The organism is Acetobacter orientalis, from assembly GCF_000963965.1.
GTDB classification, from domain to species: Bacteria; Pseudomonadota; Alphaproteobacteria; order Acetobacterales; family Acetobacteraceae; genus Acetobacter; species Acetobacter orientalis.
This window is the reverse complement of the sequence record NZ_BAMX01000039.1, coordinates 1-57,010: the sequence shown is the minus strand read 5'-3', so window position 1 is coordinate 57,010 and position 57,010 is coordinate 1. Positions and strand designations below refer to the sequence as shown.

Annotated in this window: 52 protein-coding genes and 1 tRNA gene; 22 read left to right on the top strand and 31 right to left on the bottom strand. The window is 52.1% G+C overall.

The genetic code is table 11. From position 1 onward, the window contains the following. Positions 1–89: 89 nt before the first annotated feature. The gene (gene clpA, locus Abor_RS12370) at positions 90–2,444 is read left to right on the top strand and encodes an ATP-dependent Clp protease ATP-binding subunit ClpA (RefSeq protein ID WP_048842205.1); all 2,355 of its coding nucleotides are present in this window, start codon (positions 90–92) and stop codon (positions 2,442–2,444) included. A 117-nt stretch (positions 2,445–2,561) separates the two neighbouring features. Here clpA and Abor_RS12365 read toward each other — a convergent pair whose 3' ends face one another. Continuing rightward, entirely contained in the window at positions 2,562–3,047 is a 486-nt protein-coding gene (locus tag Abor_RS12365; protein WP_048842204.1) for a DUF3465 domain-containing protein, read from the bottom strand. A gap of 11 nt (positions 3,048–3,058) precedes the next feature. Beyond that, positions 3,059–3,955, bottom strand: a complete 897-nt coding sequence (locus tag Abor_RS12360) for a polyphosphate kinase 2 family protein (protein ID WP_048842203.1) — start codon at positions 3,953–3,955, stop codon at positions 3,059–3,061. Positions 3,956–4,111: 156 nt separating this feature from the next. On the opposite strand from Abor_RS12360, the gene Abor_RS12355 reads away from it, so the two are divergent. Further along, the gene (locus Abor_RS12355) at positions 4,112–4,729 is read left to right on the top strand and encodes a YqgE/AlgH family protein (RefSeq protein WP_048842202.1); all 618 of its coding nucleotides are present in this window, start codon (positions 4,112–4,114) and stop codon (positions 4,727–4,729) included. 4 nt (positions 4,730–4,733) lie between these two features. Here the strand turns inward: Abor_RS12355 and Abor_RS12350 are convergent, their stop codons facing one another. Next, complete coding sequence (locus Abor_RS12350) at positions 4,734–6,452, bottom strand: alginate export family protein (protein WP_232015185.1); 1,719 nt, start codon at positions 6,450–6,452, stop codon at positions 4,734–4,736. Between the two features lie 348 nt (positions 6,453–6,800). On the opposite strand from Abor_RS12350, the gene Abor_RS12345 reads away from it, so the two are divergent. After that, positions 6,801–7,829, top strand: a complete 1,029-nt coding sequence (locus Abor_RS12345; protein ID WP_048842200.1) for a sulfate ABC transporter substrate-binding protein — start codon at positions 6,801–6,803, stop codon at positions 7,827–7,829. A 148-nt stretch (positions 7,830–7,977) separates the two neighbouring features. On the opposite strand, the gene Abor_RS12340 is transcribed toward Abor_RS12345, so the two are convergent. Then, positions 7,978–9,246 carry a mechanosensitive ion channel family protein gene (locus Abor_RS12340; protein WP_084594526.1) on the bottom strand — a complete coding sequence of 423 codons (1,269 nt, stop codon included), beginning with the start codon at positions 9,244–9,246 and terminating at the stop codon, positions 7,978–7,980. 202 nt (positions 9,247–9,448) lie between these two features. Next, positions 9,449–10,417, bottom strand: coding sequence for an RNase adapter RapZ (gene rapZ, locus Abor_RS12335; RefSeq protein WP_048842199.1), 969 nt, complete (start codon positions 10,415–10,417; stop codon positions 9,449–9,451). 245 nt (positions 10,418–10,662) lie between these two features. Between rapZ and Abor_RS12330 the strand changes: the two genes are divergently transcribed. After that, the gene (locus tag Abor_RS12330; protein WP_048842198.1) at positions 10,663–11,040 is read left to right on the top strand and encodes a Rid family hydrolase; all 378 of its coding nucleotides are present in this window, start codon (positions 10,663–10,665) and stop codon (positions 11,038–11,040) included. Between the two features lie 25 nt (positions 11,041–11,065). On the opposite strand, the gene Abor_RS12325 is transcribed toward Abor_RS12330, so the two are convergent. Then, positions 11,066–12,832, bottom strand: a complete 1,767-nt coding sequence (locus tag Abor_RS12325; protein WP_232015184.1) for an ATP-binding protein — start codon at positions 12,830–12,832, stop codon at positions 11,066–11,068. Between the two features lie 8 nt (positions 12,833–12,840). After that, positions 12,841–13,554 carry a response regulator transcription factor gene (locus Abor_RS12320; RefSeq protein WP_048842197.1) on the bottom strand — a complete coding sequence of 238 codons (714 nt, stop codon included), beginning with the start codon at positions 13,552–13,554 and terminating at the stop codon, positions 12,841–12,843. 190 nt (positions 13,555–13,744) lie between these two features. Here Abor_RS12320 and Abor_RS12315 point away from each other — a divergent pair, with 190 nt between their 5' ends. The 10 genes from Abor_RS12315 (at position 13,745) to Abor_RS12270 (ending at position 24,478) form a co-directional block, all read left to right on the top strand. Continuing rightward, entirely contained in the window at positions 13,745–14,347 is a 603-nt protein-coding gene (locus Abor_RS12315; protein ID WP_048842196.1) for a nucleotide exchange factor GrpE, read from the top strand. A gap of 196 nt (positions 14,348–14,543) precedes the next feature. Further along, on the top strand, positions 14,544–16,448 hold the full coding sequence (gene dnaK / locus Abor_RS12310; RefSeq protein WP_048842195.1) for a molecular chaperone DnaK: 1,905 nt from the start codon (positions 14,544–14,546) through the stop codon (positions 16,446–16,448). A gap of 153 nt (positions 16,449–16,601) precedes the next feature. Then, entirely contained in the window at positions 16,602–17,762 is a 1,161-nt protein-coding gene (dnaJ, locus tag Abor_RS12305) for a molecular chaperone DnaJ (RefSeq protein ID WP_048842194.1), read from the top strand. A 39-nt stretch (positions 17,763–17,801) separates the two neighbouring features. After that, positions 17,802–18,596 carry a 4-hydroxy-tetrahydrodipicolinate reductase gene (gene dapB / locus Abor_RS12300; RefSeq protein WP_048842193.1) on the top strand — a complete coding sequence of 265 codons (795 nt, stop codon included), beginning with the start codon at positions 17,802–17,804 and terminating at the stop codon, positions 18,594–18,596. Between the two features lie 273 nt (positions 18,597–18,869). Then, positions 18,870–20,057: a methionine adenosyltransferase gene (gene metK / locus Abor_RS12295; RefSeq protein ID WP_048842192.1), complete on the top strand. Its 1,188-nt coding sequence runs from the start codon at positions 18,870–18,872 to the stop codon at positions 20,055–20,057. A gap of 21 nt (positions 20,058–20,078) precedes the next feature. Next, positions 20,079–20,792, top strand: a complete 714-nt coding sequence (trmB, locus tag Abor_RS12290) for a tRNA (guanine(46)-N(7))-methyltransferase TrmB (RefSeq protein ID WP_048842191.1) — start codon at positions 20,079–20,081, stop codon at positions 20,790–20,792. 93 nt (positions 20,793–20,885) lie between these two features. Further along, a complete protein-coding gene (gene purH / locus Abor_RS12285; protein ID WP_048842190.1) occupies positions 20,886–22,463 on the top strand; it encodes a bifunctional phosphoribosylaminoimidazolecarboxamide formyltransferase/IMP cyclohydrolase in 1,578 nt (525 codons plus the stop codon). 117 nt (positions 22,464–22,580) lie between these two features. Then, positions 22,581–23,330, top strand: coding sequence for a phosphoheptose isomerase family protein (locus Abor_RS12280; RefSeq protein WP_048842189.1), 750 nt, complete (start codon positions 22,581–22,583; stop codon positions 23,328–23,330). A 138-nt stretch (positions 23,331–23,468) separates the two neighbouring features. Continuing rightward, a complete protein-coding gene (locus Abor_RS12275) occupies positions 23,469–23,633 on the top strand; it encodes a DUF1328 family protein (RefSeq protein WP_048842188.1) in 165 nt (54 codons plus the stop codon). 161 nt (positions 23,634–23,794) lie between these two features. After that, positions 23,795–24,478 (top strand): Fe2+-dependent dioxygenase, encoded by a 684-nt coding sequence (locus Abor_RS12270; protein ID WP_048842187.1) that lies wholly within the window; start codon positions 23,795–23,797, stop codon positions 24,476–24,478. Between the two features lie 31 nt (positions 24,479–24,509). On the opposite strand, the gene Abor_RS12265 is transcribed toward Abor_RS12270, so the two are convergent. Together Abor_RS12265 and Abor_RS12260 are read right to left on the bottom strand one after the other, a co-directional pair. After that, positions 24,510–26,072 (bottom strand): adenosine deaminase family protein, encoded by a 1,563-nt coding sequence (locus Abor_RS12265; RefSeq protein ID WP_084594525.1) that lies wholly within the window; start codon positions 26,070–26,072, stop codon positions 24,510–24,512. An 86-nt stretch (positions 26,073–26,158) separates the two neighbouring features. After that, positions 26,159–26,527, bottom strand: a complete 369-nt coding sequence (locus Abor_RS12260; RefSeq protein WP_048842186.1) for a DUF6525 family protein — start codon at positions 26,525–26,527, stop codon at positions 26,159–26,161. Between the two features lie 256 nt (positions 26,528–26,783). On the opposite strand from Abor_RS12260, the gene panS reads away from it, so the two are divergent. Continuing rightward, positions 26,784–27,701, top strand: coding sequence for a ketopantoate/pantoate/pantothenate transporter PanS (gene panS, locus Abor_RS12255; RefSeq protein ID WP_048842185.1), 918 nt, complete (start codon positions 26,784–26,786; stop codon positions 27,699–27,701). Between the two features lie 63 nt (positions 27,702–27,764). Here panS and Abor_RS12250 read toward each other — a convergent pair whose 3' ends face one another. From Abor_RS12250 to Abor_RS12225, 6 genes are all read right to left on the bottom strand, one after another. Beyond that, entirely contained in the window at positions 27,765–29,213 is a 1,449-nt protein-coding gene (locus tag Abor_RS12250; RefSeq protein WP_048842184.1) for a c-type cytochrome, read from the bottom strand. Further along, a complete protein-coding gene (locus tag Abor_RS12245) occupies positions 29,206–30,843 on the bottom strand; it encodes a GMC family oxidoreductase (protein ID WP_048842183.1) in 1,638 nt (545 codons plus the stop codon). The genes Abor_RS12250 and Abor_RS12245 overlap by 8 nt, the downstream gene beginning before the upstream one ends. Positions 30,844–30,866: 23 nt before the next feature. Further along, positions 30,867–31,487, bottom strand: coding sequence for a sorbitol dehydrogenase family protein (locus Abor_RS12240; RefSeq protein ID WP_048842182.1), 621 nt, complete (start codon positions 31,485–31,487; stop codon positions 30,867–30,869). A gap of 214 nt (positions 31,488–31,701) precedes the next feature. Next, positions 31,702–32,148, bottom strand: a complete 447-nt coding sequence (locus tag Abor_RS12235; protein WP_048842181.1) for an Ivy family c-type lysozyme inhibitor — start codon at positions 32,146–32,148, stop codon at positions 31,702–31,704. Between the two features lie 131 nt (positions 32,149–32,279). Next, positions 32,280–32,356 (bottom strand) — tRNA-Arg (locus tag Abor_RS12230). 73 nt (positions 32,357–32,429) lie between these two features. Then, positions 32,430–32,873, bottom strand: a complete 444-nt coding sequence (locus tag Abor_RS12225) for a hypothetical protein (RefSeq protein WP_232015183.1) — start codon at positions 32,871–32,873, stop codon at positions 32,430–32,432. A 228-nt stretch (positions 32,874–33,101) separates the two neighbouring features. Between Abor_RS12225 and guaA the strand changes: the two genes are divergently transcribed. Both guaA and Abor_RS12215 read left to right on the top strand, forming a co-directional pair. Next, the gene (gene guaA, locus Abor_RS12220) at positions 33,102–34,706 is read left to right on the top strand and encodes a glutamine-hydrolyzing GMP synthase (RefSeq protein WP_048842180.1); all 1,605 of its coding nucleotides are present in this window, start codon (positions 33,102–33,104) and stop codon (positions 34,704–34,706) included. Between the two features lie 191 nt (positions 34,707–34,897). Then, a complete protein-coding gene (locus Abor_RS12215; protein ID WP_048842179.1) occupies positions 34,898–35,911 on the top strand; it encodes a glycosyltransferase family 2 protein in 1,014 nt (337 codons plus the stop codon). Between the two features lie 81 nt (positions 35,912–35,992). Here the strand turns inward: Abor_RS12215 and rfbA are convergent, their stop codons facing one another. The 6 genes from rfbA to mtnA all read right to left on the bottom strand — a co-directional run bounded on the left by rfbA (position 35,993) and on the right by mtnA (position 42,270). Further along, entirely contained in the window at positions 35,993–36,895 is a 903-nt protein-coding gene (gene rfbA / locus Abor_RS12210) for a glucose-1-phosphate thymidylyltransferase RfbA (protein WP_048842178.1), read from the bottom strand. Further along, a complete protein-coding gene (rfbB, locus tag Abor_RS12205) occupies positions 36,892–37,950 on the bottom strand; it encodes a dTDP-glucose 4,6-dehydratase (RefSeq protein WP_048842177.1) in 1,059 nt (352 codons plus the stop codon). The genes rfbA and rfbB overlap by 4 nt, the downstream gene beginning before the upstream one ends. A gap of 298 nt (positions 37,951–38,248) precedes the next feature. Further along, positions 38,249–39,289 (bottom strand): cysteine synthase A, encoded by a 1,041-nt coding sequence (locus tag Abor_RS12200; RefSeq protein WP_048842176.1) that lies wholly within the window; start codon positions 39,287–39,289, stop codon positions 38,249–38,251. Positions 39,290–39,402: 113 nt separating this feature from the next. After that, positions 39,403–40,290, bottom strand: coding sequence for a DUF2272 domain-containing protein (locus Abor_RS12195; RefSeq protein ID WP_048842175.1), 888 nt, complete (start codon positions 40,288–40,290; stop codon positions 39,403–39,405). A 166-nt stretch (positions 40,291–40,456) separates the two neighbouring features. Continuing rightward, positions 40,457–40,951, bottom strand: coding sequence for a Cys-tRNA(Pro) deacylase (gene ybaK, locus Abor_RS12190; RefSeq protein WP_126621180.1), 495 nt, complete (start codon positions 40,949–40,951; stop codon positions 40,457–40,459). Positions 40,952–41,175: 224 nt separating this feature from the next. Beyond that, positions 41,176–42,270, bottom strand: a complete 1,095-nt coding sequence (mtnA, locus tag Abor_RS12185) for an S-methyl-5-thioribose-1-phosphate isomerase (RefSeq protein WP_048842174.1) — start codon at positions 42,268–42,270, stop codon at positions 41,176–41,178. Between the two features lie 311 nt (positions 42,271–42,581). Here mtnA and Abor_RS12180 point away from each other — a divergent pair, with 311 nt between their 5' ends. Further along, entirely contained in the window at positions 42,582–43,247 is a 666-nt protein-coding gene (locus tag Abor_RS12180) for a hypothetical protein (protein WP_048842173.1), read from the top strand. Positions 43,248–43,495: 248 nt separating this feature from the next. Here the strand turns inward: Abor_RS12180 and Abor_RS12175 are convergent, their stop codons facing one another. Both Abor_RS12175 and Abor_RS12170 read right to left on the bottom strand, forming a co-directional pair. Further along, the gene (locus tag Abor_RS12175; RefSeq protein ID WP_126621179.1) at positions 43,496–44,068 is read right to left on the bottom strand and encodes a hypothetical protein; all 573 of its coding nucleotides are present in this window, start codon (positions 44,066–44,068) and stop codon (positions 43,496–43,498) included. Between the two features lie 80 nt (positions 44,069–44,148). Further along, positions 44,149–44,703: a transcriptional repressor gene (locus Abor_RS12170; protein WP_084594524.1), complete on the bottom strand. Its 555-nt coding sequence runs from the start codon at positions 44,701–44,703 to the stop codon at positions 44,149–44,151. Positions 44,704–44,863: 160 nt separating this feature from the next. Here Abor_RS12170 and Abor_RS12165 point away from each other — a divergent pair, with 160 nt between their 5' ends. The 3 genes from Abor_RS12165 to Abor_RS12155 are packed head-to-tail and all read left to right on the top strand — an operon-like array spanning position 44,864 to position 47,335. Beyond that, positions 44,864–45,739, top strand: coding sequence for a metal ABC transporter solute-binding protein, Zn/Mn family (locus Abor_RS12165; RefSeq protein ID WP_048842171.1), 876 nt, complete (start codon positions 44,864–44,866; stop codon positions 45,737–45,739). After that, entirely contained in the window at positions 45,736–46,548 is an 813-nt protein-coding gene (locus Abor_RS12160) for a metal ABC transporter ATP-binding protein (protein WP_048842170.1), read from the top strand. Before Abor_RS12165 ends, Abor_RS12160 begins: the two co-directional genes overlap by 4 nt. Continuing rightward, positions 46,541–47,335 (top strand): metal ABC transporter permease, encoded by a 795-nt coding sequence (locus tag Abor_RS12155; RefSeq protein WP_048842210.1) that lies wholly within the window; start codon positions 46,541–46,543, stop codon positions 47,333–47,335. The genes Abor_RS12160 and Abor_RS12155 overlap by 8 nt, the downstream gene beginning before the upstream one ends. 17 nt (positions 47,336–47,352) lie before the next feature. Here the strand turns inward: Abor_RS12155 and Abor_RS13265 are convergent, their stop codons facing one another. Both Abor_RS13265 and Abor_RS12150 read right to left on the bottom strand, forming a co-directional pair. Then, positions 47,353–47,487: a hypothetical protein gene (locus Abor_RS13265; protein ID WP_261767206.1), complete on the bottom strand. Its 135-nt coding sequence runs from the start codon at positions 47,485–47,487 to the stop codon at positions 47,353–47,355. Between the two features lie 31 nt (positions 47,488–47,518). Continuing rightward, on the bottom strand, positions 47,519–48,013 hold the full coding sequence (locus Abor_RS12150) for a flavin reductase (RefSeq protein ID WP_048842169.1): 495 nt from the start codon (positions 48,011–48,013) through the stop codon (positions 47,519–47,521). A 62-nt stretch (positions 48,014–48,075) separates the two neighbouring features. On the opposite strand from Abor_RS12150, the gene Abor_RS12145 reads away from it, so the two are divergent. Continuing rightward, positions 48,076–49,101, top strand: a complete 1,026-nt coding sequence (locus tag Abor_RS12145; RefSeq protein ID WP_048842168.1) for an enoyl-CoA hydratase/isomerase family protein — start codon at positions 48,076–48,078, stop codon at positions 49,099–49,101. Positions 49,102–49,208: 107 nt separating this feature from the next. On the opposite strand, the gene Abor_RS12140 is transcribed toward Abor_RS12145, so the two are convergent. From Abor_RS12140 to Abor_RS12115, 6 genes are all read right to left on the bottom strand, one after another. Then, entirely contained in the window at positions 49,209–50,828 is a 1,620-nt protein-coding gene (locus tag Abor_RS12140) for a PepSY-associated TM helix domain-containing protein (protein WP_048842167.1), read from the bottom strand. Then, on the bottom strand, positions 50,825–51,127 hold the full coding sequence (locus Abor_RS12135) for a hypothetical protein (protein WP_048842166.1): 303 nt from the start codon (positions 51,125–51,127) through the stop codon (positions 50,825–50,827). Before Abor_RS12135 ends, Abor_RS12140 begins: the two co-directional genes overlap by 4 nt. Before the next feature lie 4 nt (positions 51,128–51,131). Next, positions 51,132–51,392 carry a hypothetical protein gene (locus tag Abor_RS12130; RefSeq protein ID WP_146855132.1) on the bottom strand — a complete coding sequence of 87 codons (261 nt, stop codon included), beginning with the start codon at positions 51,390–51,392 and terminating at the stop codon, positions 51,132–51,134. A 5-nt stretch (positions 51,393–51,397) separates the two neighbouring features. Next, the gene (locus Abor_RS12125) at positions 51,398–53,680 is read right to left on the bottom strand and encodes a TonB-dependent siderophore receptor (RefSeq protein ID WP_048842164.1); all 2,283 of its coding nucleotides are present in this window, start codon (positions 53,678–53,680) and stop codon (positions 51,398–51,400) included. 351 nt (positions 53,681–54,031) lie between these two features. Continuing rightward, entirely contained in the window at positions 54,032–56,260 is a 2,229-nt protein-coding gene (locus Abor_RS12120) for an FUSC family protein (protein WP_048842162.1), read from the bottom strand. A 24-nt stretch (positions 56,261–56,284) separates the two neighbouring features. Next, positions 56,285–56,752 (bottom strand): MarR family winged helix-turn-helix transcriptional regulator, encoded by a 468-nt coding sequence (locus Abor_RS12115; protein ID WP_048842161.1) that lies wholly within the window; start codon positions 56,750–56,752, stop codon positions 56,285–56,287. Positions 56,753–57,010: the final 258 nt, after the last annotated feature.

The following is a 57,010-nucleotide window of genomic DNA, read 5'->3' as shown; positions in this document are numbered from 1 at the left end:
AGCAGCCAAATATAAAACCGAAGGGTACCAGAGCAACACAGCACTCTTGTTGTTAAGCTCTGACCGAACGGGGAAAGGAGCGTCTCGTCATGTTGTCACGCAATCTGGAGCAGACGCTACATCAGGCACTTATTTTGGCCGGTGAGCGGCACCATGAGTATGCAACGCTAGAACACCTGCTGCTGGCGTTGGCTGATGATGCGGATGCCGTAACCGTGTTTCGGGCCTGTGGTGTTGATCTGGAACGCCTGCGGGCCGATCTGACCAATTTTCTTGATAAAGACCTAGCGGGCCTTGCGTCCGACCGGCCAACTGAACCTAAACCGACGGCAGCTTTCCAGCGCGTTATCCAGCGTGCGGCCATTCATGTGCAATCTACCGGCCGAGATGAAGTAACCGGGGCTAACGTACTGGTAGCCCTGTTTGCCGAGCGCGAAAGCCACGCGGTCTACTTCCTGCAATTGCAGGACATGACCCGGCTTGATGCGGTTAATTTTCTCTCTCACGGTATTGCCAAAGCGCCAGACCGGGCTACCCGGCGGCCTGTTGCGGGTACGGGTAAAGATGCAGGTTCTGGCTCCGAAAAAGGGGAAGAACCCGAGCGTGGCGAATCGCGCGGGCAGAAAAACCAAGAAGCCCTGTCTACTTACTGCGTAAACCTGAATGCTAAAGCACTGGCGGGTAAAGTAGACCCCTTGATTGGGCGTGACACGGAAGTAGAGCGCACGATCCAGATTTTGTGCCGCCGCACCAAAAACAACCCGCTCTATGTGGGTGACCCCGGTGTGGGTAAAACTGCGATTGCAGAAGGGCTGGCCCGGCGCATTGTTGAAGGTAATGTGCCAGAGGTACTGCTGAAAGCCACCATCTATTCGCTAGATATGGGGGCGTTGCTGGCTGGTACCCGCTACCGTGGTGACTTTGAAGAACGCTTAAAAGCGGTTGTGACCGAACTCGACCAAGACCCGAACGGCATTTTGTTTATTGACGAAATTCATACGGTTATTGGTGCAGGCTCGACCTCTGGCGGCGCAATGGATGCCTCTAACCTGCTTAAGCCTGCTTTGGCTGCGGGCACGCTGCGGTGCATTGGCTCAACCACGTATAAAGAATTCCGCCAGCATTTTGAAAAAGACCGTGCGCTTGTGCGCCGGTTCCAGAAAATTGATGTGCCGGAACCTACGGTTGATGACGCTGTAAAAATTCTGCGTGGCTTAAAAGGCAGTTACGAAAAGCACCACAAAGTGCGCTACACGGAAGAGGCTATTCGGGCGGCGGTAGAGCTATCTGCCAAATATATTCATGACCGCAAGCTGCCTGATAAAGCGATTGATGTGATAGACGAGGTTGGGGCGTCTCGTATGCTGCTGCCAGAAGGAAAACGGCGTAAAACCGTGAACCTGAAAGACGTTGAAGACATTATTGCCCGTATTGCGCGCATTCCGCCCAAAAGCATTTCTGCTGATGATAAAGAGGTGCTGCGTGCGCTCGACCGTGACCTGAAAGGCATGGTGTTTGGGCAGGATAAAGCGATCGAAACCCTGTCTGATGCCATCAAGCTGTCTCGGGCTGGGTTGCGTGACCCTGAAAAACCAATTGGCAACTATCTGTTTTCTGGCCCCACCGGGGTTGGTAAAACAGAGGTGGCCCGCCAGCTTGCCTCTACTTTGGGTATAGAACTGATCCGGTTTGATATGTCGGAGTATATGGAGCGCCACTCCATTTCCCGCTTGTTGGGTGCGCCGCCCGGTTATGTCGGTTTTGACCAAGGCGGCCTGCTAACCGATGCCATTGACCAGCACCCGCATGCGGTTTTGCTGCTTGATGAAATTGAGAAAGCACATCCAGACCTGTACAACGTGCTGTTGCAGGTTATGGATCACGGGCGTTTGACAGATCATAACGGTAAGGTGGTTGATTTCAGAAACGTTATTCTGATTATGACCACCAACGCTGGTGCGGCAGACCTCAGTAAAGAAGCCATTGGCTTTGGGCGCGAGGCCCGCGTGGGTGAAGATGAAGAAGCAATTAAACGCTTGTTCACACCTGAGTTCCGTAACCGTCTGGATGCCATTATTCCATTTGCTAACCTGACCCCAGAAACGGTTGGGCGTGTGGTTGAAAAATTTGTGCTGCAACTTGAGGCACAACTGGCAGACCGTAACGTAACGCTCGAACTGTCTTCTGCTGCTAAAGAATGGTTGGCAGAGCGTGGGTACGACAGGCTGTATGGCGCACGCCCCTTGGGCCGCGTTATTCAGGAAGAACTCAAGAAGCCACTGGCGGAAGAACTACTGTTTGGTAAATTGACCAAAGGTGGTGCTGTTAAAATTGGTCTGAAAAACGGCGCGCTAACGTTCGATATTATTGAAAGCGCAGCCTCTGGTGCCGCTCAGCCTGAAAAAGAAGCTGATGACACCCACGAGGAGGAAGCCGCAGACTAACGCGGTAGCATCCGTATAAAAAAGAAAGGCCAGTCAGATTTTTCTGACTGGCCTTTTTTGTAATAGGTTTGTGCCCATAATGGGTTTTGGTAAGCAAACAGCCCGATTTATGCCGGGTTAGTCATATTTTGTGCCATTTACAATAACATAGCCGGGTATGGGCCAAGAGCGCCCCGTGCCCCGGTGTGTCCAGTCAATGCCTTGGCGGCGGTACGAGTCAAAATAGTAGCGGCCAACCACTTCAACTTGGTCGCCTTTGCTCACCCACGGCCATGCTGGGGCGTGCATTTCATCTAGGCCAGACACAATACGAATAGAAATATTAGGGGCAACGGCTACATAAAAATAGCCATGCCAGCCGCTGCGGGTGCGTTTTGCTTTGGGGCTTAGGGCAATAACCCTGCCGCAAATATGTACAGGCACATCGGTTTTGGGTTGGCCGTTTTCAAAGGCTTGCTGCTTGGCCATAAAGTCATGGTTGTCGCAGTGTGGGGGCAGGCTGGCAGCTTCTTGCGCGTAGGCCGCAGGAGCTATGCTAGGGGCTACGGCGTACAGTAGGCCTGTAGCCGCTACGCCGCGCAGAAAAGAGGGAAAAGGGAGCATAAGGCGTGGTCTCAGCTTTTTTCGTTAAGAAGGTGCGTGCGGTAATCGTCCAGACATTTTTCAACATCGGGTGCGGGCTGGGGTGGTTTTTGCTGGAGGTTACGGAGCGCACGAATAATGGTGCCAATAACCACAAGGCGGGCATACCATTTATGGTTGGCGGGCACGATAACCCATGGTGCGTAAGGCCTGGCGGTTGCTGCAATAGCGTCTTGGTAGGCGGTTTGGTATTGGTCCCAATATTCGCGCTCACGCAGGTCTGACGACGAAAATTTCCAGCGCTTTTCTGGTACTTCTAAACGGGAAAGTAGGCGCTCTCTTTGTTCTTTGCGTGAAATATTCAGGAAGAATTTAAGAACAACCGTGCCTTGGCGGGCCAGATAATGCTCTAAATGCCGGATATCTTTATACCGGCCTTCCCAAAATTCTGGGGTATTAACGGGGCCGGTCAGGTGCTCATTTTCTAAGAGTTCTGGGTGTACGCGGGTTACCAGCACATCTTCATACTGGCTGCGGTTAAAAATAACGATACGCCCAACCTGCGGGGCGGCGGCATGTATGCGCCATAAAAAGCCATGTTGCAGCTCGGTTGGGCCGGGTTGTTTGAAAGAGGCTACAGTAACGCCTTGCGGGTTTACGCCAGACATAACGTGTTTAATGGTACCGTCTTTCCCGGCGGCGTCCATACCCTGTAAAATAATAAGTACGGAGCGTGTCTGGTTGGCATAAAGCAGTTCCTGCAAGTCTTGCAGTTGCTCTTTTACCTCTCTGAGCAGGTGTGCCCCGTCTTCTTTGCTTAGGCCCAAACTGCCATCATCATCGGGGTTATGCTGCGCGAGGGTGAATTTCTCGCCATCTGTAATGTGGTAGCTCTCAAGAGCGCGCAAAAATTTGGCGAGTTTATTCATGGCATCCTCTTAGGGTCTGTTTGGGGCATGCTATGCCTGAAAGCACGTTTTGTAAAAATGGTTAAAATTATGTGCAGGCTTGTGGCTGCTATGCTGTGCAGGGGGGGAGCGGGGTAAAGGTTGCCAAATGCCAAGAGCCGCCTCATATTTTGGCTTATGGTATTTCTGCATGACTCCCTTCTTGCACAGCAGCAACAGGCTTCAGACACACAGAACTCACCGCTTGTTGGGCAGGTGTTGGTGGCGTCTCCGGCGCTGGCGCAAACGCCTTTTGCCTGCACGGTTATTTATATGTGTGCCCATACCGCACAGGGTGGTGCAATGGGGCTGGTGGTTAACCGCCGCCTACCTAAACCCAGTTTTGAGGAATTGCTGGCGCAACTCGATATTACCCCAAGCCCCCCTTTACGGCGTATTGGGGTAAGTGCGGGCGGCCCGTTAGATGTAACGCGGGGTTTTGTTTTACATTCTTCCGACTGGAAAGGCACAGACGGGCTTGCTGTAACGCCAGATATTACCTTGAGTGCCAGCCCTCTTGTTTTACAAAAACTGGCAGAAGGAGAAGGCCCGCACGATGCTATTTTGGCAATGGGCCATGCCAGTTGGGGTGCAGGCCAATTAGAAGAAGAAATTTTGCAGCAAGATGCTTGGCTGGTAGCCCCTGCCTTGCCAGAAATAGTTTTTGGGCAAGACTTTAGCAGTAAATGGCGACAGGCATTGGCCGCCATCAACCTAGACCCCCTGCAACTTACCGGGCAGGCGGGCCATGCGTAAAAAATTAGAACCTGAACACAAAGTTTGACTGGTAATAAGTGGCACTAGACCCACCAGCCCGGTTAAGCGCGTTGGAGGTCATGAAGCGTGAGACATACTGGGTCCAAGAGACATGAGCATTGATCTGCCATGCCAAAGAGGCTTGTGGTGCCATACCAATAAATTTGCCGTCAAAATTGTGGGCAAATTTATAAAACCCAGATGAACGGTAAATGGGGTCTTGGGTGCTGTAGCGCCAGTAAAGAGGGTATTTAACCTGCAAGCTGACAGATTTAAAGAAAGTGGCCCGTACCAGTGGCGCAAAACTAATAAGGTTTGAACCCGTCATATACGTTGTGGTGTCGAGATAGTTTGTTTGTGGGTTAAAGGGCGAAATATAAGTGCCAATGGTGCCGTTGGTTTTGTTTTTATTACCACCAGAATACACATCTGTTTGTAGCCCAAAGAAGGTATGGAACCGGTCTTTGGGAATACGATACCCTACCAACGTATTAATAGCATAACCGCTTACAGAGCGTGCGCGGTCTGTTTTGGCGTAGCGGAATGTGCCGCCTTGCCAAATGCCCCCAACAGAAAATTCAAAAGGCCCAGCGAGCCCATGCCAGCGCACACCAAAGTTGTTGCGCGTGTTTGAGCCATTGTTGCTGCTTGTACCCGGCCCGGCAATAGCGCCACTAGAGCCTGAAAGTTTATAGCCAACATAGAAAGTATCTAAAAATGAGTAGCTTCTGTCGCCCATAAAGTGCCCATCAGGCGGGGCCCATGACATATTAAAACCATACAGGCGGGTATTATAATTTTCAGTATCATGAAATAGTCTTGTTTCAGCATCATTTGTCTGCACAAAATCCCAACCATCTATGCGTAGGCGTGGCCAGACCATGTAGCCTCTAAACCCATTCCATGAGAGGGGAACGTTTGGGGTTTCTCGGTTGTACAGCATGTAAGACGGGGCATCGAGAAATTGCTGGCGGCCAAAAATAAAGCCGCTTTTAGCGCCCAGCATGTTCCAACGTGTTTCTATAAAAGCCTGTTGGGCATCTAGGCGTTTTCTGTAGGTAGAGCCATAGCCGTAATAGTTCCAGCCGCCTGCATCGGCATTAATAAGCTGGCCAAACAGCCGCACGTGTGAGCCAAGGTGCAGGTCTGCGCCGTAGAGGTTGCGCACACCAAAACGGCCAGAATCGTTATTTTTCTGGGTGCCTAAGTTGGGGCGGCTTTCAAACCAGTTACGCAGCCGTGTTTCACCAGAAAAGCTCAACCAGATAGAGCCACTTTCGTTTAAGGCTATGTATTTCAGTACATCAAAGGGGTCTGTGCGTTTGCTTTTGTCTCTCAAACGGCTCCAGTCTTCTGCCCAAGGCGCCACACCATACTGGCCGACTGGGCCAAAGCCTGCGGCTTCACCGTTGCCACGGTTAAAAACGCCCCAGTCGTATTGGCGGCCAGAGGTACGGCCCTGTGCCCCGGTTGTACGCACGGGCTGGCCAGTGGGTGTTGCGTGCGGGTACAGCACAATGGACGGAAGTGGTGGGGCATGCACAGTTATGTTCTCGTGCGTTGTGGGCACTTTGGAGGCAGACACTGTGGCGGGTGTTACCGCTGGCGTAGTGTGGTGTAAGGCAGGGCTTTGGGCGTGTGCCAGCGGCACCATGCAAACTGTGGCAACAGAAGACGCAAGAAGCAAAAACCTTGAAAAGCCTGATGTCTGAAAGCCACGCATGGAGCAACCTTGAGGGAAAACGTTAATTAACTATAATTTATAGTGTTTAATAATAAAAATACAAAAATTACGATTTCACAATGGTAAAAATAACACCAATATAAAACGTATTAAATTTGTGTGCTGTTTTTGCATCAGGTTTGGTGTGCACGCTATCTGCACATAACGCATAGCTATATCAACACAATATGCGCCAAAAAGGTATGATGGTGCATGGGTTAAATAACACGTTTCTTTTTGGTTTATATTGACTGCAAATAATCTCATGCTATCGTGAAATGTAATGAGGTACGATGCTTTTCACCCTATGCAGCGGGAAGAGCCTGAAAGATGAAGGAGAAATAGGGCGTGTCTGGTTTTCTTTCGCGGCGTAAATTTTTGGCAGCAACGCTGCTGGTAGGTGGGGCTGCTTCTGGCCTTGTGTTGCACCCCCAAGCACAGGCTGATTCGTACCGTCTTTTAAATGTCTCATACGACCCAACGCGGGAGTTGTATGCAGATATTAACAAGGCCTTTGCCGCTCGCTATGCGCAAAGCCAGCCCGGTAATACGGTATTTGTGCGTACCTCTAATGGTGGGTCTGGGGCGCAGGCACGCTCTGTGCTGGAGGGCTCTCCGGCTGATGTTGTAACGCTAGGTTTGGCTTACGATATTGATGTGTTGGCCCAGCATGGCTTGCTTGCCCAAGACTGGCAAAAGCGCCTGCCGCATAATTCTACCCCCTATACCAGCACCATTGTGTTTCTGGTGCGCAAGGGTAACCCCAAACATATTCAGGATTGGTCAGACCTGATCCGTGATGATGTGCAGGTGGTAACGCCCAACCCCAAAACATCTGGCGGCGCGCGTTGGAACTATTTGGCGGCATGGGGCTGGGCCTTGCACCAACCCGGTGGCACAGAAGAAAGCGCTAAGGCATACCTTAAGCAACTCTTTAAGCATGTGCCCGTGCTTGATACAGGGGCCAGAGGCGCAACCAATAGCTTTGTGCAGCGTGGTTTAGGGGATGTGCTGCTGGCATGGGAAGATGAAGCCCTGCTTGCAGCCAAAGATATTGGCCCTGATAAGTTTGATATTGTGGTGCCTAAGCTCACTATTTTGGCAGAGCCACCTGTTGCCGTAGTTGATAAAAACGTGGCGCAACATGGCACGCAGGCTGTGGCTAAAGCGTATGTTGACTTCCTGTTCTCGCCCGAGGGGCAGCGCTTGGGGGCAAAGCATTATTTTAGGCCTGTTGACCCTGCCATTGCTGCTGAAAATGCCAGTCGTTTCCCTAAAGTGGAAACATTTGATGTGGCAAGCCTAGGCGGGTGGGCTGTCGTACAGAAAAAGCATTTTGCCGACCAAGGTATTTTTGACCAGATTATGGGCCGATAACAAATTTCAAATTATGTTTGTAAAAATGGCAGCCTCCTTAATTTGGGGGCTACCATTTTTTATAGGTTGGGAGCATTTTGTAAAAACTGCTTCTTTTACAAGCAAAATACCCGACCAGTTTATTGGTTTGGGTTTGTAAAACCACCTTTTAAAAAGGGCGAAAATTGCTTGGTTGGAAAGGTGGCCCGCTACTATAAAGCGGGGTCGGGGCATCTATAGGCCCCATTGTAGGCCGGCCCGGTGGTATGGGGGCTGTAAGGGGTGGCTGCATAGCGCTTTGGTCTGCCGGGGTCATGGCAAAGCGGTTGCGGGGTAGAGCTTGTGGGCATTCTTCACACATCCAGCGAATAATTTTTTCGCGTATTTCGCAGCGTAAATCCCAACTGCGTATGGCGGTGCGTGCACTTGCTGTTACGCGTATGGTCATGGTTTGGGCGGTGCAGTCAGAGACCTGTGCGCTAAAGTCTTTGCCTGTCCATTGGGGGCAGGCGCGTACAATTTCCTCAAGCTTGCTGCGTATTTTCTCTACGGGGGCGCGGTAGTCTACAAAGAGGTACACAGCGCCTATGAGTTCTGCTGAATTATACGTCCAGTTTTCAAAAGGCGTGTCGAGAAAATAGGCAATGGGCACAATACGCCGCCGCCAGTCCCACGAGCGGAGTACTACATAGGTTGAGGTAATTTCTTCAACCCATGTCCAGTCTCCTTGAAAGGCAATAAGGTCTCCCATGCGTATGGGTTGGGTCATGGCTATTTGCACGCCTGCAAACAGGTTGGCCAAGATAGGCCGTGCCGCCAGACCAGCAATGAGAGAGGCCGCACCGGCAGAGGCAAACAAACTTAACCCGTATTCTCGCACGGGTTCAAAGGTCATAAGTTCTGCCCCAATGGTGAGAATACCAATAAGAATTTCTGCAACACGGCGCAGTAGGCGTACTTGTGTGGCGTGTTTACGGGCCAGAATGTCATCGTCTTGGTCTGTTTGGGCAAAACGGGTGAGGTACGCATCTGAAATAACCCTTATGGTTGCCAGTATACCGTACCCCATAACTGCGACAAAGCTGATGAGGAGTAAGTGTGCAACGCTCTCTTGCAAATTACCGTGCAACCCACTGGCGGGGAGTGCAACGCTTACGGCCAAAATTACTACGGTAAGACGTACTGGCCTCCGTAATGCTTTGGTAAAAGAGCGCACAAGCGCCCCCCGTTTGGCACCGGGCACACGCATAAGAATACGGTCTGTTATAAACCTGCTAAGCAGGGCGGCTACAAGCCCTATAAGGCTGAGTACCAGCAAAGACACAACAGGCGCAGGCAACCAACTTAACCAACCACGTAAAGAGGTAACGTATGGTGTCATCTCTTTTTGCAAAGAGGCAGCCATCGGGTCTTTGGTTAGCGGTGCGGTAATACTCATAAGAAAAAAACAAGAACCTCATCTTACAGGCAAAAAAGGGCATCTCCCCACAATCATGGGGCGTGGGCACGCTGCGTGATGTGGCGCGCGTGTATAAAAGACGTGCGGGCGCGCACATGGTTCTGCTCTGGGGGGCAGAATCAGTCTTTTGTTGGGAAAAAGCGCAACAGGTAGGGGGCCTGTATACCGTACAGGGCGCGCTTTATAAACCGTCGGGCTGTGGGGTTTCGGCTGGTTTGCGGGCCCAACGCCACGCGCTCAGCCCTTGGCGGGCTAATTCACGGTGCATAATCATGATAGGCCATTGGCCAGAGCCTTGGTAACGGCCCATGCCATCTGGGGCAGAAAGTTTTTTGGCCAGTGCCTCAACTAACGTAACCGAGCGGTGGCGGCCCCCTGTGCAGCCTATGGCAATAGTTGCGTATTTTTTGCCTTCTTGCACAAAGCGTGGCAGCACAAGCTGCAACATGCTGTGTATTTGGTGCAGGAAGGGCTTGTAGTCTGCATCGTGTGCCACATAGGCCGCTACGTCTGCATCTAGCCCGGTTTTGGGGGCTAGCTGGGGGTCGTAATGGGGGTTACGCAAAAAGCGGGCGTCAAAAACAATATCAGCCTCACGCGGTAAACCTGCCGGAAAAGCAAAAGACATAAGCGCCACTGTAAGCCCTTGCCCAGAGCTGTCTTGCCACGGGCTAAAACGGCTTTCTACAAACTGGCGTAGCTCAGGTGGTGGCATGTCTGAGGTGTCAATGACCAGATCTGCCGCAGCACGGAGCGGTGCGGTCAGGAGTATTTCTTCCTCTATGCCTTCTTTAATACTGCCATGCAGGGCTAGTGGGTGCCTACGCCGGGTGGCTGTGTAGCGGCTGAGCAGCACGTTTTCTTCGGCAGTGGCATAGATAAGCTCAACGCGTAGGTTGGGGTTTACACGCAAGCGTGCCAAGGCTTCGAGCACGGCAGAGGCATCAAACCCCCTTGTGCGCGAATCAACCCCAATAGCGACAGGGCGCTCGGCTCTGGCAACAATATCGTCCAACATGCCTAAGGGGGGGTTATCAATGACCTCGTGGTCGAGGTCTTCCAGAATACGCAAAATGGAAGATTTGCCAGCCCCAGAAAGGCCAGACACAAGCAAAATACGGCGCGGTACAGGTGTTTCATCTGCACACATTGGCGTATTTCCTTATGGGGGCGGGTTGCGGGCAGAGTGGCATGGCATGCACCTGAACTGAAACTTTGTCTGCTGGGGTAGCCTATTATGCTAGGCTCACCCTATGTTGCGCAATATGTCAGTAGCGATCTGGTGGGGCAGGGCGTGATTGCGTGTTGTGCATGACAAAAAACGCATAGGCCTTGCGCTTTGTTGCGTAAGAGAAATTTGTTATTTTTTTGAACTGGCATTAAAGTGTTTTTGATATGATTAATCAAACACAGTCTCGTCATGCATCGAATGCTCAAGGCATAGGCCGTATAGAGCGTTTGCCGGTTGGGCTTAAAATTGCAGGCTTGCGTGCCCCCCACCCTGAGGGGCAAAGTATGGCGGAGCAGTGCCAAGCTGCGTTGGACGAGGGGCTGAAAGCGTTACAAGCCAGTGGTTATAGCCTGTCTGATGTAACCCGTGTGGTGTACCTCATCGCCGACGCCGCATCTTTCCCGACCTGTGCCCCCATTTTGCGGCATGTATTTGCAGAGAGTGAACCCTCTGTAACGCTTATGTGGGTGAAAAAATTGGCCGTACCTGCGGCTAAAATAGAATTTGAATTTTGCGTAAGTGAAGAGAGCAACGCTGCCTGAAGCGGCCCCTAGAAAGCCGCAAATCTTAGGCGCGTGGCAGTGTTACAATAAAGCGTGCCCCGGTAATATTACCCTTGGCATCGTGCCGGTTTTCAACGGCTATTGTTCCGTTTAACGCCTCTACAATTTGGCGGCTAATAGAGAGGCCCAGCCCTGAATGCTGGCCAAAATTCTCATTTTTAGGGCGTTCTGAATAGAACCGGTCAAAAATAGAATCGAGCTTGGCTTGGGGTATGCCCGGCCCTTCATCGCTCACGGCAAGTTCTACCATGCTGCCAAGAGGGGTGGCCTCTAAAACAATACGCCCATTAGGCGGCGAGAACGAAACCGCATTACCAATAAGGTTGCGCAGCACCTGCACCAGCCGGTCTTCTACGGCCAGCACGCGTAAGGGGTGCTCTGTTGTGTCTCCACTAATCTGGGTTGTTATAATTGGTTGGCCATCTGTGCGGGTGGCTTGGTGAATTTCTGCCAGCACAGACAGCAGCGGGCTTATGGCCATAGGCTCGGCTTGTGCGCGCGACATTTCGGCATCTAGGCGGCTAGCGTCTGAAATATCGGTAATCAGCCGGTCGAGTCGTCTTACATCTTGGTTAATAATGGTCAGCAAGCGGCGTTGCTGGTTTAGGTCTTCTATACGCAGCAGTGTTTCAATGGCTGAACGAATGGACGAGAGCGGGTTTTTGATCTCGTGGCTTACATCGGCTGCAAAACGCTCAATGGCGTCCATGCGTTTCCAAAGCGCTTGTGCGCTGGCCTGTAGAGCGCGCGCTACATCTCCAATTTCGTCTTGCCGGGCTAAAAGGCGGGCGGGCACGGTGCCTGTGCGGCCTGATGTCTCGCGCATAACCTGTGCAGCAGAGGCTAGGCGCAGCAAGGGGCGCGCAATGGTAAGCGAGAGATACCATGACAGCAGCACGGTAATAATAAGTACCATTAAAAACAGCGAGAGAATGGAAGAGCGAATAGCAAACACAGACCGGTCAACCTGTGCTGCGGCCCGTGTCAACTGGATAATGCCTACGGTGTGCCCATCACGAATGACGGGTTCGGCGACCGTAATAATAAGCCGCCCATTAGCCGTGCGCCGTATATAGGGGGGTGCTTCAGGTGGTGGGGGAAAGTTTGCATCTCTCAAGTCTTGCGGGCGGGCAGGGTCAGCGGGCAGGTCTGCCTCGTTTGTGTCTAAGGTAACAATGTCTGCGCCGTGGCTGTTCCATGCCCATGTGAGCAACCGTTCAAAAAAACCCGGCTCTCCCATAAAAGGTGGGGGCAGGCGGCGGTCTTGGCGGGAAGGTGAGAAGCGGTGTGGTGTAGGGTGGCCGGGTAGGTCGGCCAGATTATCGGCAATTAATTGCCCATCTGGGCCAAACAGGCGTGCATGAGCATTGGGGCTTGGTTCTGTCAGGCGTAAAAGCAGGCGGCTGGCGTGTGCGGCTTCTAGAACATACTCACCATCTGGGGTGAGTGTGTGGCTGCGCCCGCTACGGACAGCACTTTCACCTAATGCCCCGGCATAAATGCGGGCTTGCTCGCGCAACGCTGTAACCTCGGTTGCCAGCAAACTGTTCCGAAACTGGTTGAGGAACAGCATTGTTACGGCCAGCAAAGCCAAAGGCAGCACATTGACCAGCATAATGCGCCGCATAAGAGGCGAGACCCGCCGCCTGCGGGGGGCATCTTGCGTGGGCGGAGTGTCTTGCTCTGGCCCTTTCTCTCCCAAACCGGGCAGGCGTAGCCCCCGTAGGCGCGAGAGAGAGGAAGAAACAAGCATGCGGGTGCGGCTGGTCATGGCCGTGTTCAGTCTTCGCGGTAGCGGTAACCAATACCGTAGAGCGTTTCAATCTGGTTGAAGTTGTCATCAACCTGACGGAATTTTTTACGCACCCGTTTAATGTGGCTGTCTATGGTGCGGTCATCAACATACACCGTGTCTCCGTAGGCGGCGTCAATCAACTGGTCGCGGGACTTAACAAGGCCGGGGCGCAGGGCCAGCGTTTTAACCAGCAAAAACTCTGTTACGGTAAGCGGGACATCTTGGCCGTTCCATGTGCATTTGTGGCGTAATTCGTCCAAAGACAGCGAGCCGCGCGTTAAAGCGCCACCCACTGGCGTGCCAGAGGCCTCTGCGCGGCTGGCTTCATTACGGCGTAGCAGGGCGCGAATGCGCTCAAGCAGCAGGCGTTGTGAGAACGGCTTGGTAATGTAGTCATCTGCGCCAAGGCGCAGGCCCATAAGCTGGTCTACTTCTTCGTCTTTGGAAGACAGAAAAATAACGGGCAGGTGTGAGCGCGCCCGCAGCCGTTGCAGAAGTTCCATGCCGTCCATGCGGGGCATTTTAATATCCAGCACAGCCAGATCAACAGGGTAGGCGGTCAGGCCCTGTAAGGCCGATTCGCCGTCGGTATAGGTGCGAACATGAAAGCCCTCGGCTTCCAATGTCATTTGTACCGAGGTCAGGATGTTGCGGTCGTCATCAACCAGCGCAATCGTCTGCTTGGTACGCTCTACCATTGTCTGCGTGTTCCTTCCTCGCCAAAAGTGCAAGCCTTACAGCATACGCGGGTTTAAGCGTTTGCACTACAGGCTGTCGTATGACCTTACCGAGTGTTTTTGAAGCACGGGTTAAGAGGCTTGTAAAATCGTTATCGAAAAAAACGGCTGGGGCTTGTCGGCTTTAGGTGGGTTGCTTACTTCTTAGGGCATGACCCACGATACCGATCACAATACCGGTGCCGCCGCGGCAGAGCCAGGCAACACCGACCAAATAGCCCCCCTGCATGATGCAGCAGCCCCTACTGCTGAGCACGGGGCCGACGCAGCCCCTGCGGACGAAAGTGCTGCCAGCAAGCTGGAGCAGGAAGCCGCAGAATTTAAAGAAAAATGGCTCCGTGCAGAAGCCGAGAACCAGAACCTGCGTGCCCGCGCCAAGCGCGAGGTAGATGATGCCCGCCAGTACGCCGTGCAAAAATTTGCCCGCGATGTGGTTGAAGCCGCAGAAAACCTGCGCCGCGCTTTATCCAGCCTGCCTGCCGCACAGGAAGGCGAAGACAGCGTGTTAACGAAAATGCGCGAAGGCATTGAAAGCACCGAACGGTCTTTTATCTCCATTCTGGAACGCCACGGCATTAAATGTGAAGACGCGCAGGGCAAGGTGTTTGACGCCAACCTGCACCAAGCTATGGCAGAACAGCCCAGCGCCGAGCACGAGCCGGGTACAGTTATGCAAGCCTGGACCCCAACATGGACACTTCATGGCCGCTTGCTTAAGCCCGCCATGGTGGTGGTTGCCAAAGCCCCGGCCTAAAGCGGGCAAGTGGGCCGTATGGCATAAAAGGGTAATAATTTTGTTGCCCTTAGCCCCTTGCTTCTACTTGAAACGTGAAGGGGCACGCCATACATCATACTTAACACTCAAGGCCTGACCCAATAAGGCAGGCAGAGAGATTAGGACTTCACCCGGTGCTTCGGGCCAGGCGGGGTCGCTGAAGGAGAGTATATAAATGAGTAAAGTTATTGGTATTGACCTTGGTACAACCAACTCTTGCGTTGCTGTACGTGAAGGTAACGAAAACCGGGTTATTGAAAACAGCGAAGGTGCCCGCACCACCCCGTCTATGGTTGCTTTCACCGAAGGTGGTGAAATGCTGGTGGGCCAGGCTGCAAAACGCCAAGCTGTTACCAACCCAGAAAACACTTTCTATGCTGTTAAGCGCCTGATCGGCCGCCGTTACGACGATGCGACAGTGCAGAAAGACAAAGAAATGGTGCCCTACGCCATTGTTAAAGGTGACAATGGGGATGCATGGGTTGAGGCGCGCGGCAATAAATATCCCCCCTCAAAAATTTCTGCCGACGTTCTGGGCAAAATGAAAGAAACCGCCGAATCTTACCTCGGCGAAAAAGTGACGCAGGCCGTTATTACGGTTCCCGCTTACTTTAACGATGCTCAGCGTCAGGCTACCAAAGACGCAGGCCGCATTGCTGGTCTTGAAGTGCTGCGTATCATCAACGAACCAACAGCTGCTGCCCTTGCTTACGGCATGGAAAAGAAAAGCGGCGGTACGGTTGCGGTTTATGACCTTGGCGGCGGTACGTTTGACGTGTCCGTGCTGGAAATTTCTGATGGCGTGATCGAAGTGAAAGCCACGAACGGTGATACGTTCCTTGGTGGTGAAGACTTTGATAACCGCATCATTGGTTACATGGCAGATGAGTTCAAGCGCGAACAGGGCATTGACCTGCGCTCTGACAAGCTGGCTCTACAGCGACTGAAAGAAGCCGCAGAAAAAGCGAAGATTGAGCTGTCTTCTTCCAAAGAAACAGAAATCAACCTGCCGTTTATTACCGCTGATGCTTCTGGGCCTAAGCACCTTGTGCTGAAACTGACCCGCGCAAAGCTGGAAAGCCTTGTTGACGATCTGATCCAGCGCACGCTTGAACCTTGCAAAGCTGCTCTGAAAGACGCCGGTGTTACTGCTGCCGAAGTGGATGAAGTCATCCTCGTTGGTGGTATGACCCGTATGCCAAAAGTGATCGAAGCGGTTAAAGGCTTCTTTGGTAAAGACCCAGCCCGTAACGTAAACCCAGACGAAGTGGTGGCCATTGGTGCAGCTATTCAGGGTGCGGTGCTGAAAGGTGATGTTAAAGACGTTCTGCTGCTGGACGTAACCCCGCTATCTTTGGGTATTGAAACCCTTGGTGGCGTGTTTACCCGCCTGATCGACCGCAACACCACCATTCCGACCAAGAAAAGCCAGACCTTCTCTACCGCAGAAGATAACCAGAACGCCGTGACCATTAAGGTTTACCAAGGCGAGCGTGAAATGGCGGCTGATAACAAGCTGCTTGGTAACTTTGACCTGACCGGTATCGCCCCCGCACCGCGTGGCGTGCCCCAGATTGAAGTGACCTTCGATATTGATGCCAACGGCATTGTGTCTGTGTCTGCTAAAGACAAGGCAACTGGTAAAGAACAGCAGATCAAAATCCAGGCTTCTGGCGGTCTGTCTGATAGCGATATCGAGCAGATGGTGAAAGACGCTGAAGCAAACGCTGAAGCCGATAAAGCCAAGCGCGAACAGGTTGAAGTGCGTAACAACGCTGAAAGCCTTGTGCACCAGGTTGAAAAGTCTCTGTCTGAAGCAGGCGATAAAGTGCCCGCAGAAGATAAGAGTGCGGCAGAAGCAGCAATTGCAGACACCAAAAAAGCTCTTGAAGGCACCGATGCAGAAGCCATCAAAAGCTCTACGGAACGTCTGACACAGGCCGCCATGAAAATTGGTGAAGCTGTGTATAAAGCTGGTCAGGCTGAAGAAGGTGCTGCTGCTGGCGGTGCTGAAGCCAAGCCAAATGAAGACAAAATTGTCGATGCGGACTTCGAAGACGTAAACGACAAAAAGTCCTGATCGGACGCGACCTGACACGGTGGCAGGGTGGTAACACCCTGTTAGCGTAGTATTTTTCTCTGGCGTCCGCGCTTCTTGGAAGGCGGACGCCTTTGTCATATTTAGACATATGTTGCGCTCTTTAAGAGGCAAAAACCCCGTAAGAGGACATTCATGGCCACCCAAATAGACTATTACGAAATTCTTGAAGTCTCCCGCACAGCATCGGCTGATGAGCTCAAGAAAGCCTACCGTAAAATGGCCATGAAATATCACCCAGACCGTAACCCGGGTGATGCGGGGGCAGAGGCAAAGTTTAAAGACGTTAACCAAGCCTACGATATTCTCAAAGATGAGCAAAAACGGGCGGCTTACGACCAGTACGGCCATGCTGCCTTTGAAGGTGGCGGTGGTGGCCCCGGTGGTTTTGGCGGGTTTGGTGGCTTTGGCGGTGCAGGCGCTGGCGGTTTAGGCGACATCTTTGAACAGATGTTTGGCGATATGATGGGTGGCCGCCGGGGTGGTGGTGGCCGTGCGCGCACTGGTAACGACATTCAAACCCATGTTGAAATTACGCTGGAAGAAGCCTTTACCGGCGTCAAGAAAGATGTGAGCGTTATTACGCGTGTAGCTTGTGAGAGCTGCCACGGTACAGGTTCTAACGATGGGTCTAGCGGTGTAGAAACCTGCCCAAGCTGCCACGGTGCGGGTAAAGTGCGGGCAGCCCAAGGGTTTTTTGTGGTTGAGCGACCCTGCCCAACCTGCCACGGTTCGGGTAAAATTGTTAAAGACCCATGTAAGGCCTGCCACGGGGCTGGTACGGTCGAAAAAGAACGTACAATTTCTGTGCAAATTCCCGCCGGAATTGAAGACGGCACGCGCATTCGCGTAACGGGTGAGGGCGAGGCCGGTGGCCAAGGTGTACCAGCCGGTGACCTGTATGTGCATGTTTCTGTTGCCGAACACGCTATTTTCCAGCGTGATGGTGCCAATGTTTTCTGCCGTGTGCCGTTGCGTATGGGCCAAGCTGCACTAGGTACCGAAATTGAGGTGCCGGTGATTGATGGCAACCGGGCAAAAGTAAAAATTCCAGCTGGTACGCAAACTGGCGCGCAGTTCCGCCTGCGGGGTAAAGGTTTCTCGGTTCTGCGGTCTGGCGCGCGGGGCGATATGTATATTCAGGCAACGGTTGAAACACCTCAGCACCTGAACAAGCGCCAGCGTGAACTCCTGGAAGAGTTTGAAAAAGAAGCTGGTGAAAACGTAAAAGGCAGCCCTGAACATTCTGGCTTCTTTGCCCGTGTGCGTGAGTTTTTTGAAGGCTCTAATAGCTAACAAAGCCCACGTATAACTGGCCAGTAGGGAGTGGTTAAAATGTCAAAGCAGCCTTTGCGGGTAGGTATTGCCGGTATTTCGGGCCGTGTAGGCCAATTATTGGTTGAAGAAGTGCAGGCCGCAGGGGCTGTGCTTTCTGGCGGCACAGCGCGCAATCCTGCTACGGTAAGCACTGTGCCCGAAGGGGTGCCTGTTTTTGCTGACCTGGCTGATTTAGCTGCCATAAGCGATGTGGTTATAGACTTTACGCATGCAGAGACCGCTATTGCGCATGCAAAAGCAGTGGCAGCCCACGGCACAGCGTGGGTATTAGGCACAACTGGGCTTTCTCCAGAGCAGAGCAAAGCAGTGCGAGAAGCGGCTAAAAAATGCGTGGTGGTGCATGCCGCTAATTTTTCGGCAGGTGTCACACTTGTTTCTCGGTTGGCACTCATGATGGGGCAGGCTTTACCCGCCGAAACATATGATGCCGAAATTGTGGAAATGCACCACCGGCAAAAGGTTGATGCGCCTTCTGGTACGGCATTGGCCTTGGGGGAATCCGTGGCGCAAGGGCGTGGTGTTGCCTTGGCTGATGTGCGCGAAAGCGGACGGGACGGCCATACCGGGCCACGCAAAACAGGTGCTATTGGGTTTGCGGCCCTACGGGGTGGCCAAATTGTGGGTGAGCATGAGGTGCTTTTCACCTCAGCCGATGAGCAGATAACCATAAGCCACCGGGCTTTTAACCGGCGCATTTTTGCCACTGGTGCCGTGCGGGCTGCCCAATGGGGGGCTGAGCAACCCGCCGGTTATTACGGCATGGAAGATGTTTTAGGCCTGCCACCGCTTTAAAAGGGTGTGCAATAATTTAACGTTTATTTTTGTAAATAAAAATAATCCATGCCCATCTCAGCCCTTATAGGGTAAGGGCTGAGGGCTGAAAAACCGCGCTAAATAGGCGGGTAATGCGTCTGGCGCATGCAGGTTGGGGGTTTGTCCTTTTGCGTGCATAGCCGCAATACACTTGACCATTGCCCACTATTCCGCCACACGGTTCCGTCGCCTTATCTCTAGGGCGGCGTTCACAATTCCTATTTCACAGTGCGTGGGGCAGACGGCACCATCATGCGTAAAGACGGCGATTTCCTGTTCACTTCAGAATCTGTTTCTGAAGGTCACCCAGATAAGGTTGCAGACCGGATCAGCGATACTGTTCTTGATGCTTACCTTGCCGCAGACCCGGAAGCGCGCGTGGCCTGTGAAACAATGGTCACCACCAACCGTATTATTCTGGCGGGTGAAGTACGTGGCCCGGCTTCTGTCACGTCTGAAGGCCTTATTCAGGCAGCGCGTGATGCCGTAAAAGATATCGGCTACGATCAGGAAGGTTTCTCCTGGCGTAAGGCTGATGCCGCCAATTACCTGCACGCACAGTCCGCTGATATTGCTGTTGGCGTTGATAGTGCCGGTGAAAAAGACGAAGGCGCAGGCGACCAGGGTATTATGTTCGGTTACGCATCGAACGAAACAGATACCCTTATGCCTGCTCCAATTTACTATGCGCACCGCATTTTGCACACCATTCGCGACCTGCGTCGCGCGGGTGATGCACGCGTTGCTGGCCTGCAGCCAGATGCTAAAAGCCAGGTCACACTGCATTACTCTAATGGCCGCCCTGTTAAAGCGACATCTGTTGTTATTTCTACACAGCATGATGAAGGCATTAATCAGGCCGAACTGCGTGAGCGCCTTGGTGGTGTTGTGCGTGAGCAGCTGCCAGAAGGCTGGATGCCAGAAGATAAAGAATTTTACGTAAACCCAACCGGTGTATTCGTTATCGGTGGCCCAGATGGTGACTGCGGGCTGACAGGGCGTAAAATTATTGTTGATACCTACGGTGGCGCAGCCCCGCATGGTGGTGGCGCTTTCTCTGGTAAAGACCCAACGAAAGTTGACCGCTCAGCCGCTTATGCCTGCCGCTATCTGGCCAAGAACGTTGTGGCTGCCGGTCTTGCAGACCGTTGCACCATTCAGCTTTCTTACGCCATTGGCGTCTCTCATCCGCTGTCTGTCTACGTTGATCTGGACGAAACCGGCAAAGATGTTGATGAAGCCCGCCTTGGCAGCATTCTGCGCGATGTTATGGATCTGACACCACGCGGTATCCGTAAGCACCTGCGCCTTAACCGCCCGATCTATGCTGAAACATCAGCTTATGGTCACTTTGGCCGTACACCAGACGACGCCCGTGATAACTTTACATGGGAACGGACTGACCTGGTTGACGCTCTGCGTAGCGCCCTGAACCGCTAAAGTTTAAGGGTTGCAGAGATCATGACGGAGGACGTACGCGCACCAGATGTCAAGCCGCCGCCCGAACGGTTGTATGGGCGGCAACGCGGGCACCCGCTGCGTCCTCGTCAGGAACGCTTGCTAGAAGAAGCGCTGCCTCGGCTGCGCTTCCCGCTTGAAAAAGCGGGCACACCAAAGCTGGGTTTTGGTAAAGAACCAGCCCAAATTTGGTTTGAGGTTGGCTTTGGGGGCGGAGAGCACTCCTACGCGCAGCATAATGCGCACCCCGATGTTGGCTATATTGCCTCTGAAGTTTTTCATAATGGCCTATGTTCTCTTCTCACCCGCCTTGTGCCGGTTGAGGAAGAAGCCACGGCGCCAATTCCCGATATGCTGCGGTTGTGGGACGATGATGCCCGCATTCTGCTAAAGGCGATGCCTGAAGCCAGCGTGGATCGGTTGTTTTTAATGTTTCCTGACCCGTGGCCAAAAGCCAAGCATGCCAAGCGCCGCTTTGTGCACCCGCATAATGTTGAGCTGGTAGCCCGCGTGCTTAAGCCCGGTGCCGTGTGGCGTGTAGCGAGTGACGACCCAACCTACCAGGCATGGGTTGAAGAGGTGATGGGGGCCCAGCCCTATTTTGATGCCCCCCCACCCGTGACAGAACGCCCGCAAGGGTGGTTTCCTACACGGTACGAGGCCAAGGCCATTGCCGCGGGCCGGCAGCCGCTTTACTGGACATTTACCCGCCGTTAAGGGGCAGTTCTGCCTTTGTGGTGGTTGCTCTTGCACGGCAGGTTGGGTAAGCAGCGGCTTTACAGCTTTTAGCCGTGCGAAAGGTCTCCGTTTATGAGCCACACCCCGCTGCCCGTGCGCCGCGCCCTTATTTCTGTTTCAGATAAAACCGGTCTGCTTGACCTTGGTCGCGCTTTGGTCGCGCATGGGGCAGAAATTTTGTCTACTGGTGGCTCAGCCAAAGCCTTGCGTGAGGCTGGCCTGCCCGTAACCGAGGTTTCTGATCATACGGGTTTCCCTGAAATTTTGGATGGCCGCGTTAAAACGCTCGTGCCCCAAATTCATGGTGGTATTTTAGGCCGTAGAGACCTGCCAGCGCATGTTGGCCAAATGCAAGAGCACGGCATTGCTCCTATCGATCTGGTAGCCGTGAATCTTTACCCGTTTGAAAAAACCGTGGCGTCTGGCGCTGGCGCAGAAGACTGCATTGAAAATATTGATATTGGTGGCCCAGCCCTTATTCGCGCCGCTGCAAAAAACCATGACCACGTTGTAGTGCTAACCGACACAGCGCAATATGCTGGCTTGATTGAAGCCCTACAGGCTGGTGGCAGCACATTAGAGCAGCGCCGCGCCTATGCTGGTGCCGCTTACGCCCGCACTGCCGCTTATGATTCTGCTATTGCAACATGGTTTGCTGCGCAAGCTAACATAGACCTGCCAGAGCGCTTTACCCTTGCAGGCCAGCGTGCAGAAGTGCTGCGTTACGGTGAAAACCCCCACCAGCAGGCTGCTTTCTACCGTGATGGCAGCACCCGCCCAGGCGTGGCTACTGCCACACAGGTGCAAGGTAAGGCGCTCTCTTACAACAATATTAACGACACCGATGCTGCGTTTGAAGCTGTGGCTGAGTTTACGCAGCCTGCTGTTGTTATTGTTAAGCACGCCAACCCCTGTGGCGTAGCAACCGGTACGTCTTTGGTAGAGGCATGGCATAGCGCCCTGCGTTGCGACCCCGTTTCTGCTTTTGGGGGCATTGTAGCCCTTAACCGTACGCTGGACGCAGCTACGGCAGAGCAAATTGCAACACTCTTCACAGAAGTTATTGTTGCACCTGATGCGGAAGCAGAAGCCAAGGCTATTCTGGCCCGCAAGAAAAACCTGCGTTTGCTACTAACAGGCGCGCTGCCTAACCCGGCTGCGGCTGGTGTGGTTGTGCGCTCTGTTGCTGGTGGCTTTTTGGCCCAAACCCGCGATAACGGGCAGATTACTCCAGAGTCTCTGAAGGTGGTGACCAAGCGCGCCCCTTCAGCACAGGAAATGGAAGATCTGATGTTTGCCTTCCGTGTGGCAAAGCACGTTAAGTCAAACGCGATTGTTTACGCTAAAAACAACGCAACCGTTGGTATTGGTGCAGGCCAGATGAGCCGTGTCGATTCGGCACGCATTGCAGCCAGCAAAAGCGCTGAAGCAGCAAAAGCCGCAGGGCAGGATGCACCGCTTACACAAGGGTCTGTTGCGGCCTCTGATGCGTTTTTCCCGTTTGCTGATGGGCTTGAAACCATTGTGGCGGCAGGTGCTACCGCGGTTATTCAGCCCGGCGGCTCTATCCGTGATGATGAGGTTATTGCCGCAGCAGATGCTGCCGGTATTGCCATGGTCTTTACTGGTATGCGTCATTTCCGCCACTGACACGCTTTTACGGCGCTTGTCGGGCAGGCGTTCTTGCCGAACAATGCCGTAGAGTTCCACACATCTCTGCCCGGTTTGGCTGTTAAAAGACGGGCAGAGGGTTACATTGGTTGACCCATGCGCACCTTGCTTTTTTCTGCTGTGTCTTTTTTCGTAGCATCTACTGTTGCCGTTGCTGCTCCGGCGTCTAAACCTGCGGCATCTGCTTCGTTTGCTGCCCATCAAACCGTGACAGAAAAACAGGCTACAGGCCTTTATGACCTGTCTGGCCTGCCGCAATTTACGGGCAAAGTTGCGCAGTTTTTGCCAGCGCCACATGGGGGCGTACTGGGTGTGGTCTTAACAGACGGCACACAGGTTTTGGTCTCTCCAGACCAAGGGCATACAGTGGCCGGGCTTATTAAGCCCGGAGACACGGTGTCTATTCAAGGGTTAAAAGCCTGCAGCTTGCCGCTTATACGGGCCTTTAGCCTAACCAGCCCCCGTGGCCGTAGCATGCAAGACAGCTTTATTGTTATGCCCCAGCAGTCTCCCGAAATGATAACCGGGCCAGACCTTGTGCTGCATGGTGACATTTGGATGCCGCTTTACGACCTGAACGGTCAGGTAAGTGGTGTTATTTTAAAAGACCATACGGTTATTTACCTTGCCCCGCGTGAGGCAACGCGACTGGCTGCATGGCTTAAAGCCGGGCAAAGCATATATGCCGTTGGGACAGGCACCAGTGGTGAGCTAGGTATTGCCATTGATGCCCGCGAAATAGGCCCTACCGCAGCCCAGATGGTCGGTGTTGCAGTAGGCAATGCCCCTGCGCCAGGCCCTGCTCCGGGCAGTGCTGGGTATGACATTATACCCGGTTCAGAATAATTTTTGGCGTGATTTCATAAGCCATTAACTCTCACGTGCGAACTTTTCCGAGTTCTTTGCGTTCTCAACCGCAAGGGACATGTGGCCAGCCTTCTTTTAAGACAAAGGCTGGCTTGGAAAGTGTGAGGAGAGACGTAAATGGCTATTTTGCGCTGGGTTCTAATTTTTCTGATTTTAGCACTTCTTGCCTCCCTTTTCGGGTTTGGTGGGGCAGCGGCCAGTTTTGCCGGTGTTGCTAAAATTCTGGTGTTTGTGTTTGTTGTGTTGTTGGTTATCAGCTTCTTTTTTGGGCGTTCTCCCTAAAACAACAACGCATATTAAGTCATTTTCTAAAACGCGGGGTTACAGGCCCCGCGTTTTTTTATGGTTATATTTGCAAGCAATACGCAATTGCATCTTTTAAAGTCATTGCCTACACTGGCGCCGTTCAAAAGGCGCTGTGCCTGTGTAGGAAAGTAAAGCGGATGCTGGTTTGCATACCTGATGTCTTAACACCAGATGAAGTGGCATATTGCCGTAAAGTGCTAGATGGCGCTGGCTGGGTAGATGGTAAAGTGACCGCAGGTGAGCAGTCGGCTAAAGCAAAATATAACCTGCAAGTTCCAGAACATTCAGATGAAAGCAAGGAACTTGGCCAGATTGTGCTTAAGGCTCTGGGCCGTAACCCAACCTTTACAAGTGCAGCCTTGCCGTTACGTGTGTACCCACCCCTTTTTAACAGATACGACAAGGGCATGAATTTTCATGCCCATGTTGATAACGCCATTAGAGCTTTACCCGGCACAGGGTTTCGTATTCGCACAGATGTATCCAGCACGCTGTTTTTAAGCGACCCAGAAGATTATGATGGGGGTGAACTGGTTATTCAGGACACATATGGCACGCAAACCGTTAAGCTGCCTGCCGGGCATATGGTTGTGTACCCCTCTACCAGCTTACATTCGGTAAACCCCGTTACACGCGGGAGCCGGTGGGCATCATTTTTCTGGTCGCAGTCGCTTGTGAAAGACGATAGTAAGCGCGCCTTGCTTTATAATTTCGACCTCTCGATTATTGAGACGCGCAAGGCCTTGCCAGATGACCACCCCGCAGTGCTGGGGCTTACAGCCACGTACCATAATTTGGTGCGGCAATGGGCTGAAATATAATCTGTGGGGGGTAAATGCCCCCACATGTTCATTAAGGGGCAGATGCTGGGGTTGTGTTTACAAAGCCTTTATCGTTTTTAAAGAGTCTGTTTTTTGTAACACTTTCTTCAAACGCGCTAAACTTATTTTCTAAGGTCATTTGTAAGCGTGCTTTATCACTATTTTTGAGAAAATTGGTGCAGGTCGTGCTGGCCTTTTGGGTGCAGGCGGGTGTGAGTGTGCCGTGTTGCCATAGGCTTGCACCGGGTAGAAACGCATAGGTTAGCCCATTGCGGGAGAGTGTTTTTAGCTCTTGGTAGGTGAGGGGCCATGTTGTGGCTGCCCGGTAATAGTCTTGCGTTAGGTCTGCGCGCGATACGCCTTCATCATCTGTAGACAAAGCAAGCGGCACACCTGCCCGCCAATACAGTGCAAAGGGGTGTTCTTTACCTTTTACGTTTAAAATCAGGTCGTTACTGGTCAGGTTAATTTCAACCAGAATATTGTTTTTTGCCATTGTTTGCAAAAGGGTAGGGGCGTTTTTTTCCCATATTATATCAATGCCGTGGCCAATGCGCTTGGCCCCTGCCACGTTAACCGCGGCCTCAATATGGTGCTCAAGCCCTTCTGGCGGTACAAGGCCCGGTACTAGCTCACCCGCATGCAGGCTTAGTTTTACATCGGGGTAGAGTGCGCCAAGGGTTTTAAACATACGCATGTGTAGGTCGTAATCGCGCATGGCTATGGTGTTGTCTTCTGGGGCAACAAAATTGAGCCCGACAAACCGTGGGTCTGCCTGCACAACATTATACCCGGTATAGAGTTGGGAGAACACAGCCGGGGGCGGTAAAACACGCACGGTTTGGTAAAGATAGCGTACCGTAACATGGCAACCGGGGTGGGCTTGTGGTGTGCCGCACTGTAGCAGGGTGTTAGCACGTGCCTCCATATCGTCAGTTTCTTGTTTTACGGCCTGTAAAAGGTTGGGTAGGTCTTTTTGTAAGTTGGCTATGGCGGCTTGAAAATTTTCGTCTTCTAATGGGTGTTTACCACCTGCGGCAATGAGTTGGCCAAGAGCGGGAGAAACCATAAGCTCTAGGTAGGTAATATGTTCATTGGCGGCGCGGTCTAGGGCTTCGGCTAGGCTGTCGCCGCTATGTTTGCTGGTTAAGGCGGCAAACTTGTCAAACGTTGCAAAAAAATGGTCGTGGCCAGAGCGGTCTTGTGCTGTGGGCACAAAGTCCCGCATAGACAGGGCATCTATCATGGCTGTTGTGGTGGTAGCATTGTGGGGCAAAGCTGTGGCTGGCAGTTGGCTTTGCTGCTCTGGCTTGGTGCAGGCATTTGGTAAAATGCTGTTTGTTTCTGTGTTTACACATAGGCCATCTTGGGCGGCCCATTTCAGGTAGCTTTCTGCATAAATGGCCCCTACCAGATGGTTATGTAAATCTGCCCCTTTAGGAAACTGGCGCAAGAAAAGAGTTAAGCGCTCTGGGTCTGTGCGCAGGGCTGTGTAAAGCTGTGCGGTGGCTTGCTCTGGTGTAAGTGGCGCCCCTATGACGTTAAGGGGCACAGCAAAAAGGGCACTGGCAAGCACAACAGAGCGCAAAAGCATGAGACGTATCCTGAACAAGAAGCTGTCTGCCTTCTTAGCAGAAACTAGCAGGCTCAGGCGTACAGAAAAGCGGTGCGGCGCTCGTGTTATTTGTGGCTTACCGGGCAAGGGGCTGTGTGGTTGCGTAGCACGGTGCCCATGGCGGCATCGTGCGGTAGGGTCGCGCCGTAACGGGCGGTGTAGCGGGCGGCAAAGGCTTCTCGCTCTAGGCGTTCGCAATAATCTAGGTAGCGAATAAGGGCGCGTTCTGCGCGCTGTGTGGCTCCATAAATACGCTTGTAATGGTGCCAGAGCTTTAAGGCGTTAACAGACCAAGCATCGTAACTATGTTCGTGTAGGCGCTGCCTAATGCTGGGGGGGAGCTGGTCAAAAGCGGCCCACTCATTGCCCTCGTAACGGTGCCAAATTTCGTGGCGGGGGGTACGTTCGTTGGAGTGCTGAATGCGAGTGGGCATGGCGCGTCCTTGGTTTTGTTACGGTAGGCTCTTGCGCTCTGGAAAGAGAGTAGTGGGTATTATTATGATATAACATAACTATAAATCAAGGCGCCTATTAGGCTCAGTCTGGGGGGCGTACTTTCATGTGTGTTTCTACAGAGGTGCTCCAGCCCATTAAGCTGGCCATAGAGGGGGTGTTTGCTTTATGCGGCATACAGCGCAGGCCGTATGAGCGCGGCAGGGCGAGTTTACTAAAAGGGACGCACCACAGCTTATGTTAACCCGGCTTTTTCCTGTTTGGGCACTTCTGGTATCTGGCCTAGCTGTGGCTGTGCCAACAGTTTTTAGTGTTTTTACACCGGCCATTATGCCTTTGCTGGCATTTGTTATGTTTACTATGGGGGTGTCTCTTACCCCGGCAGATTTTTGGCGTGTAGCGCGTAGGCCCGGGCCGGTTTTGGCGGGGGTTGGGCTGCATTATTTGGTTATGCCCTTTGGAGCTTGGCTTATTGCGCACTTACTGGCTATGTCGCCCGCTCTTACAACCGGCATGGTGTTGGTAGGCTGTGTTTCAAGCGGTACAGCCTCTAACGTTATGATCTACCTCTCCAAAGGCGATGTGGCGCTGTCTGTCAGTATCAGCGCGTTTTCTACACTGGTGGGTATTGTTGCAACACCTGTTTTAACCCGTTTTTATAGTGCCGCTACTGTAGCGGTCGATAGCTGGGGGCTGTTTTACAGTATTGTTACTCTGGTTGCTTTGCCTGTGCTGGCAGGTGTTGTGCTTAATATGTTTTGTGGGCGTATGGTAAAACGTGTTGAGCCAGCCCTGCCTTTTGTGGCTATGGCGTCTATTTTGCTTATTATTGGTTGTATTGTAGCGGGTGTAAAACCTTCGCTTGCAGCCGTGGGGCCAGTGCTGTTGCTGGGGGTTGTGCTGCACAATGCCCTTGGTTTGCTAGGCGGTTACTGGGGTGGCCGCCTGTTAGGGTTTGAAGAAAGCGTGTGCCGCACTCTAGCCTTAGAGGTTGGTATGCAAAACTCAGGTCTGGCGGCAACATTGGGGCGTTTATATTTCTCGCCGCTTGCAGCGTTGCCGGGGGCTGTTTTTTCAATATGGCATAATATTTCAGGTTCTTTTTTAGCCTCGTACTGGTCACATAAGCCAGTCAACGGGCAAAAGCAGGGGTAATAAAAAACGCCCGGCATAAGCGTGCCGGGCGTTAAAAAGCAGAGTGTAAAACGCGCTTGTTTGTTATAAAGCCTTGCGAAATTCTTCTACTTTTTCTGGGGTAACGTGGGCATCTCCGCTGCCGTAGGTGGCAGTGAGGTAGTTTGTGAGTTTAGCAATTTCGCTATTGCTCAGGCGCTGCACGTCTGAGTGGCTGTCAAAGCCGGGCATACCTGCGTGGCCATCTTTGGTGTTGCGGTTAACACCGTGCAAAATGGTCATAACCAGGTTATCTGGCCGCATACTGCCTACAGTAGAGTTTGCAAACAGAGAGGGCGCATACTGGTCTAGCGTTCCTGCGCCATTATGGCCGTGGCAGGCAGAGCAGTTGGCATCATAAATATGCGGGCCATCCATTTCGCTTAGGTCATCTATGCGGGTTGGCTCTTTGGTGCGCAGGTCTGGGGTGTCTTGTGCGGCCCCAAAACTGTCACGCGGTTTGTGCTCAAGGTCATCTTCCATTGCGGGTACTTGTAAAACGTAGGCCGCAATGGCGTGCAGGTCTTTATCGGTTAGTTTGCTGGTGCTGTGCTCTACTGCTTCCCCCATAGGGCCAGCGGCTTGGGCGTGGCCTTTTAGGCGGCCTGTGCGTAGGTAAGCCACAAGGTCATCTTCAGACCATGTGCCAATGCCACTGGTTTTGGATGAGGTGACGTTAGGCGCGTACCATGCCCCCAAAGAGGCCCCAGCAAGGAAGTGATCCTGCTTTTCGCTGAGCATAAAATTACGCGGTGTGTGGCAGGTGCCGCAATGTTCCAGCGCTGTGGTAAGGTAACGGCCTCGGCGCATGGGGTCATACGTTGCGGAATCTCCCGTTTCTGGCTGCTCTTTTGTGGTTACAAAATTCCACGCTGCCATAGCACTGCGCATATTAGCCGGAAAGCTCAGCTCTGTTGGTTTGGGTTGCGTAGCAACGGGCTTAACGCTGTCTTTAAACCATAGATAGAGCGCGTGTACGTCTTGGTCTGTCATACCTGCGTAAGAAACATAGGGCATAACAGGGTACAGATAGGCACCATCACGGCGCACACCGTGGCGCACGGCTTGGTCAAACTCTTGCTCGGTATAAGCACCAATACCGTGCTCAGGGTCTGGGGTAATGTTTGTTGAGATCACATCGCCCATAGGCGTGCTAATTTTTAACCCACCTGCATAAGGTATGCCGCCGGGTTTGGTATGGCAGGCCACGCAGTCTGCTGCGGTGGCAATATAGGCACCGCGTTCAAGCGTTGCGGCATCGGCACCGGTTGTTGCAGCCTGTGCTGGTGCTGGTGCTGGTGCTGGTGTGTCTGCCGTAGGAGCTTCGGCTTTAGGGGGTGTTGCCGTAGCTGGGGTAGAGGGGGCAGCCGGTGGGGTATTGGGCGCAGTGCCTTGCGCTTGCGCAGGCATAGCGGCGAGTGCACCAATAAGCGCACTCGAGCCGAACAGAGTGTACACACCCTTTATAAGAGAAGACATGAAAGTATTAGGCATGGACAAGCTCTTTTTTCAGCGTGTCGGCCACACGCAGGGCAAGGGCAGCAACAGTTAGGGTAATGTTGCCGGTACCAACGGTAGAAAAAACAGAGGAGCTGGCAATAAACAGGTTCTCATGGTCGTGGGTACGGCAAAAGCCATCAACCACAGAATCTTTGGGGTCTGTGCCCATAATGGTGCTGCCAGAGGGGTGGTCTTGCGGGAAGTAGCCCGGTGTCCACTGTTCATCTGTGCCATGCATAAGGCCAATAAGGTCTTTAAAAACACCGCGTGTGTGCTCACAACTTTTAACGGTATAGTCTGGCAGTTTATAGTAAACATCTGGGTGCGGAATGCCCAGAATATCTTTGTTGGTTTTGCTTAGTGTCAGGCGGTTTTCTGGGTCTGGCAAGGCTTCGTTATGGCTAAACAGGCGTACAGTATGGGCAGCCAGATACCGTATTTGCTCTTCCAAGTCTTTCCCGACATAGCCTTTAGAAATGGCAAGCTGTGTTGCAAGGTCAACTTGGTTGTCATCAACCATGTGCACAAGGTAGGCCCCACGCTCAGAGCGCCAGCTTCCATCACGGAAATTGTCAATCACGTTGGTTTCAAGCGGGCCGCGGCCCGGCCAGAGCGCTTTATCACCACTAATAAAGGTAACCTGCACACCGGTATGGTCCATCATGTTACGGCCAACATGGCCAGAACTGTTGGCAACACCATTGGGGCTTTGGTCATCTGCTGAAACCAAGAGCAGTTTTGCGGTTTCAATACAGTGGGCGGCAATAACAAAATATTTGCCTGTTACGCGGTGCGAGCCTTTATCGGGGTCCATATAATGTACGGCAGTTACGCGTTTGTTCGCACTGTCGCGCTCTATACGGTACACGACCGCATTGGGCACAAATTTAGCCCCGGCGGCTTCTGCATGGTAAACTGAATACCCGCCATTATACATGGCCCCAATGGGGCAAATAGGCATGCAGTTATTATGGCCTTCACAGGTTGGCCGGTTATCATATGGGCGCGTGTTACGGGCTTGTGGCTCGTGCACAACGCGGTAGGGTGTTTTTTCGTTAATAAGTTTACGGAATTGCTGCGCCGCGTACGAAATTGGCAGCGCTTCCATAGGGTAGGGTTGCTTGCGCGGAGAGCCGAGGTCTTCTTTTGCGGGGTCTGGGCCGCATACGCCCATCATCACCTCAGCCTGATAATAAAATGGCTCTAGGTCATCGTAGCTTAGCGCCCAGTCGCGGCCTTGGCCGTAGCGGGTTTTTAGCTCAAAGTCTGATGGGAGATAGCGCCAAGCGCACCCGGCCCAATGCCATGTGGTGCCACCCATCATACGTAAATAAACCTGCTGGTAGGCCTCTGCATTGGGGCCGCTTGTGTGCAGGTACTCGTTAGGGGTCATCTGGTTTGGGGGGTGGCGCGCCCACGGCACAGCCGGGAAAGGCCCTTGGTAAGAAGGCTTGTTTTCCAAATTACGGAAGTTATCTACAAAATGCTGGCGGTCTACACGCGGGCCAGCTTCAAGCACAATAACGGAAATACCAGCACGAGCCAGTTCGTTAGCGATAGAGCTGCCAGCCACGCCGGACCCTACGATCACGACATCGGCAGAGAGAGTTTGTTCTGAAGACATGGGGCTTGGGTAATCCTGCGCTCTTAGGTCGGTTCAATAACGAACGGGGAGGGCGTAAGTGCGGGTTTGCCTGTGGGGCGCGCCACTTCGGGCGGTTTGCTCACCCAATAAAAGGGGCCGCCTGTGGCGTAGGTTTTGGGGTAAACTGCATCTTTCGTGATGTCGAACATCAGGGCAGAGCGATAAACAACAACTTTGCCATCTGCCACGCCGCGGTACCAGCCTGCCAGAATGTCATGAATAACCTCTTTCAGGCTTGGGTCTTCATGCTCTGCAGCGCGGGCAAACTCTGCTGCGCTGGTGGGCTTGCTGTTTTCGAGCAAGGTGGCGAGCGCCTGAATTTTGGCTTGTCGGTCTGGGTTAGCATGCACAATGCCAACATATAGGGCAGTGCCAATGCGGCTATCTAGCGTTGTGCGGTCGGTTAAGCGTTCAGAGACCGCCATAAAACGACCTACTTCGCCGCTTTGCGCTGCCGTTTGGGCAGTTTGTGCCTGAGCTGATGAAAAAAGACCAGCGACCGAAAGGCCAAGGCCACCCATAAGGGCGTCGCGTCGGGCCATGCGCATAAGGCGGTTTAAGCGCATGGCGTTGGGCGTAGCACACCATTCCGCCGGTGGGAGACCGTTGCGGTCTTGTTGCATAAGCCTATGTCCTTACAAATTCAGGCTCTGCACGTCAGGCTGCGTGCAGAGAGGTGGGGGGCGATAAAGGTATAAAACTTACAGTATAACTATATTGGTAACGTTTTAGGCCGTGCTTGCCAAACTTTTGTGGCACAGAACAGGGTGATGCCTGAAACATGCCTTATTTTGCTTTTACGATGAAAGGTGTGCCAAATGCCTTTTAAGAACAGCGTTATTGGCTATCATTTGGGTTGTTGGCTTTATAGGCTGCATTTAGAGCGGCCAGCATGGCATCGTTCGGGTTACCAAAAGGCATTTGGTAAAGTTTTTGCCCTATGCGTGAAGAAAACAGACCCCACGCCTGCTTGCCATCTTCAGATAAAATAACATCAAACTGGTTTTGTGCGCAGTTATGCGGCTCGCACAAATGGCCAACGCGGTAGGTTTTACCAGCAATAATTTGGGGCATGGTGGGGGTAGAGGTGCCTTGCCCGGTGCTTACCCAGCCCGGCAACGTGGCCATGCTACGGTAGGCTTTGCTGTATTTTGGGTTTTGCGCCATGTCAGACACGTAAGAGGAAAGGTTTACGGTCTGCTCTGGCTTTTTTTGTGGGGCAGCGTGTGCGGCAAAAGGTACAAGTAAAGTGCACGCAAATGCTGCTTTTGAAAAATACTGCATGATACCTTTAACCCTACATTATTTTGGTTAAATAACACGTAGGCAAAAAGTGCGGCAGCAATAGGACACGAAGCTAAATGCAAACTTAAAATTTTGCGGTATAACTAGTGTTTTAATTTTAAGAGGAAGGGTGGTGCACCCGAAGAGACTCGAACTCCTAACCCCCAGATTCGTAGTCTGGTGCTCTATCCAGTTGAGCTACGGGTGCGCCTTGAGGCGGTTTGTAGTGCAGGGTTGGGGTACCTGACAACCCCCTTTTTTCATTTTTTTGAAATTTTTTATCAGTCGGCCCCAATAAAGTTTTTCCAAGCCCGGCTTTCCGGCCTTTTTAGGGTAATATGCGCCCGGCATTCTGGGGTGCCATAAACCCCTTCAAAGGTGTCTCCTACTGGGTGGGCCTCAAAAACCATTGGCAGGGGTTTGTGGTTTGCGTCTTCCATCATTAGGTCTGCATGGTAATGCTGCGTGGCTTTGTTGGGTGTGCCACGTAGAATAAGGGCGCCGGTCTCAGGGGCAAAAACCATATGCTTGGGTGTAATCTGCATAAGAGAGGGTGTATTAACCGGGCAGTTGTGCCCTTTGTCGGCCACCAAGGTGCCAATCCAGTCACCGTATGGGTCATCTGCGGCGGCGGCACCGCACAGCAGCCCTAGCCCTATAATACAGGTGCCCCCGGTTAAACGGCCCAAAAGAGTTTTGTGAAAGCCTGCCAGAACAGCCATCATATAAAGTGTGCTCCTGAATTACCTTGCAACCATTGTCTTAAATGTAGGGTGTAAGCAGGGCCACAGGAAGGCCACATAATGGCATTGTAAGCTTAAGAACCTTAATATTTGGGTGACGGCGCGGCCCTGCCGCTTTATATGCGCAGTTTGATTGTGCTGTTTCTCTTGCCGAGCAGCCCCCCTGACCTGACTATGCCGCTCCGGCGCTGACCAGAAAGACCAGTAGCCATGTCCGTTGAGACCTCCACGCCCGCAGCTTCCATCGCGCTGGATGAAGCCCTGCATCAGGATCGTATTCTGATTCTGGATTTTGGGAGCCAGGTGACCCAGCTTATTGCGCGCCGTGTGCGTGAAAGCGGTGTTTATTGCGAAATCTGGCCCTTTACAGCCACGGCTGAGCGTATTCGCGCTTTTGCGCCGCGCGGCATTATTCTTTCTGGTGGCCCAGCAAGTGTGACCACAGCAGACTCACCACGCGTGCCAGAGGTTGTGTTTGAACTGGCTATACCTGTGCTGGGCATTTGTTATGGCCAGCAGGCTATGTGCTTGCAGCTTGGTGGTCGCGTTGAAAGTTCTGACCACCGCGAATTTGGCCGCGCTTTTGTTGATATTGTAGAAGACTGTGCTCTGTTCCGTGGTGCATGGGCACGCGGTGGCCGCGAGCAGGTCTGGATGAGCCACGGTGACCGCGTAACCGAACTCCCCCCCGGCTTCCGTATTGTGGCTGTGAGTGAGGGCGCACCTTACGCTGTTATTGCTGATGAAGGCCGCCGCCTGTACGGGGTACAGTTTCACCCAGAAGTGGTGCATACGCCCCACGGCGCCGCATTGTTGCGCAACTTTACGCATAATGTGGCGGGTTGCTCTGGCACATGGACAATGGCTGGTTTCCGCGAAATGGAAATTGCCCGCATTCGGGAGCAGGTGGGCACAGGCCGCGTTATTTGTGGTCTTTCAGGCGGGGTCGATTCTTCTGTTGCCGCAGTGTTGATACATGAAGCCATTGGCGACCAGCTAACCTGTATTTTTGTTGACCACGGCATGCTACGTGCAGGCGAAGCACAAGAGGTTGTTGAAACCTTCCGTGGCCGCTTTAACATTCAGCTCGTACACCGCGATGCCTCTGACCTGTTCTTAAAAGAACTAGCAGGCGTCACAGACCCCGAAATTAAACGCAAAACCATTGGGCGTTTGTTTGTTGAGGTGTTTGAAGAAGAAGCGACCAAACTGGGTGGCGCACAGTTTTTGGCACAGGGTACGCTCTACCCAGATGTGATTGAGAGTGTCAGCTTTACAGGTGGCCCTTCTGTTACCATCAAGTCTCACCACAATGTGGGTGGCCTGCCAGAGCGCATGAATATGAAGCTGGTTGAGCCGCTGCGTGAACTGTTTAAAGACGAAGTGCGTGACCTTGGCCGTGAGTTGGATATTCCGGAAGCCATTGTTGGCCGCCACCCCTTTCCGGGGCCGGGGCTGGCTATTCGTATTCCGAGCTCTGACATCACGCGGGAAAAACTCGATCTGCTACGCCGTGTTGACAGTATCTTCCTTGAAGAAATTCGTGCAGCCGGGTTGTACGATGCCATTTGGCAGGCATTTGCCGTGCTTCTGCCTGTGCGCACCGTGGGTGTAATGGGGGACGGCCGTACCTACGACCAAGCCTGCGCCCTGCGTGCTGTAACCAGCACAGACGGCATGACAGCAGAAATTTACCCCTTTGACTTCAACTTCCTTAACCGTGTTGCGGGCCGCATCGTTAACGAAGTACGCGGCATTAACCGCGTAACCTACGACATTACGTCTAAACCACCCGGCACGATTGAGTGGGAGTGATTGTTCAATATTCATTTTCCTAGGTTATGGAAGCTTACAGCATTATATTATGTGAGCTCCCATAACGGTTTAATTATTTGGTGCCTTAAGTTGATATAATTTCACAATAAATGCATTATATGCTTTTATTTCATTTCTGTTAATATGCTCAGGTTCTGTTTGACTGTTCGGGTTGAGAGGCCTGTATTATAATGAATAATCCTACTGTTTGTGTCATAATTCCCTACTATAATGGATCGAAGTACATAGAACGCTCTGCGAATAGTGTTTTAGCTCAAACAATAGTCCCCAATGAGTTTTTGGTTGTAGATGATGGATCATCAATTGAGGAAAGCGAAAAACTAAAATATATATCCGAAAAATTAGGTTTTAAGGTTTTACGTAAAGAAAATGGAGGCCAAGGGTCAGCGAGAAATTTTGGTGTAGAAAATACAACTTCTGATTTTATATCTTTTCTTGATCAAGATGATTTCTATTTGGAAAATCATATTGAAATTTTGTTATCTGGTATTGAAAAAAAAGATCCACATTTTGGTTGGGTTTATGCAGACTTGGCTGAGGCTGATGAGGATGGTAATATTATTAGATGGGAAACTGTTAAGCATCACAGTAGTCATCCTAAGCGTTTTATTAATGATCTGATAGGTAATGATATGCATATTTTACCCTCAGCATCATTGATAAATCGGGTAGCCTTTAAAAGCGTTGGGGGGTTTGACCCGCAATTTACAGGTTATGAAGATGATGATCTTTTTCTTCGTATGTTTAGAAAAGGGTATAAAAATTATTTTTTAGATCAAGCTGTAACTGTATGGTGCATTAATAATAACAGTACTTCTTACAGTATAAAAATGAGTAGAAGTCGTTTAAAATATTTCAAAAAATTAGTAAGTTTTTTTCCAGATGAGCCAGATAAAGCTCGATATTACATGAAAGATTTAATTTTCAATAGGTTTAATTCACAGTTCATTGGTGAGGCATTTCGTTCTATTTGTACATCTAATACACCTCAAAGTAAAAAAATGTCACAACATAAGAACGAATTAGTTGACATTGCAAATCAATATATAAAAGTAATGTTAAATAATAAATATCTACCATTAAAAATAAAAATAAAAATATTTTTGCAAAGAGAGCTTATAAATACGAAATCAAAATATATTTTAACTTTTTGTTACTTTGTGTATAGAAAAATAGTAAAATAAAACATTCACTATTTATGCGTGCTTCATAATTTTGGAATTATGAGGCATGCAGTTATTACTGTATATATTCAGGAAATATAATTATTGAGGTAATGAGTTCGCAACGCTCATAAGTAGTTGTCCTAGCTCAGTTTTAATCATTTTCTGTGCATGGTTACGTAGCTGCGTTGCATCAATAAAGCCCATGCGAAAAGCTACTTCAGCTGGAGAGCCTACTAGCATTCCTTGGCGTGCTTGTATGGTATGCACAAATTGCCCTGCTTCTAATAAGCTATCTGGTAAGCCAGCGTCCAACCAAGCACAGCCACGGCCCAAGCGGTCGACGTGCAGGGAGCCTTCTTCTAGGTAAAAACGGTTGAGGTCGGTAATTTCTAATTCGCCACGTGCTGAGGGTTTTAGACGTTTGGCAAAGTCTAAAACACGGTGGTCGTAAAAATACAGTCCGGTTACAGCCCAATTTGAAGCAGGAGCACTGGGTTTTTCAACGATGCTTAAAGCGCGTCCATTTTTATCAAAAGAAACAACGCCATAGCGTTCTGGGTCGCGTACTTGGTAAGCAAAGACAGTAGCGCCTGCGGTACGTTGTGCAGCATGGTGCAGAGTTTTGTTTAACTCGTCTGCAAAAATCAAATTATCTCCCAAGGCAAGGGCGCAGGGAGCATCTTGCAACCAATCTTCAGCAATAAGAAACGCTTGGGCAATACCGTCAGGTGTAGGCTGGGTGCGGTAGGTAAAGTGTACACCAAACTGGGAGCCATCTCCTAGTAGCCGTTTAAACTGTGGTAAGTCGGCCGGGGTGCTTATAATCATAATATCACGAATGCCCGCTTGCATGAGCGTAGACAGTGGATAGTAGATCATGGGTTTGTCGTAGACAGGCAGCAATTGTTTACTGGTTGCTAATGTCATGGGGTGCAACCGTGTGCCAGACCCGCCAGCTAAAAGAATGCCTTTCATGGGGGTGGAAGCGGGTTTGTTTGTCATGGTTTGGTGGTTCTTAAACGGTGGCCAGTGTAGCGGTTAGCACGAATGGCCTCCCACCATGTGCGGTTTTGTAAATACCACTCCAGTGTACGCCGTATACCGGCTGTAAAATTGTGTTTTGCTTTCCAACTTAATGCGTGTTCTGCATGTGTGGGGTCTATCTCATAACGAAAGTCGTGCCCGGGCCGGTCTGTTACAAAGCGTATGAGGTTTGTGCGTGGGCCGTTTGGTGTTGGCGCTAATTCATCTAAAATTGTGCAAATGGTTGTGACAACATCAAGGTTAGTGCGAGGTTGGCGTGCGCCTATGGCGTAGGTTTCACCCGCTTTACCGTGTTCAATGGCTTTAACCAAAGCCTCTGCATGGTCTTCTACAAACAACCAGTCTCTTACGTTTTCACCTGTGCCGTAAACAGGCAGCTCTTTTTCTTCAATCGCATTAATAGTGACTAAGGGTATGAGTTTTTCAGGGAAGTGCCACGGGCCATAATTATTTGTGGTGTTGGTCACAAAAGTTGGCAAACCGTAGGTATGGTACCACGCACGCACAAGATGGTCAGATGCCGCTTTGCTGGCGGAATACGGGCTGCGTGGGTCGTAAGCTGTTGTTTCAGTAAAAGGTGGGTCGTTAGGTTGTAAGGCTCCAAAAACTTCGTCTGTAGAAATGTGATGGAACTTGAATGCGTCACGGTCTATTTTATCGAGGGTAAGCCAGTATTTGCGGGCGGCCTCCAAAAGCGTATAGGTGCCGACCATATTTGTTTGGATAAAAATGCTTGGCCCATCAATAGAGCGGTCAACATGGCTTTCTGCCGCAAGGTGCATGACCGCGTGCGGGCGGAATGTTTCGAATAAATGCTCTAGCGCATTGCTGTCGGTAATATCGGTTTTAGAAAAACGATAGCGTTCATTGGTGGCCACGCTTTCGATCGTTGCAGCAGAAGCAGCGTAGGTCATGGCATCTATATTGAGGATAGTATGATTTGTTGAATGGATAATGTGACGAATGACAGCAGAGCCAATAAAGCCACACCCACCAGTTAACAATATGCGCAAAAGTGCAGCCCTTATCCATCGTTGCCAAAAAAATTTGCAGTAATTATACGCTCATATAGTTTTCATGGGAATGCTTTTAAGAGCAAAATGTTACAATTTAATTAATTACAAAAAATTCACTTAAATGCAACGGAATGTTGAAAATTTAACGGCTTACGAATTATGAATGAAGTTTATGAATTTTTATTATCGTTAAATTATGTGAAAACCATAAAAATCACAGGAAGTATACTTTCTTGCAATTTTTATGGCTTGATAGAGTGGTTGTGAAAGCAGAATGGAGCGTGAAGTCAGACCCTTATTTATCCAACCACGGAGCGATAGGCAGGTTTTTGCTGCGTAGGAATTCGGGGTTGAAGAGTTTGGACTGGTAACGCGCACCTCCGTCGCATAGAATGGTCACAATGCGGTGGCCTGGGCCGAGCTTGCGGGCGGTGCGAATGGCAGAGGCTACGTTAATGCCAGAAGAACCGCCAACAGAAAGCCCTTCATCAATAAGAAGGCTGTAGATAATGTCTAGTGCCTCAGGGTCTGGAATGCGCTCAGCATCATCAATTGGGGCGCCATCAAGGTTGGCTGTTACGCGAGACTGGCCAATACCTTCGGTAATGGAAGACCCCTGTACGGACAGGTCGTTACTTTTAACCCACCCATATAGGCCAGAGCCTTCGGGGTCTGCTAAGACAATGTGTGGGGCTTTTACCGCTGCTTTTTGAGCGGCATCGTGTAGGCCAAGGGCAATGCCTGCCAAAGTGCCACCTGTACCACAGGCGCAGGTAAAGGCGTCTAGTTTGCCATCAAGTTGCTGCCAGATTTCAGGGGCGGTAGTGTGGCGGTGGCCTTCGCGGTTGGCAAGGTTGTCAAACTGGTTTGCCCACACATACCCGCCTTCTTCTGCCAAACGGCGGGAGACATGCACGTAATTGCCGGGGTCTTTATACGGTTTAGCAGGTACTAGCCGTAGGTCGGCCCCAATCATACGCAGAAAATCTATTTTTTCGCGGCTTTGGGTTTCGGGCATAACAATGATACACCGGTAACCGCGAGCATTTGCCACAAGTGTTAGGCCAATGCCGGTATTGCCAGCCGTGCCTTCAACCAATGTACCACCGGGTTTAAGCAGGCCCTTGCGCTCTGCATCTTCAATAATTGCCAAAGCTGCCCGGTCTTTAACGGATCCGCCGGGGTTCATGAATTCCGCTTTACCGTAAATTTCGCAGCCGGTTGCTTCTGATGCTTTGCGCAAGCGAATAAGCGGGGTGCCCCCAACGGCTGCTGGCATATCTGTCGAGAAAGATGTCCAGCCGGGCAGGGGGGCAGAAAGTGGGCTTTTGGTCATCTCGTTGCACCTTATTATGGGGTTAGGGTGGGCTTAGGCCCTTATGCAAAAAACAAGATAGCACGTTGGGGGCAGATGTCTTGCCTCACTAGGCTAAAACAGCTTCATGGCATTTATTGGCCAGCATCGGGCTCGGTTTCTGCATCGTACAGTACTTCTAGCACAGCGCACCACGGGTAGCGTTGGTCATAGCTTTTACCAGAGGAAGCCGAAATTTTGCCCTCTGTATCTGTGGGAACGTGGGTAAGGGCCACGGCGTCATCAATATTGCCGCCAATAATACTGAGCTGGTGGCCAAAGGGTTGGCCATTTTGGTTGGTGGCAACCACATAGCCACAATGGGCAGGAAACCCGTAAGAGGTTGGCAGGCTTGAAAATTTGACAGTGGTTTTGGCACGGCCACGGCCAACGCAAATAAGGTCTCCGGTTTTTGGTGCATAATGTGCGGGGTTTCTGGCCCGTAACACGGCTGATTGGCCAGAGGCCGCGGCATTAATATAAGTGGAATGGTTGGGTGAGTACGGAAAGCGGCTATTAGCCCCGGCCACACGCATAACGTAAGAAATAAAGGCGGCAGACCACGCATAGTTGCCATCATGCACAAAGTCTGTGAGTTGGCCGTTACCATCGTGCTTACCTGTCCATGACACCTCGGTCATGTCAGGGTCCATGCCAATCCACCAATACTCGCCCACACGTTGCCATAGGCCGGGGGCGCGTTCTGGTTTTACAGCAGCGGTTTGGGGTTCTGGGCGTTGTTCGGGGTCATCATCATTAACCGGGCTGCCAAACAACCGCCACTCGCGCATGGCTATGGCAACAACGTCTTGTCGGTTAAAGGGCGTGAAGTTACGGCTGGCAAAATCTGGCACATGGGGGTTGTAGCCATAAGCCCCCGCTGAGCCTGCCCCGGCAGATGGGGCAGAGCCGGGTGTGGGCTGGGCGGCACAGGCTGCAAGGGCCAGTGGGGCCAGCAGGGCAACAGAGCGCTTGCGTAACATCTCGTCTCCATCCAGACACATCAACTCCGGACTGTCCGGAGTATTCAGTGCCCCCTTAACGCAGGCGGCACAGTTTTATGCATAAGCTGCTCCGGTGCAGGCGAAAAGAGGGGAGATGCTGCTTTGCCCCCCGCCAGCATTGCTTTTTTATCTGTGTAGCTCTGTTTTAGGTGGGGTCTACGGTTAGGTCTGCACTTTGGCCATTAACACAGGCAAGGGCTTGTTGGGGTGCAAGGCCCACCACAAGGCCGCGCCCACCGCCGTTAATGTACATAATGTCGTGGTCGAGTGCGGTTTTTTCAAACACGACAGGCACCTGTGTGCGTGCCCCAAAAGGGCTAATACCCCCAACCTGAAAGCCGGTAAGGGCTTCTGCTTTTTCAGCGTTAAGCATGCGGGCATTTTTACCGCCAAACAGGGCCGCTACTTTTTTCAGGTTCATTTTCTGGTGTACCGGAATAACGGCACACACGACCTGTTTTTTATCGATTTCGACCATAAGGGTTTTGAAAACTTTTTCTTGCTCAATACCAATACCTGCTGCGGCATGGAGGCCAATTTTGCCGGGGTCAGACACGTAGTCGTAGTCGTGCATGGTATAGGCAATGCCATGCGCTGCGAGAAAATGGGTGGTTGGGGTTTCAATTTTCTGCTGTGACACGGGCTGCTCTTTCTTTGTGGGCTTTGGGTGGCAAGAGACCACCGCACTGTAAAAATTGTCTCTTTTATCGAAGTGTGGTGGCAGAGCGTCAAGGCAAGGGCGTACGCATGCGCCTATGCAGAGCAAAAATGCCTTTACAGTGCCCACCGTTTTTTAAGAAAAGAACAAGCGCACCCCTGCCTATTAAGCAGGAGCACGGGTAAGCTGATGCTAAGCGAAGGCTGTTAGATTTCAGGAAACAAGCTGCGTAAACCTTGTGCCGTTGCGGGGCAGGTGCCGCGCTCGGTAATAAGGCCCGTAACAAGGCGTGCGGGTGTGACATCAAAAGCAGGGTTGGCGGCACTGCTGCCATCTGGCGTAATTTGAACACGTGCCACACTCCCTTCAGCAGTTTTGCCGCTTACGTGTGTGACTTCAGATGCTGCGCGTTCTTCGATAGGAATTTCCTGAACGCCGTCAGCCACTGTCCAGTCAATGGTGGTGGAGGGCAGAGCAACCCAAAATGGTATAGCGTTATCGTGTGCGGCAAGGGCTTTTAAATAGGTGCCAATTTTATTGGCCACATCGCCTGTGCGGGTTACGCGGTCTGTGCCCACAATAACCATATCAACCTGACCATGCTGCATAAGGTGGCCACCGGCGTTATCGACAATAACAGTATGCGGCACACCGTGGCTGCCTAGCTCCCATGCTGTTAGGGCAGCACCCTGATTACGTGGGCGTGTTTCATCAACCCACACATGTACATTCAGCCCTTCATCATGCGCCATATAAATGGGGGCCAGTGCTGTGCCCCAGTCTACTGTAGCAATCCAACCAGCGTTACAATGGGTAAGCAGGTTGATTGGAGAACCCGCTTTTTTTGTTTTGGCAATTTCACGAATAAGGGCAAGGCCATAGTGGCCAATGGCTTCGTTCTGGGCGGCGTCTTCATCGCAAATGCGGCCAGCTTCTTCATAGGCAGCAGCAACGCGTTGTGCAGGTGGTGTGGGGCGTAGGCGGGTTAGCATACGCTCAATGGCCCAGCGTAGGTTAATGGCGGTGGGGCGTGTGGCGGCCAGCATACTCGCCTGATTTTCTAGGGATGTATCCGAAGCATCTTCCCGCAGGGCAAGGGCAAGGCCGTAAGCAGCGACGGCACCGATAAGGGGGGCACCGCGCACCTGCATGGTGCAAATGGCATGAGCTACGGCCTGCGGTGTGGTGAGGCGCAAAATATCGAGCGAAAATGGAAGGCGTGTCTGGTCGAAAATATGCACAGACCAGCCGTCTTTTTCATTAAGCCATACGCTGCGGTAAGGCGTGCCATTAATTTTCATGTGTTCAACCCATACAAAAAAGAGGAAGGCTTAGCTCTCTTTTAATGGGTTTTTATGAAATGCACCATCTGGAGTAAGCGGGTATGCCGTGTGTTACAGGAAAGACAGGTAAGTTGAGGTAAGCGGCTAGGAAGAAATTCTTACGAGTTGAAAGTATTTTTTGCAATTTCTTTGTTTTTTGTTATGAAGGGCGAGACATTCCATGGCACTCAGCTTGTTTTGTAATGTGGTTATACCAGAAACGCTAAAACCATATTCCAAAATTTCCTGATTAAATATGGAACTTATTAAAGTTTTGAACGGAGTTTAAAATGAGCGATACAAAAAAACGTCGCGCCCCGGCTCGGGCAAAAGCTGTTGCTGCACCGCGCGCCGCAGCAACACCAGCCCGCCGTGGCCGCCCTGCAGCTGTTAAAAAAGAAGTTGTAGAAGAAGAAATTGCACCAAAAGCAAAAGGCCGCCGTGCCGCGGCTAAGGCTGCACTGGTAGAAAAACCTGCTCGTGCCCCTAAAAAGGTTGCAAAAGCAGACGTGAAACCCAAAACAACCCGCGCAACCCGTAAGGTTGTTGAAGAGGTTGTGGCTGCTAAACCTGCCCGTACCCCGCGCCGCAAAGCAGTGGTTGAAACCATTGTTGTAGAAGAAGTTGTCGCAACCCCAGCCCCTCGTAGCCGCCGCGCTGCTAAAGTGGTTGAAGCTGCTGCAAAACCAGCTAAAGCCCCGCGCAAGTCTGCAAAAGCAGTGGTTGAAGCCGCACCCGTAAAAACCCGCACGCCTCGAGCAACGCGCGTTAAAGCTGCTCCGGTTGAAGAAAAAGTGCGTCTGTCTGCCGTTGAAAAACTGCGTATTGTGCAGGAAACACGCCGCCGCAAGCGTTATGAACGTCTGGCAACAGAAGCTGAAGTAACCGAAAAAGCAGCCACCAAGGGCACTCGTGGCCGTAAAGCCGCCCGTACGCCACGTGGCCGTAAAGCCTAAAGAAAACCTTATAAGTTTAAGAGGCCGGGCGTAAAAACCTGCGCCAAAAAAGCCAGAACCTTATAAAAGGGTTCTGGCTTTTTTTTATAACCCCTTGGCGGTGCATAAACCGCTATAGGGTAAGCTAATGGGTTGATACACCAGAAAAAACCTGTGCCAGCCAGTAGGGATGCAAACCAGAGGTGGGGTGCGGTATTCTCGTTTTGTTCTCTTCAAGAAATAACAAGGTTCATTACTGGTAAAAGAAATTAGAACGTCTTGAGCCAATAAAAGGGGGCTGCAAACAGCGCGCTCTGGTCTGGCTCGGGCTCCAGAAGCTCGGCAACCATGGTTTTGTGCAGGCGTAAAATACAAATATGGTCTAGCTGCTCCGGGTCTTCCTGCTCGTGCAGTTTGGCAAGCCAGGCCTGCATGCCCCGTAGTGTGGCTAATAATAGGGGGTGTGTACGGCTAAGCGTTATGCCATGCGCTAGGTACTCGGCTGCGGTGGGTTCTGGCACTGCCAAATATAACCATTGGTCTTTTTCTGGTGTGGTTGCCAAATGCCCAATAGGTATGGCGGTTAAGCGTATGTCTTGTGCGTTTAGGTGTTGGCGTGGCAGCGGGGGTAAGGGGTGCGTAAACAGGTCTGCTTGTTTGGGTGTGGCCGTGGGGGCTTGAGCAGGCCCTTGTGCCGCATGTGCAGGCGGCCTGCGTGCAGGTTTGGCCTGTCGCTTTGGTGGCGTAACCGCGTTTGTGTGGGGGTAAAGAGTAAGCTGGGTCTGTGCCGTGCTGCTTTTAGGGCGGCTGCGTTTGCGGCGAGGGGTGGGGGGAGCACTCACAGCCTTTGTCCTTGGGCAGCCTGATAAACAGGGCGGTGTGGGCACAAAATGGTGGCAGCGTTGGGCGGCTAAAAAGCGTTTTAGGTGTGGGCGTGCTTTGCTTTTGCGGCACAGGCCCGGCATAGGCCTTCAATTTCAATAGATGCGCTTTGCAGCACAAAGCCTTCTGCCGCGCAGGCGCGGCGCACGGCATCAAGCACGGCAGGTGTAGTTATTTCTGTAACGCCACTACACCCCCGGCAGATGAGAAACTGTGCAGTGTGTAAGCACATATCATCATGGTCGTGGTTGTGCTCACAGTCATGCGCGTGTTGGGCATGGAGCAAATGCGTACAAGGCACAAAGGCAGAAAGCCGCTCAATTCTGTGTATCAGCCCTTGTTCAAGTAAAAAATCGAGCGCGCGGTACACTGTGGGGGGGGCCGGTTTTCTGTCTGGAGACTTAATTTGCTCCAGCAGGTCGTAGGCCCCTACAGGTGCTTGCGCTTTGAGAATAAGCCCTAAAATTTCGCGTCTTTGGGGGGTTAGGCGCGCGCCGTGCTCTGCGCACGTGGCCTCAGCCCTATCCAGCAAATTATGCATGGCGGGTGTAAGAGAATCAGTAAAAACGGGGGAGGGGTGCAGAGCGTTTTTCATGGGCTGTTATCCGTTACCACGTCATTCTAGTTATGCGCCAGTCAGAAGACAAAGAACAGGGTATGTGGTTTGGGGATAGAAGAACTTGTGTTATATTATCACATACCCAACAGGAGCAGCCTGTCCGGTTATCGCTCAAGGTTGTACTAAAGGTTTCTTCATGCGTTGTTCAGTTGCTTTTCTTTCTTGCGCCGTTGTGTGTGCCGTAGCTCTTAACCCAACGCATGCCTGTGCTGTGCCGCTTGTTGTCGCGGCTGAAAATACGTGGGGCAACTTGGCCGAGCAGGTTGTTGGGCCAGATATGCAGGTAAAGTCACTTTTGACCCAACCAACACTCGACCCACATTTATATGAACCCGGCCCATCTGAAGGGCGATTGGTACATGATGCAGCCCTGCTTATTGCGAACGGTGCCGGGTACGATACTTGGGTAGAGCGGCTTGCGCAGGCCAGAAATGGGCCACAACCCCGCAGCATACGTGCCCAAGATGTAGCCGACTGGCACGAGGGCGATAACGTGCACCTTTGGTATAATATAAAGGTGGTGCGGGCATTTGTGCAGCGCTTGGCGGCTGAGTGCCAACAACTAGACCCAGCCCATGCAGCGGGTTATGCCAGCCGTAGCGCAAAGCTATTGGCAGAAATTGGGCAAGTGCAACAGCGGGTAGACGCAGTGCGCGCACAGGTGCACGGTGTGCCTGTTGCCGCAACGGAGCCCGTTTTTACGCCAATGGCCGAAAGTTTAGGGCTGGTTATGAAAGAGCAGGCGTTTCAGTTAGCGGTCATGAACGATGTTGAACCGCCGCCTTCTGCCGTAGCCTTGTTTGATGATGACATTACGCAGCACAAACTGCGTTTAATTGCCTATAACGCGCAGGCCAGCCGCCCCTCCGTGCAACGGTTGGTAGACCATGCACGGCAAGTAGGAATTCCGGTTTTGCCAGTTTATGAAATTATGCCCCCCGGCTTGCAGTGGCAGTCTTGGTTTATGCAAACGGTAGAGCAGGTTGCGCAGGTACTTGGGGCTAAGTTGTGAGCACACCCGCCGTACAGGTTTTGCACGCAACGGTTGTGCGCGGTGGGCAAGCCGTTTTGCAGGATGTAAGTTTTACTGTGCCCCGTGGCAGTTTTGTTGGGGTGCTTGGGGCAAATGGGGCGGGTAAAACCACGCTTTTTCAGGCATTACTGGGGCTTGCGCCTGCACAGTCTGGTACGCTGCATATTAACGGGGCACCGGTACATTGCGGCAATGCCGCAGTGGGGTATATGCCCCAAATGCGTAAGGTTGTAGGGGGGCAATTAAGCGGTTGGAGCATGGTTGCCGCTGCGCTTAAAGGCCGCAAATGGGGGCTGCCTTGGTGTGGGCGTGCTGGCCGTGCGGCGGTAGACGCCGCCCTTGCCGCAGTAGATGCCCAAGACCTAGCCCGTAAACCGCTTGAAACGCTCTCGGGTGGGCAAAGGCAGCGCTTACTCTTGGCCCAGACCCTGCTTGATGACCCCTCTTTACTTTTACTTGATGAACCCTTGGCCAGCCTAGACCCGGCCAGAATGCGCGAGACAGCCTTGCGTATACATAGCCTTGCGCAAAGCCGGAACATGACTGTGCTTATGTCTGCACATGATATTAACCCGCTTATGGGGGTGATGGATCATGTGTTGTATCTGGCGCGTGGCAAAGCGCTGCTTGGCACTGTTGATGAGGTGATTACAACCGAGGCCCTGACAGCCTTATACGGCGCACAGGTTGATGTTGTGCGGGCAGGGGGCCGTGTTTTTGTGGTGGCAGAAGGGGGTGGCTCTGCCCTGCAACCGCATGACTGCCCCGGAGGGCACAGCCATGCTTGAATATGACTTTATGCGCATTGCCTTTGTGGCAGCCTTTTGGGTGGGCATTGTGTGTGGGCCAGTTGGCTGGTTTTTGGTTTTACGCGGGCAAACCTTTGCCAGCCATGCGCTCTCTCATGTGGGGTTTGCCGGGGCTACAGGGGCTTTGTTGTTGGGCTTTCCCCCCCTTGCAGGCTTAACTTCTGGTGCTTTGCTGGCGGGTATTTTAATGGGCGTTGCCCCAGAGCGCACAGCCGGGCGTGATGTCATGATAGGGCTTGTGCTCTCAGTTGCCTTAGGGCTTGGGGCGTTGTGCCTGCATTTTTTAACTCATGCCGCCAGTGCCGCAACGGCCTTATTATTTGGTGACATTTTGGGCGTAAGCCGCACCATGTTGCTTTGGCTTGTTGCGTTAAGTGTATGCTGTTTGGGGGCCTTAGCCTTTATGGGCCGCCCTTTGCTGTTTGCGTCACTCCAGCCGGAGTTGGCGGCGGCTAAAGGGGTGCGCCTGCGCGTGCTCGATATTGCGTTTTTGGCTTTAGTGGCTTTGGCTACAGCAGAATGTGCCCAAATAACCGGTATTTTGCTGGTTTTTACCCTTATGGTAGCCCCTGCCGCAACGGTATTGCGCCTTGGTATTGCACCATTATACGGCCTTGCACTTGCAGCCTGCCTTGCCGTGGCTGAGGCATGGGGGGGCTTGGTGCTCTCTTGGTATACAGACGCCCCAACATCGTTCTGGATTGCGCTTTTGGGTGCGCTCGGTTTTGTGGGGGCGTGTGTGAGCAGGCGTGTCACATCTGCGTGACGCGCGCTGCGTTGTTTTTATTGTGGTAAAGACCAGTCTAGCCAGGCCCATAGAGCAATAAAAACAATAAGGGCTGCATGAATATAGAGCAGCGCCTTTACATCTATGACCGGCACATCTGTTTCTGATTTTTTGTGTTTGCGTAGCTGCATAGTGCCGTTCCCCTATGGTCTGCGGCGTTACTCAGGACTCCGATGGAGCAAGAGGATGATACGCACGGTTGAAATAGACAAGCCCCCCCAAATGCTGGTTAACCCGTAAAGCCTCAACCACGGCAAATAAAACGCTGTGGGTGCCGACTTCAACACATTGGCTTATACGGCAGTCAAAGGTTGCAACGGCCTCTTCCAACACGGGTGCGCCGGTGGCTAAGCTGCTCCAATGGCCAAGGCTAAAGCGTTCTTCCATGCTTATGGGGCTGGCAAACTGGTTTGACAGAGCCTGTTGCGCAGAGGACAGCACATTGACACACAAAGGTTGCCCTTCGTTAAAGAATTCCCGCACACGGCTGTTACGGTTTAGGCAAACCAAAAGGGTGGGTGGTGTGTCTGTAACAGAGCAGACAGCAGAGGCTGTAAAGCCTATAGGGTGTGCCTGTGTACCCGTTGTAACAATGTTAACAGCAGCCCCCAGCCGCGACATTGCATCACGGAAGGCACTAGTCTCCAACGCCGACATCTGCTCTCCTCTTGGTTTCTCGCATGTTGGCATGTTTTGTGCATGAATGAAGAAGGAAAGCAATGACTGAGGATAGTCTTTCAGGCACTGACACGGTCAAAACCTACCGTGCTGGGCGTCTGGGCCGTATTGTGCTTGACCGGCCCAAGCAGTTGAATGCCCTAGACCTCACTATGGCAGAAGGGCTGGCCCGTGTATTGTATGCATGGCGTGACGACCCCGGCGTGCAAACCGTGCTGCTTGAAAGCGCAACCCCACGGGCTTTTTGCGCGGGCGGAGACCTTAAGGCCTTATACCAGATTATTGCCAACCAAGGGGCAGCCGCCGCGCAGGAGGCATTTAGCCGGGCATACAAAGTTATGCGGGTTATTGCGGCATACCCTAAAACCACAGTGTCTTTTTTAGATGGTATTGCCATGGGTGGCGGTATTGGGCTGGGTGGCCATACGCGCTACCGCGTTGTAACAGAGCGCTCTGTTGTTGCTATGCCAGAAACCAGTATTGGCCTTACGCCAGATGCCGGGGGGTCTTGGCTGTTAAGCCGTGCACCGGGTTTTTCTGGCCTGCGTTTGGCGCTTACAGGCAACCGCATGAACGGTGTTGGCGCGGTTATGACCGGCTTTGCAGACCGCATGGTGCCTTCTGAAACACTGCCAGATATTGCAGCCTTACTTGAAACACGTACTGCTAAAGATGTTTTTGCGCTTATTGCCCCTCTGCCCAAAGTCACTGTGCAGGAGCTAGATGCCTGCTACGATGCGCCAGATATTGCGACCGTGATCCGTAATTTGGCTGAACGTGGTGGAGAAGAAGGGCAGCGTGATTTACTCACCCTTTCAAATGCCTGTCCTTTTTCTGTGGTATTATCATGGGAGGCATGGCACCGGGCTAGGCAGCTCAAAACGCGTGACGCCGCTTTTTTGCAAGAAGAAATGCTGGTGAGCCATTTGATACGCCGTGCAGATTTTACAGAAGGTGTGCGCTGCCGTTTAATTGAGCGTGATGCGCAACCAGCATGGGCCCCAGCAACAGTGCGCGATGTAAAGCGTGAAGAGATTGAAGCCTGCTTTCAAGCTTACGCCACGTAAGCAGGTTTGAGAGGGTTTTTGCGGCTTTGGCTACGCGCGGGCGGAGTTATGGGTTACTCAAACCCGAGCGTAGTTTACCAAAAGCCCATGGGGAAAAGGGGGGGTGCTTAAAGCTGGCGTTTATACCGTGCGGCACATACAAGCAAAAATAGGCTAAGCAGGCTTGCTGTTACCGTAAGGCTTACCCCTTGTGCATTATGCAAAAAAGGCGTGGCGTTAATGCACAGCATAACGGGCACCAAAGCGGTAATGCCGCCTGCTACAGCCAAAAGTAGCCTAATCCCCCTTTGGCCCGGCAGACAAAAAGCCGCCACCACAAAAGCGCAGAATACTGTGTAATACAGAGCTGAAACAGCTTGCTGTTGCCCGCCACCGGGTAAAAACGGTACTGCGCAAAACAGGGCAGAAATGCCAGCAATACACCCCAAAGTGCAGCCTGTGGTAAGTGCTGAAAGCACCCATGTACCACGTGTTTCCTGCACGTGGCCGCGTTCTTTTTCTTTACGCCTACGGGTTACAACCCAAAGCTGGTTGCCGGTATAGAATAAAAAAGCCCCAACAAGCCCAAGCACCACATAAAGCCACCGCACAGGGGTGCCCCCAAAGCTGCCAAAATGCAGAGAGAAAAAAGTGGTTAAAATGGCAAATTTTGTTTGCTGGTGGCCGGGTAAATAATCTGTCGTTTGGGCTTGGCCTGTATAACCGTTAAGCACCATAAAACCGCCGGTGGGGCCACGGGTGGGGTAGCGGTCATCGTGCCCAAAAACACGGATAACATCGCGGCCTTTGCCAAGGCGCATATAGTTAAGCACTTCTGGCACAAAGCCCGGTGCTTGTTGGGCCACGGTGGCAACCACAGCACTGGGGGCCAGCATAGGGCGTAAGAGCGCTTGGGGTAACTGCTCTGCCCCTGCGGCACTAGGCTGTGTTTCTGGTTGGCCGCCCTGATGGCGGCCACCATGGCGGTGCAGGCCATTGCCCCCTTGGGCAGCTTGCTGGTTGGCGGCAACCGTAGTGGGAAACAGTTTATGCTCCAGAGCAAAAATCTGGCCATGAAACGCAAAAACAACCGAAGAAACCGCCATAATAATATGAAAGGGCAGAGAAAACAGCCCGAGCAGATTATGGAAATCTAGCCAGCGTTTGCGCAAACTCTGGCCTAAGCGTACAGCAAAAAGCATTTTAACAAGGGCAGGCAGGTACGCAATAACGCCAGAAACTAAGGCAACTGCATATAAAAGAGCGACCGTGCCCATAACAAAAGAGGCAATGTTATGCGGTAGCGGCAGCCCCACCGTTTGGTGCAAAACATCGACAAAGCGTGCGGTTTCAGAGGTAATTTTAGGCACAACAACTAAGTTGCCCTGTTGGTCTAACCCAGCAGAAAATGTTTGCCCACTGCTATGGCGGTTGCGGGTTGGGCCAAGGCCTTGTTCAGGCTCCCATGTTAGCCGCCCTCGTTTGGCATCTTCTGGGGTCACGGCAATGGTATAGTCATTTTGGGCTTCGGGGTGTGCCGTAAAGGTTTTTTGCAACAACTCTGGTGTTTGCTCAAGACTGACCGGAGGGGGCAGCATAACGGGGGGAGAGGCCCATTGTTTTAGGGGCTCTTCAAACATGGTTATGGCGCCGGCATAAAAGGCCACAAACAAAAATAGCCCGGCAATAATGCCCACCCAGCTATGAACATCACGGTACATTTGCACAAGGTCAGCACGGAGTTTCATGCCATGGTGCTCCGAAGAAGAAAGTACGCAGCCCACACAATGGCGCACCCTAGGCTTAAATACCCCCATGCCTGACGGCCAGAGCGAAACAAAAAGCAGGTGCTGAGCAGTGTGCTCCACACAAGGGCGGTGAGCCACATTAAATACTGCCCAGAGGCAGATTGCGGGTTGCCGTTCGTGTGGCAAAGCAGGCCCACAACGCCTGTTAAGCCAAGTGTAAAAATAAAGCCCGGCACAAGAGCCGCCAGCACTTTTACCAGCCAGTTTTTGCTGGTGTAGGGTGTTTTTCGCGTGGCCATTGGCTTACTTGCTCCGCACAAGTGCGGCACAGAGCGGCATTAAAGACCATACCAGCATAAGCATAAGCGCTAGTACGAAAATGGCCGTAACCAAACTCCATACTTGTGACAAAAACAGCGTGCCTGCCACAGCAAAAAGCAAGCTCCCGCCCAAGCCTATAGGCTTTGAAAGTGGGGTTGGTACTAAAAGCTGCTGGGGTGCTGCAAGGTAGGCGCATATACCAGCTATTGCGCAGAGCATCATGCCAACAGGTATAAAAAACACGCTACTCACCACCGGTATTCCAGACGGCCTATAACGCTACGGCCTTCACCATAATAGCAGGCGGCTAAGGCGGTGCAGGTTGAAACAAAGCGTTTGTTGGCAATGTTGCGCATATTAACGGAAAAGGTCAGGCCTTTCCATTGGGGCATAGCTTCTGCAAAGTCGTAACGCAGGAACATGTCAAACAAGGTATAGCCGGGAATGGAGAGTGTATTGGCGGTATCGCCGTAGCTGTGCCCGGTATAGCGCACGCCACCGCCAACCCCAACGCCCTTAAACATACCTGCCCGAAAACGTTTATCCAGAAAAACAGAGGCCATCCATTTGGGGGCTTGGGGCAGGTAGTTGCCTATTTGTGTGCTATAGTTTGAGCGGGTAATTTTAGCATCGCTACGTGTGCCGGTAAAAATAAGCGATGTGTCCCATGCAAGGTTTACACGCCCTTCAAGCTCTAGGCCCCGTACACGGCCTTTGCCGGTTTGTACAAGGCAGGTTGTGGTGCCGCATTGTACACCAGAAGGGTCGGGTGTTGTCATGTTGGTTTGGGTAATTTGGTAGCCACCAAAGGTAATATAAATACTTTTACCGTATTGGTAGCGTATGCCTGCTTCATACTGGTCGCCTTTGGTGGGTTTGAAAGGCTGACCATCTTTAGCCGAGGACGGGTCTGAAACCTGTGGCTGGAAAGATTGCGCGTAGCTGAAGTAAGGGGCTAAACCGTTATCAAACAGATACACACCGCCCGCGCGCCACGTAAAAGCGTTAGAGCGCGTCATGTAGCGTTTTTTGGTGAGAATGTTCAGTGTGTCATCCCATGCCCAGTCTTGGCGGCCACCTAGTGTTACGCGTAGGCGGTTAAACTTGAGTTGGTCTTGAAAATAAACACCGTTTTGCTGGCTTTGGGTTGACGTATAAACTTGTGGTACCAGCGCATTTTCATACCCGGCAGACCCTCTTGCCTGTGGCGAGAAAATATCGAGCATGGGTTTAACCAAGCTTGGGCTTACGACGTCTCGGTCATGGTTCCATGATGTATAAAAATAGTCTGTGCCAGCCAGCAGCAGGTGGCGCACGGGGCCGGTCATAACGTGGCCTTCAAGCTGAGTGTCTGTCGCAACGCCTTGTGAACGGCCCCGCCCTTCAACTGCGCGGCGGTTTACTGTTGCTCCGGCAATGCAGCCTTGTAAGGTAGGGGCGCATTTGCTGAGTGTATCTCCAGACAGCACGGTGGCACGGTAGAGGGTATCTAGGTAAGTGTAGCGGGTATTATTGCGCACACTAATGTGTTTATTAAAGCGGTGCTCAATAAAAGACCCGATAAGGGCTTGGTTACGGTCAAACGTATCCCATTTTGGTTCGCCAATATTGGCATCATTTTTGATATGGCGGCCATTAGACGCATAAAGTGTGCCTGTGGCAGGCAAAAACTGGAACGTAGACCCCCCTTGGTCGCGCTGGTACTGCGCCAAGAGCGTCCAGGTTGTTTGGGGGGTAATATGCCACGTTAAACTGGGTGAGAAATAGTAGCGGCCAGTATTAACGCTATTAACCTGCGTGCCGCCGTATTTTGCTAGGGCTACAACGCGGCCAAGCACCGTACCGCTTTTATTAAGTTTGCCAGAGACATCGCCCGAGGCTTGACCTTGGCCGTTATCTAAATTGGTAAAGCCGGAACCTTGTATAAAAAACTCTCCCTCGCTTTTGGCGGTGGGGCGTTTTGTTACCAAGTTTACCACCCCGCCGGGTGCTGTCTGGCCATAAAGCGCGCCCGAAGGGCCTTTGAGCACTTCAATTTGCTGCAAAGCAAAGGGGTCGAACGATGTACGGGTCCATTGCCCACCGGAGGGGAGGCGCAGCCCATCAACAAAGTTGTTGTTAGAAGAAAAGCCGCCCGCGCCAAAACCACGGACAGACACTTCATCTACGCGGCTATCAACCCCTTGGGGCTGGGCCTGCACGCCCGCTACATAGGCCAGCGCATCTGCCACAGAGGGGGAGGCACGGAGTTCAATCTCTTCGCGGTTTACAATGGTAATGGTTTGCGGAGATTCAATAATAGGCGTGCGTGTTTTGGTAGAGGCAGAAGCGCTTGAACGGCCGGTTGCTGTAACAACAACAATTTCTGGCTTACTACTGGCTTTGCTCGTTTGTTTTTTTGATGGTTCATTTTCAGTGTCGGGCGTGTTTTCTGCCACAGAAAGAGTTTGTGCGGCGGCACCAGATGTAACGGCGGCACTTGCCAGTAAAAAAACTGGCAGCACACTTTTTACGGAGCGCACACTGATCATGATTATCCTGATACTTGTCGGGAGTTGCTGTTGGCCTCCGCCTACATGTTATTAATAATCACTGTCAACTAGGGATTGTGTTGTGACGTGCCGAGGGTGGGCAATGTTGCATATTGGGCACGATAAATGGCCGTATGCCTCAGCAGTGGTTTTGTTTGTTGCTTGAAAAGCCGCTTGTGCCGGGGAGGGGGCTTTGGCGCCTGAACGCGCGTTTTTACCCTGACACATCAACATCTTGGCGTTACCGCTGGGGCCACTACAAGACGTTACCGGATATTAAGATGCACGCACCTGTTTATGGTGTTGGAGAGTGCTGGCAGTTTGTGCGTCTGGGGATGTTATGGCTGGCAATTAGCCAAATATAACATGGTGGTAGGGCACTGGTGCGCTTACGGGTGCCTGTGCGCCCTTTATGTCTGGCGCAAGTTGGAGTGGGCCATGACGGTGGAAAAAGCCCGGCACGGCACTGACAATATACGCTGCTTGTTCTAGGCAAGAGACGACACGCTCGCGTGCTAGGCAGGTGTTTTGTGGGTGCGGGGTAACACTAATACTGTGGGCTGCTTGCCTGAGCATAAGAGCACTTTGCTCTGGTGCTATATGCAGTGTTTTGAAAGAGGCCAAAGCCTCAAGCAGGGCAGTATGAGCTTGCGGGGCGAGGGATGTATGGTCTGCATTCCAGCGTAGGCGCACAATCAACCGGCCTAGAGAGACTGCTGCAAAGGCAGCGTCTGTATAGCCTTTGCGGTCTATTGTTTCATCAAGAAAAGAAAGGCGCATCATCAGGCGGGCAATTTTTTGCAGTTGCATACCCTCCCACGCCACCCACAGCACGGGTTTGTTGTGCCGTGCGATGGCAAGGCGTTGTACGCTGCGGGTAAGAGAGGCCACAAGGCGGGCAGCATCAAGCCTGTGGTCTGCTGGTAAAATAACCCGAAAAACCAACACCAGCAGCACGCAGGCTGCAACCATGGTCATCCAGTTGTTGGTAAGGGTCAGGTCATCATAGACAATCGGGTTATTGACCGAGAGCATCATGGTAAAGAAAACCGCATAACCAAACGCACCTATGCTGTAGCGCGGGTGCAGTTGTAGCCACACGCCGGGTAGCAAAAAGGCGCAGACAGTAAGCCAAAGCAGCGGGTAGCCATCAATACGGGGTAAGCCTACCACATGGCATAAAAAACTGGCCGGAATAGCAAGCGCTGTTCCAAAAGCCATAAGGGGGCTTGTTTTGGCAGCAGACGGCGTGGTGGACAAAAGGCTAGAAGCAGCCACAACATACAGCATAAGCATGGGGCCTGTGCTCCAGTGCAGCACGTACCATAACATGCCCGCTAACAGGGCAATAAACATGCCTCTGGCACCGTTACGTAATGCCATTGGCCACTCAAGATAGGTGGCCATTTTAAAGGGTGTGCGGCCGGGGCGGCTGGTTGTAATGTCTTTTAACGCAAGGTCGAGTTGCACCAACACATCGCGCGTGTTGTCGAGAGATGCTAAAACTGTGGGGTCTGGGCTTTGGTGTTCGAGTTTGTCTAACTCTTTCAGGGCTGCATGAATACACTCTGAAATGGGTTGGGGGGTGCTCTGCCAGTCTGGTTCTTCGGTTAATGCCAGAATAGTACGTAAGGTTTGGGCAACATTTAAATGCACTTGGCACGAGGCCCCATTGGCTAACGATAAATTAAGCCAATAGGGGTGATAGGTCACAATTAGCCCTGTTAAGCGGCTTAGGCCAATGCGCAGGCGGCTTACCCGTGCCTGCATATCTCGGTCATCAGCGGCAGCATATTCTATGGCGGGGCCAAGACCGGTCATACGGGCTAAAAGGCGGCCACGGCTGTCATAGAGTGGTTGTGGTAAGCCACGAAAAGCTGGGGTTGAAGATGTGTTTTCCAGCCCTTGCATTTGCTCATCTATGGCGTCGGCTGCTTTTTCTGGCGCGGTGCGTGTGCTTTCTGCTGTATGAAAAGACAAGGCATGGCGCACAGTTTCCCGAAATGCATCACCAAGTGTACTTAAAACTTTAGAAGGTGTGCGTGGTGATGAAACCATGAATACAAAAGCCGTGACCACAACCCCCGTTGTCACGGCGGAGAGGCGGCCCATTGCAGCCAGAAAAATAGACTCTGGGTGGGCAAAGGCTGGAGAGGCCACAATAACAATGGTGTAGCCCACCAAAACAGCAGCATAAGCCCTGAACAAACGCAAAAAAGTGGCCATCATGCAGGCTAGGCCAACAAAAACCGAGAACACTGCAAAATACAACACAGGCGACTGCACAAAGCCTGCCATAACGGCCACACTGATAGTGGCGCCAATAAGTGTGCCAATAACGCGCCACACACTTTTAGAAACCATGGCCCCTACAGTGGGGTTTGCCACAATAAGCACCGTTGTGGCGGCACTCATGGGAGATTGTAGCTGGAAGGTAAACGCCAAAAACAAGGCAATACCAATGGAGACAAACACGCGCGCGGTATAGGCGGCAGTGTTTAAAGTGGTTTGCCAGCGTGCATTATCGGCAAACATGGCGGGCAGATTGCGGTTTATAAAAGTGAGGAATGCGTTTGGCATGAGGGGCTGATTTGCAAATGGGCGTTAGGCAGAAAGTTCGGGCGGGGCTGCAAGCACCGTATCGAGCAGCGCAATAAGGGGTTTGCGGTCGGGCAGGGGCAGGGTTTGTGTCATGTCTTGCTCAACCTGTGCGGCAACCTGGTGGAACAGGGCGCAGCGTTGTTGCCCGCTTGGGGTCAGCATAATGTGCTTTGCCCGTCTGTCTTGCACATCGGGCTGGCGGGCTACAAACCCTTCTTTTTCTAGTAAATCGAGCACCCGCACGAGGGCTGAGCAATCTGTATCCATTGCTATGGCAAGGTCGCGTTGGGTTGCGCCATCGGGCATCATCATAAGGTAGGCCATAGGGCGCATAAGGGCCACGGTCATGCCGTGGGGGCGCAGGGCGCGCTCTAGGCGCGTGCGCCAGATAGCTGCCAAACGCATAATACGGAACGTGAGCGCCATATCGTGAAAGCGCGATTCATCAAGACCTTCAAAACTGCGCTGCATAACGAGTGCGGCCCTTTTACCGTTAGGGTGATAATATTTGACATGAAAAATATATCGAAACAAATATAACAGAACCAGAAGCCGGGTCAACGCACCAAAGAGTTAGGTTATTTTGCAGGCTACCCAAGGCGCATTACGGCCTGCACAATAACCCGTTTTTAAAGGCGGAAGTTGTGAGGGGAGAGGCTTGACTGAGGGGAGCGGTTAGGAGACTCCGCCAGTGCCAGTGCCAGTGCCAGTGCCAGTGCCAGTGCCAGT

Excerpts from the sequence above, each read along its gene's own strand:
- clpA (WP_048842205.1), top strand. The coding sequence starts at position 90 with ATGTTGTCACGCAATCTGGAGCAGACGCTACATCAGGCACTTATTTTG.
- Abor_RS12365 (WP_048842204.1), bottom strand. The coding sequence starts at position 3,047 with ATGCTCCCTTTTCCCTCTTTTCTGCGCGGCGTAGCGGCTACAGGCCTA.
- Abor_RS12360 (WP_048842203.1), bottom strand. The coding sequence starts at position 3,955 with ATGAATAAACTCGCCAAATTTTTGCGCGCTCTTGAGAGCTACCACATT.
- Abor_RS12355 (WP_048842202.1), top strand. The coding sequence starts at position 4,112 with ATGGTATTTCTGCATGACTCCCTTCTTGCACAGCAGCAACAGGCTTCA.
- Abor_RS12350 (WP_232015185.1), bottom strand. The coding sequence starts at position 6,452 with ATGCGTGGCTTTCAGACATCAGGCTTTTCAAGGTTTTTGCTTCTTGCG.
- Abor_RS12340 (WP_084594526.1), bottom strand. The coding sequence starts at position 9,246 with ATGAGTATTACCGCACCGCTAACCAAAGACCCGATGGCTGCCTCTTTG.
- rapZ (WP_048842199.1), bottom strand. The coding sequence starts at position 10,417 with ATGTGTGCAGATGAAACACCTGTACCGCGCCGTATTTTGCTTGTGTCT.
- Abor_RS12330 (WP_048842198.1), top strand. The coding sequence starts at position 10,663 with ATGATTAATCAAACACAGTCTCGTCATGCATCGAATGCTCAAGGCATA.
- Abor_RS12325 (WP_232015184.1), bottom strand. The coding sequence starts at position 12,832 with ATGACCAGCCGCACCCGCATGCTTGTTTCTTCCTCTCTCTCGCGCCTA.
- Abor_RS12320 (WP_048842197.1), bottom strand. The coding sequence starts at position 13,554 with ATGGTAGAGCGTACCAAGCAGACGATTGCGCTGGTTGATGACGACCGC.
- Abor_RS12315 (WP_048842196.1), top strand. The coding sequence starts at position 13,745 with ATGACCCACGATACCGATCACAATACCGGTGCCGCCGCGGCAGAGCCA.
- dnaK (WP_048842195.1), top strand. The coding sequence starts at position 14,544 with ATGAGTAAAGTTATTGGTATTGACCTTGGTACAACCAACTCTTGCGTT.
- dnaJ (WP_048842194.1), top strand. The coding sequence starts at position 16,602 with ATGGCCACCCAAATAGACTATTACGAAATTCTTGAAGTCTCCCGCACA.
- dapB (WP_048842193.1), top strand. The coding sequence starts at position 17,802 with ATGTCAAAGCAGCCTTTGCGGGTAGGTATTGCCGGTATTTCGGGCCGT.
- metK (WP_048842192.1), top strand. The coding sequence starts at position 18,870 with ATGCGTAAAGACGGCGATTTCCTGTTCACTTCAGAATCTGTTTCTGAA.
- trmB (WP_048842191.1), top strand. The coding sequence starts at position 20,079 with ATGACGGAGGACGTACGCGCACCAGATGTCAAGCCGCCGCCCGAACGG.
- purH (WP_048842190.1), top strand. The coding sequence starts at position 20,886 with ATGAGCCACACCCCGCTGCCCGTGCGCCGCGCCCTTATTTCTGTTTCA.
- Abor_RS12280 (WP_048842189.1), top strand. The coding sequence starts at position 22,581 with ATGCGCACCTTGCTTTTTTCTGCTGTGTCTTTTTTCGTAGCATCTACT.
- Abor_RS12275 (WP_048842188.1), top strand. The coding sequence starts at position 23,469 with ATGGCTATTTTGCGCTGGGTTCTAATTTTTCTGATTTTAGCACTTCTT.
- Abor_RS12270 (WP_048842187.1), top strand. The coding sequence starts at position 23,795 with ATGCTGGTTTGCATACCTGATGTCTTAACACCAGATGAAGTGGCATAT.
- Abor_RS12265 (WP_084594525.1), bottom strand. The coding sequence starts at position 26,072 with ATGCTTTTGCGCTCTGTTGTGCTTGCCAGTGCCCTTTTTGCTGTGCCC.
- Abor_RS12260 (WP_048842186.1), bottom strand. The coding sequence starts at position 26,527 with ATGCCCACTCGCATTCAGCACTCCAACGAACGTACCCCCCGCCACGAA.
- panS (WP_048842185.1), top strand. The coding sequence starts at position 26,784 with ATGTTAACCCGGCTTTTTCCTGTTTGGGCACTTCTGGTATCTGGCCTA.
- Abor_RS12250 (WP_048842184.1), bottom strand. The coding sequence starts at position 29,213 with ATGCCTAATACTTTCATGTCTTCTCTTATAAAGGGTGTGTACACTCTG.
- Abor_RS12245 (WP_048842183.1), bottom strand. The coding sequence starts at position 30,843 with ATGTCTTCAGAACAAACTCTCTCTGCCGATGTCGTGATCGTAGGGTCC.
- Abor_RS12240 (WP_048842182.1), bottom strand. The coding sequence starts at position 31,487 with ATGCAACAAGACCGCAACGGTCTCCCACCGGCGGAATGGTGTGCTACG.
- Abor_RS12235 (WP_048842181.1), bottom strand. The coding sequence starts at position 32,148 with ATGCAGTATTTTTCAAAAGCAGCATTTGCGTGCACTTTACTTGTACCT.
- Abor_RS12225 (WP_232015183.1), bottom strand. The coding sequence starts at position 32,873 with ATGATGGCTGTTCTGGCAGGCTTTCACAAAACTCTTTTGGGCCGTTTA.
- guaA (WP_048842180.1), top strand. The coding sequence starts at position 33,102 with ATGTCCGTTGAGACCTCCACGCCCGCAGCTTCCATCGCGCTGGATGAA.
- Abor_RS12215 (WP_048842179.1), top strand. The coding sequence starts at position 34,898 with ATGAATAATCCTACTGTTTGTGTCATAATTCCCTACTATAATGGATCG.
- rfbA (WP_048842178.1), bottom strand. The coding sequence starts at position 36,895 with ATGACAAACAAACCCGCTTCCACCCCCATGAAAGGCATTCTTTTAGCT.
- Abor_RS12200 (WP_048842176.1), bottom strand. The coding sequence starts at position 39,289 with ATGACCAAAAGCCCACTTTCTGCCCCCCTGCCCGGCTGGACATCTTTC.
- Abor_RS12195 (WP_048842175.1), bottom strand. The coding sequence starts at position 40,290 with ATGTTACGCAAGCGCTCTGTTGCCCTGCTGGCCCCACTGGCCCTTGCA.
- mtnA (WP_048842174.1), bottom strand. The coding sequence starts at position 42,270 with ATGAAAATTAATGGCACGCCTTACCGCAGCGTATGGCTTAATGAAAAA.
- Abor_RS12180 (WP_048842173.1), top strand. The coding sequence starts at position 42,582 with ATGAGCGATACAAAAAAACGTCGCGCCCCGGCTCGGGCAAAAGCTGTT.
- Abor_RS12170 (WP_084594524.1), bottom strand. The coding sequence starts at position 44,703 with ATGAAAAACGCTCTGCACCCCTCCCCCGTTTTTACTGATTCTCTTACA.
- Abor_RS12165 (WP_048842171.1), top strand. The coding sequence starts at position 44,864 with ATGCGTTGTTCAGTTGCTTTTCTTTCTTGCGCCGTTGTGTGTGCCGTA.
- Abor_RS12155 (WP_048842210.1), top strand. The coding sequence starts at position 46,541 with ATGCTTGAATATGACTTTATGCGCATTGCCTTTGTGGCAGCCTTTTGG.
- Abor_RS13265 (WP_261767206.1), bottom strand. The coding sequence starts at position 47,487 with ATGCAGCTACGCAAACACAAAAAATCAGAAACAGATGTGCCGGTCATA.
- Abor_RS12150 (WP_048842169.1), bottom strand. The coding sequence starts at position 48,013 with ATGTCGGCGTTGGAGACTAGTGCCTTCCGTGATGCAATGTCGCGGCTG.
- Abor_RS12145 (WP_048842168.1), top strand. The coding sequence starts at position 48,076 with ATGACTGAGGATAGTCTTTCAGGCACTGACACGGTCAAAACCTACCGT.
- Abor_RS12140 (WP_048842167.1), bottom strand. The coding sequence starts at position 50,828 with ATGAAACTCCGTGCTGACCTTGTGCAAATGTACCGTGATGTTCATAGC.
- Abor_RS12135 (WP_048842166.1), bottom strand. The coding sequence starts at position 51,127 with ATGGCCACGCGAAAAACACCCTACACCAGCAAAAACTGGCTGGTAAAA.
- Abor_RS12125 (WP_048842164.1), bottom strand. The coding sequence starts at position 53,680 with ATGATCAGTGTGCGCTCCGTAAAAAGTGTGCTGCCAGTTTTTTTACTG.
- Abor_RS12120 (WP_048842162.1), bottom strand. The coding sequence starts at position 56,260 with ATGCCAAACGCATTCCTCACTTTTATAAACCGCAATCTGCCCGCCATG.
- Abor_RS12115 (WP_048842161.1), bottom strand. The coding sequence starts at position 56,752 with ATGCAGCGCAGTTTTGAAGGTCTTGATGAATCGCGCTTTCACGATATG.